The organism is Bacillus ectoiniformans, from assembly GCF_016908875.1.
Classification (GTDB): Bacteria; Bacillota; Bacilli; order Bacillales; family Domibacillaceae; genus Bacillus_BX; species Bacillus_BX ectoiniformans.
In genome coordinates this window covers 57,194-109,520 of record NZ_JAFBES010000011.1, presented here as the reverse complement: position 1 = coordinate 109,520, position 52,327 = coordinate 57,194, and the positions used below count along the sequence as shown (strand labels likewise).

General features: G+C 40.5%; 54 protein-coding genes, 1 pseudogene and 1 riboswitch (1 of these 56 only partly in view). Of the genes and pseudogenes, 44 read left to right on the top strand and 11 right to left on the bottom strand.

The window, feature by feature from the left end:
- Positions 1 to 93 precede the first annotated feature (93 nt).
- Together JOC78_RS13850 and JOC78_RS13845 are read right to left on the bottom strand one after the other, a co-directional pair.
- Positions 94 to 1,443 carry a TrkH family potassium uptake protein gene (locus tag JOC78_RS13850; protein WP_204556866.1) on the bottom strand — a complete coding sequence of 450 codons (1,350 nt, stop codon included), beginning with the start codon at positions 1,441 to 1,443 and terminating at the stop codon, positions 94 to 96.
- A 178-nt stretch (positions 1,444 to 1,621) separates the two neighbouring features.
- On the bottom strand, positions 1,622 to 3,106 hold the full coding sequence (locus tag JOC78_RS13845) for an aldehyde dehydrogenase family protein (protein WP_204556865.1): 1,485 nt from the start codon (positions 3,104 to 3,106) through the stop codon (positions 1,622 to 1,624).
- Positions 3,107 to 3,320: 214 nt separating this feature from the next.
- Between JOC78_RS13845 and JOC78_RS13840 the strand changes: the two genes are divergently transcribed.
- Positions 3,321 to 3,596, top strand: a complete 276-nt coding sequence (locus JOC78_RS13840) for a YkvA family protein (protein WP_204556864.1) — start codon at positions 3,321 to 3,323, stop codon at positions 3,594 to 3,596.
- Between the two features lie 33 nt (positions 3,597 to 3,629).
- Here JOC78_RS13840 and JOC78_RS13835 read toward each other — a convergent pair whose 3' ends face one another.
- Complete coding sequence (locus JOC78_RS13835; RefSeq protein WP_204556863.1) at positions 3,630 to 4,802, bottom strand: LL-diaminopimelate aminotransferase; 1,173 nt, start codon at positions 4,800 to 4,802, stop codon at positions 3,630 to 3,632.
- A gap of 201 nt (positions 4,803 to 5,003) precedes the next feature.
- Between JOC78_RS13835 and JOC78_RS13830 the strand changes: the two genes are divergently transcribed.
- The 17 genes from JOC78_RS13830 (at position 5,004) to JOC78_RS13750 (ending at position 18,796) form a co-directional block, all read left to right on the top strand.
- The gene (locus JOC78_RS13830) at positions 5,004 to 6,224 is read left to right on the top strand and encodes an MFS transporter (RefSeq protein ID WP_204556878.1); all 1,221 of its coding nucleotides are present in this window, start codon (positions 5,004 to 5,006) and stop codon (positions 6,222 to 6,224) included.
- Between the two features lie 144 nt (positions 6,225 to 6,368).
- Complete coding sequence (locus tag JOC78_RS13825; RefSeq protein WP_204556862.1) at positions 6,369 to 7,808, top strand: phospholipase D family protein; 1,440 nt, start codon at positions 6,369 to 6,371, stop codon at positions 7,806 to 7,808.
- Between the two features lie 135 nt (positions 7,809 to 7,943).
- A complete protein-coding gene (locus JOC78_RS13820; RefSeq protein WP_204556861.1) occupies positions 7,944 to 8,150 on the top strand; it encodes a DUF1657 domain-containing protein in 207 nt (68 codons plus the stop codon).
- Between the two features lie 92 nt (positions 8,151 to 8,242).
- On the top strand, positions 8,243 to 9,247 hold the full coding sequence (gene spoVAD, locus JOC78_RS13815; protein WP_338023211.1) for a stage V sporulation protein AD: 1,005 nt from the start codon (positions 8,243 to 8,245) through the stop codon (positions 9,245 to 9,247).
- A gap of 12 nt (positions 9,248 to 9,259) precedes the next feature.
- The gene (locus tag JOC78_RS13810) at positions 9,260 to 9,466 is read left to right on the top strand and encodes a DUF1657 domain-containing protein (protein ID WP_204556858.1); all 207 of its coding nucleotides are present in this window, start codon (positions 9,260 to 9,262) and stop codon (positions 9,464 to 9,466) included.
- Between the two features lie 17 nt (positions 9,467 to 9,483).
- A complete protein-coding gene (locus JOC78_RS13805; protein WP_204556857.1) occupies positions 9,484 to 10,341 on the top strand; it encodes a DUF421 domain-containing protein in 858 nt (285 codons plus the stop codon).
- A gap of 149 nt (positions 10,342 to 10,490) precedes the next feature.
- Positions 10,491 to 10,850: a replication termination protein gene (locus JOC78_RS13800; protein WP_204556856.1), complete on the top strand. Its 360-nt coding sequence runs from the start codon at positions 10,491 to 10,493 to the stop codon at positions 10,848 to 10,850.
- Between the two features lie 37 nt (positions 10,851 to 10,887).
- On the top strand, positions 10,888 to 11,262 hold the full coding sequence (locus tag JOC78_RS13795; RefSeq protein WP_204556855.1) for a PH domain-containing protein: 375 nt from the start codon (positions 10,888 to 10,890) through the stop codon (positions 11,260 to 11,262).
- Positions 11,263 to 11,390: 128 nt separating this feature from the next.
- Positions 11,391 to 11,780 carry a GntR family transcriptional regulator gene (locus JOC78_RS13790; RefSeq protein WP_204556854.1) on the top strand — a complete coding sequence of 130 codons (390 nt, stop codon included), beginning with the start codon at positions 11,391 to 11,393 and terminating at the stop codon, positions 11,778 to 11,780.
- On the top strand, positions 11,773 to 12,672 hold the full coding sequence (locus JOC78_RS13785) for an ABC transporter ATP-binding protein (RefSeq protein ID WP_204556853.1): 900 nt from the start codon (positions 11,773 to 11,775) through the stop codon (positions 12,670 to 12,672). Before JOC78_RS13790 ends, JOC78_RS13785 begins: the two co-directional genes overlap by 8 nt.
- Positions 12,647 to 14,596, top strand: a complete 1,950-nt coding sequence (locus JOC78_RS13780) for a DUF6449 domain-containing protein (protein WP_204556852.1) — start codon at positions 12,647 to 12,649, stop codon at positions 14,594 to 14,596. The genes JOC78_RS13785 and JOC78_RS13780 overlap by 26 nt, the downstream gene beginning before the upstream one ends.
- Positions 14,597 to 14,812: 216 nt before the next feature.
- Entirely contained in the window at positions 14,813 to 14,956 is a 144-nt protein-coding gene (locus JOC78_RS13775) for a YrzI family small protein (protein WP_204556850.1), read from the top strand.
- Between the two features lie 234 nt (positions 14,957 to 15,190).
- Complete coding sequence (locus JOC78_RS13770) at positions 15,191 to 15,763, top strand: TetR/AcrR family transcriptional regulator (protein ID WP_204556848.1); 573 nt, start codon at positions 15,191 to 15,193, stop codon at positions 15,761 to 15,763.
- Positions 15,764 to 15,828: 65 nt separating this feature from the next.
- A riboswitch (TPP riboswitch) is annotated at positions 15,829 to 15,939 on the top strand.
- Between the two features lie 74 nt (positions 15,940 to 16,013).
- Positions 16,014 to 17,003, top strand: a complete 990-nt coding sequence (locus JOC78_RS13765; RefSeq protein ID WP_204556845.1) for an ABC transporter substrate-binding protein — start codon at positions 16,014 to 16,016, stop codon at positions 17,001 to 17,003.
- A gap of 13 nt (positions 17,004 to 17,016) precedes the next feature.
- Complete coding sequence (locus JOC78_RS13760; RefSeq protein WP_204556844.1) at positions 17,017 to 17,307, top strand: thiamine-binding protein; 291 nt, start codon at positions 17,017 to 17,019, stop codon at positions 17,305 to 17,307.
- Entirely contained in the window at positions 17,304 to 18,062 is a 759-nt protein-coding gene (locus tag JOC78_RS13755; protein WP_204556843.1) for an ABC transporter permease, read from the top strand. The genes JOC78_RS13760 and JOC78_RS13755 overlap by 4 nt, the downstream gene beginning before the upstream one ends.
- Positions 18,059 to 18,796: an ABC transporter ATP-binding protein gene (locus JOC78_RS13750; protein WP_204556842.1), complete on the top strand. Its 738-nt coding sequence runs from the start codon at positions 18,059 to 18,061 to the stop codon at positions 18,794 to 18,796. Before JOC78_RS13755 ends, JOC78_RS13750 begins: the two co-directional genes overlap by 4 nt.
- A 107-nt stretch (positions 18,797 to 18,903) precedes the next feature.
- Here the strand turns inward: JOC78_RS13750 and trhA are convergent, their stop codons facing one another.
- Positions 18,904 to 19,548: a PAQR family membrane homeostasis protein TrhA gene (gene trhA / locus JOC78_RS13745; protein WP_204556841.1), complete on the bottom strand. Its 645-nt coding sequence runs from the start codon at positions 19,546 to 19,548 to the stop codon at positions 18,904 to 18,906.
- A gap of 279 nt (positions 19,549 to 19,827) precedes the next feature.
- On the opposite strand from trhA, the gene JOC78_RS13740 reads away from it, so the two are divergent.
- Positions 19,828 to 20,103, top strand: a complete 276-nt coding sequence (locus tag JOC78_RS13740) for a GNAT family N-acetyltransferase (protein WP_239587172.1) — start codon at positions 19,828 to 19,830, stop codon at positions 20,101 to 20,103.
- A gap of 42 nt (positions 20,104 to 20,145) precedes the next feature.
- Here JOC78_RS13740 and JOC78_RS13735 read toward each other — a convergent pair whose 3' ends face one another.
- On the bottom strand, positions 20,146 to 20,295 hold the full coding sequence (locus JOC78_RS13735; RefSeq protein ID WP_204556840.1) for a DUF4025 domain-containing protein: 150 nt from the start codon (positions 20,293 to 20,295) through the stop codon (positions 20,146 to 20,148).
- A gap of 136 nt (positions 20,296 to 20,431) precedes the next feature.
- Here JOC78_RS13735 and JOC78_RS13730 point away from each other — a divergent pair, with 136 nt between their 5' ends.
- The 4 genes and pseudogenes from JOC78_RS13730 to JOC78_RS13720 all read left to right on the top strand — a co-directional run bounded on the left by JOC78_RS13730 (position 20,432) and on the right by JOC78_RS13720 (position 24,855).
- A complete protein-coding gene (locus JOC78_RS13730; RefSeq protein ID WP_204556839.1) occupies positions 20,432 to 21,766 on the top strand; it encodes a CoA-disulfide reductase in 1,335 nt (444 codons plus the stop codon).
- 154 nt (positions 21,767 to 21,920) lie between these two features.
- Positions 21,921 to 22,676: pseudogene (locus JOC78_RS17900) on the top strand (MCP four helix bundle domain-containing protein); the annotation flags it as partial.
- Positions 22,650 to 23,621 (top strand): methyl-accepting chemotaxis protein, encoded by a 972-nt coding sequence (locus tag JOC78_RS17895; protein WP_420829943.1) that lies wholly within the window; start codon positions 22,650 to 22,652, stop codon positions 23,619 to 23,621. The pseudogene JOC78_RS17900 and the gene JOC78_RS17895, both read left to right, overlap by 27 nt.
- A 193-nt stretch (positions 23,622 to 23,814) precedes the next feature.
- Positions 23,815 to 24,855, top strand: a complete 1,041-nt coding sequence (locus tag JOC78_RS13720) for an oxidoreductase (protein ID WP_204556837.1) — start codon at positions 23,815 to 23,817, stop codon at positions 24,853 to 24,855.
- A 42-nt stretch (positions 24,856 to 24,897) separates the two neighbouring features.
- Here JOC78_RS13720 and JOC78_RS13715 read toward each other — a convergent pair whose 3' ends face one another.
- Entirely contained in the window at positions 24,898 to 25,377 is a 480-nt protein-coding gene (locus JOC78_RS13715; protein ID WP_204556835.1) for a zinc metalloprotease, read from the bottom strand.
- A gap of 196 nt (positions 25,378 to 25,573) precedes the next feature.
- Between JOC78_RS13715 and JOC78_RS13710 the strand changes: the two genes are divergently transcribed.
- The 9 genes from JOC78_RS13710 to JOC78_RS13670 all read left to right on the top strand — a co-directional run bounded on the left by JOC78_RS13710 (position 25,574) and on the right by JOC78_RS13670 (position 35,144).
- A complete protein-coding gene (locus JOC78_RS13710) occupies positions 25,574 to 26,476 on the top strand; it encodes a DMT family transporter (protein WP_204556833.1) in 903 nt (300 codons plus the stop codon).
- A gap of 348 nt (positions 26,477 to 26,824) precedes the next feature.
- The gene (locus JOC78_RS13705) at positions 26,825 to 27,718 is read left to right on the top strand and encodes a 5-oxoprolinase subunit B family protein (RefSeq protein ID WP_204556832.1); all 894 of its coding nucleotides are present in this window, start codon (positions 26,825 to 26,827) and stop codon (positions 27,716 to 27,718) included.
- Positions 27,711 to 28,682 (top strand): 5-oxoprolinase subunit C family protein, encoded by a 972-nt coding sequence (locus JOC78_RS13700; protein WP_204556829.1) that lies wholly within the window; start codon positions 27,711 to 27,713, stop codon positions 28,680 to 28,682. The genes JOC78_RS13705 and JOC78_RS13700 overlap by 8 nt, the downstream gene beginning before the upstream one ends.
- A gap of 23 nt (positions 28,683 to 28,705) precedes the next feature.
- Complete coding sequence (locus JOC78_RS13695) at positions 28,706 to 28,954, top strand: acetyl-CoA carboxylase (protein WP_204556827.1); 249 nt, start codon at positions 28,706 to 28,708, stop codon at positions 28,952 to 28,954.
- 25 nt (positions 28,955 to 28,979) lie between these two features.
- A complete protein-coding gene (locus JOC78_RS13690) occupies positions 28,980 to 30,326 on the top strand; it encodes an acetyl-CoA carboxylase biotin carboxylase subunit (protein WP_204556824.1) in 1,347 nt (448 codons plus the stop codon).
- Between the two features lie 16 nt (positions 30,327 to 30,342).
- Positions 30,343 to 31,110 carry a LamB/YcsF family protein gene (locus JOC78_RS13685; RefSeq protein ID WP_204556822.1) on the top strand — a complete coding sequence of 256 codons (768 nt, stop codon included), beginning with the start codon at positions 30,343 to 30,345 and terminating at the stop codon, positions 31,108 to 31,110.
- 105 nt (positions 31,111 to 31,215) lie between these two features.
- Positions 31,216 to 33,264 (top strand): sigma 54-interacting transcriptional regulator, encoded by a 2,049-nt coding sequence (locus JOC78_RS13680; RefSeq protein WP_204556820.1) that lies wholly within the window; start codon positions 31,216 to 31,218, stop codon positions 33,262 to 33,264.
- A gap of 13 nt (positions 33,265 to 33,277) precedes the next feature.
- Positions 33,278 to 34,171 (top strand): carboxyltransferase domain-containing protein, encoded by an 894-nt coding sequence (locus JOC78_RS13675; protein ID WP_204556812.1) that lies wholly within the window; start codon positions 33,278 to 33,280, stop codon positions 34,169 to 34,171.
- A complete protein-coding gene (locus tag JOC78_RS13670) occupies positions 34,164 to 35,144 on the top strand; it encodes a 5-oxoprolinase subunit C family protein (RefSeq protein WP_204556805.1) in 981 nt (326 codons plus the stop codon). Before JOC78_RS13675 ends, JOC78_RS13670 begins: the two co-directional genes overlap by 8 nt.
- 42 nt (positions 35,145 to 35,186) lie before the next feature.
- Here JOC78_RS13670 and JOC78_RS13665 read toward each other — a convergent pair whose 3' ends face one another.
- From JOC78_RS13665 to JOC78_RS13655, 3 genes are all read right to left on the bottom strand, one after another.
- The gene (locus JOC78_RS13665) at positions 35,187 to 36,812 is read right to left on the bottom strand and encodes an ABC-F family ATP-binding cassette domain-containing protein (RefSeq protein WP_204556803.1); all 1,626 of its coding nucleotides are present in this window, start codon (positions 36,810 to 36,812) and stop codon (positions 35,187 to 35,189) included.
- Between the two features lie 320 nt (positions 36,813 to 37,132).
- Positions 37,133 to 37,312, bottom strand: a complete 180-nt coding sequence (locus tag JOC78_RS13660; RefSeq protein WP_204556801.1) for a hypothetical protein — start codon at positions 37,310 to 37,312, stop codon at positions 37,133 to 37,135.
- Positions 37,313 to 37,451: 139 nt separating this feature from the next.
- Complete coding sequence (locus JOC78_RS13655) at positions 37,452 to 37,877, bottom strand: pyridoxamine 5'-phosphate oxidase family protein (protein WP_204556799.1); 426 nt, start codon at positions 37,875 to 37,877, stop codon at positions 37,452 to 37,454.
- Positions 37,878 to 38,109: 232 nt separating this feature from the next.
- Between JOC78_RS13655 and JOC78_RS13650 the strand changes: the two genes are divergently transcribed.
- The 12 genes from JOC78_RS13650 (at position 38,110) to JOC78_RS13595 (ending at position 50,428) form a co-directional block, all read left to right on the top strand.
- A complete protein-coding gene (locus tag JOC78_RS13650) occupies positions 38,110 to 38,793 on the top strand; it encodes a phosphoadenylyl-sulfate reductase (RefSeq protein WP_204556874.1) in 684 nt (227 codons plus the stop codon).
- A 57-nt stretch (positions 38,794 to 38,850) separates the two neighbouring features.
- Positions 38,851 to 39,996 (top strand): sulfate adenylyltransferase, encoded by a 1,146-nt coding sequence (gene sat, locus JOC78_RS13645; protein WP_204556797.1) that lies wholly within the window; start codon positions 38,851 to 38,853, stop codon positions 39,994 to 39,996.
- 11 nt (positions 39,997 to 40,007) lie between these two features.
- Complete coding sequence (gene cysC, locus JOC78_RS13640; RefSeq protein WP_204556796.1) at positions 40,008 to 40,598, top strand: adenylyl-sulfate kinase; 591 nt, start codon at positions 40,008 to 40,010, stop codon at positions 40,596 to 40,598.
- Between the two features lie 11 nt (positions 40,599 to 40,609).
- A complete protein-coding gene (locus JOC78_RS13635; RefSeq protein WP_204556795.1) occupies positions 40,610 to 42,232 on the top strand; it encodes a nitrite/sulfite reductase in 1,623 nt (540 codons plus the stop codon).
- Between the two features lie 15 nt (positions 42,233 to 42,247).
- Complete coding sequence (locus JOC78_RS13630) at positions 42,248 to 42,457, top strand: DUF3906 family protein (protein WP_204556794.1); 210 nt, start codon at positions 42,248 to 42,250, stop codon at positions 42,455 to 42,457.
- Positions 42,458 to 42,480: 23 nt separating this feature from the next.
- Positions 42,481 to 43,260: a uroporphyrinogen-III C-methyltransferase gene (gene cobA, locus JOC78_RS13625; protein WP_204556793.1), complete on the top strand. Its 780-nt coding sequence runs from the start codon at positions 42,481 to 42,483 to the stop codon at positions 43,258 to 43,260.
- Complete coding sequence (locus tag JOC78_RS13620) at positions 43,206 to 44,030, top strand: sirohydrochlorin chelatase (RefSeq protein WP_338023210.1); 825 nt, start codon at positions 43,206 to 43,208, stop codon at positions 44,028 to 44,030. Before cobA ends, JOC78_RS13620 begins: the two co-directional genes overlap by 55 nt.
- Entirely contained in the window at positions 43,999 to 44,610 is a 612-nt protein-coding gene (locus JOC78_RS13615) for an NAD(P)-binding protein (protein WP_204556792.1), read from the top strand. The genes JOC78_RS13620 and JOC78_RS13615 overlap by 32 nt, the downstream gene beginning before the upstream one ends.
- Positions 44,611 to 44,629: 19 nt before the next feature.
- Positions 44,630 to 45,523 carry a sulfite exporter TauE/SafE family protein gene (locus JOC78_RS13610; RefSeq protein ID WP_204556791.1) on the top strand — a complete coding sequence of 298 codons (894 nt, stop codon included), beginning with the start codon at positions 44,630 to 44,632 and terminating at the stop codon, positions 45,521 to 45,523.
- A 146-nt stretch (positions 45,524 to 45,669) separates the two neighbouring features.
- On the top strand, positions 45,670 to 47,217 hold the full coding sequence (locus JOC78_RS13605; protein ID WP_204556790.1) for an S-layer homology domain-containing protein: 1,548 nt from the start codon (positions 45,670 to 45,672) through the stop codon (positions 47,215 to 47,217).
- Between the two features lie 336 nt (positions 47,218 to 47,553).
- Positions 47,554 to 47,997 (top strand): acetate uptake transporter, encoded by a 444-nt coding sequence (locus JOC78_RS13600; RefSeq protein ID WP_204556788.1) that lies wholly within the window; start codon positions 47,554 to 47,556, stop codon positions 47,995 to 47,997.
- A complete protein-coding gene (locus tag JOC78_RS13595) occupies positions 47,957 to 50,428 on the top strand; it encodes a heavy metal translocating P-type ATPase (RefSeq protein WP_239587170.1) in 2,472 nt (823 codons plus the stop codon). The genes JOC78_RS13600 and JOC78_RS13595 overlap by 41 nt, the downstream gene beginning before the upstream one ends.
- A 1,242-nt stretch (positions 50,429 to 51,670) precedes the next feature.
- On the opposite strand, the gene JOC78_RS13590 is transcribed toward JOC78_RS13595, so the two are convergent.
- The gene (locus JOC78_RS13590; RefSeq protein ID WP_204556787.1) at positions 51,671 to 51,829 is read right to left on the bottom strand and encodes a hypothetical protein; all 159 of its coding nucleotides are present in this window, start codon (positions 51,827 to 51,829) and stop codon (positions 51,671 to 51,673) included.
- Positions 51,819 to 52,327, bottom strand: the end of a protein-coding gene (locus JOC78_RS13585) for a hypothetical protein (RefSeq protein ID WP_204556786.1). It continues 511 nt past the right edge of the window; 509 of the gene's 1,020 nt are visible here — the last part of the coding sequence; its start codon lies beyond the right edge, outside the window — the gene reads right to left on this strand; the stop codon is at positions 51,819 to 51,821. The genes JOC78_RS13590 and JOC78_RS13585 overlap by 11 nt, the downstream gene beginning before the upstream one ends.

The following is a 52,327-nucleotide window of genomic DNA, read 5'->3' as shown; positions in this document are numbered from 1 at the left end:
GGGAAACCCTTTCAGCGGGCCTTTAAGGCCGAGGCCGGTAAGAGAGGCTTTCAGCCGCAGAGCAAACCACCAGTTCACACTGGTGGTTTTGATTTAACCAATTAATAAACGTTCTTTCGGATAGGAGAATCCATCTTTAATGACTCGGCCCCGAATTATGAACAAGAGTGAAAATAGCCCGATTCGGCCGATAAACATTAAGCAGATAATTACTAATTTTGCCGGAGTGCCAAGCTCAGGCGTAATGCCAAGTGAAGAGCCTGTTGTACCGAAAGCTGAAGACACTTCAAATATGATGCTTAATAGAGGCAAGGAAGGCTCTAGAAAAGAGAGCAGCATGATAGAAGCGCCCCAAATAAAAAAGCCGGTCGTAACAACAACGAACGAACGATGGATGTCGATAGGGTGCACTTCCCTATTAAAGATCTTAATTGTGTTTTTCCCTCTTGCAAAAAAATACACACTTAACATGGCAATTGCAAAAGTGGTGGTTCTAAGTCCGCCGCCTACGCTGCTCGGTGAGGCGCCGATAAACATAAGTGTAGAAATCAAAAGCAAGGTAGAGGCTGAAAATTCATTTAAATCCATAGTAGTCAATCCGCCGCTTCTAGCCGCAATGGACTGAAAAGCAGAATAGAAAAAGGATTCATGCCAAGTTTTATCCGCAAAAAAATGCTTGCGGTCTAACAGGTAAATTCCTGCTGTTCCTATAACGGCTAAAATCGCATACATCGTCGTAGTCAGCTTCGTAAAAAGTGTAAAACGGTAAGGATACGTACCGCGGTGGGTTAAATAATTTTTAATCTCAATTAAGACGGGAAAACCAATCGCACCAAGAATAATTAATATCATATTAATAAATTGTACGAAATAATCGTCTGCATACAACACAAGTGATTGTCCTGTAATATCAAATCCGCCATTTGTCGTTGCGCTGATCGAACCGAATAAGCCGTGAAGAAAAGCTTCGCTGGCCGTTTCGTAATCCTGCATAAAATATGTACCTAATATAAGAGCGCCCACAGCTTCAATTCCAAGAATTAACAAAAAGATATCTCTCATCAGCTTAACTAAACCTGAGAGGTCCGTCCGGTTTTGGTCTGCCATGATTAAATGCCGTTCTCGCATACCGATTTTTTTGCCCACCAAAAGCCAGATGATGGAGCTTAATGTCATAATGCCAATTCCGCCGACTTGAAGAATAAACATGATGAAAAAGTAGCCAACTGTACTGAATGTGTCTACAGTGGCTACAGATGTTAAGCCTGTCACGCTGAGTGCACTGACGGCAATAAATAAGGCATCAATAAATGAGAGGTCGACGCCGGGTTTTTGCGACACGGGCAGCATAAGCAAGCTAGTAGAGAGTAAAGCCCCAATGAAATAGAGCAAAACAATCAGCTGGAATGTTGAAAGTTTTATTTGTTTCGTTTTTAAGTTCATACCATAATCATCCTTCATTACTTCATCAGCAAGCGTAAAGCCTGCTATTCTTCAAATAATATACATATTTCATTATATAGAAAACCTAAAGGAAATCACATGATTTTCTGATTTTCGTTTATTCATCAAAAAAAGATAGAAGCCATGATGACAACGGCTTCTATCTAGAAGAAGTGAATTAATTCATTGAAACCCACACACTTTTTACTTCTGTATAATTATTTAAAGCATAGGAACCCATTTCTCTTCCCAGCCCCGACTGCTTATAGCCGCCGAACGGGGAAGCTGCATCAAATACGTTATAGCAGTTGACCCAAACTGTTCCAGCTCGTAAATTGTTGGCGATATAATGAGCTTTAGACACATCTTTCGTCCAGACGCCTGCAGCCAGTCCATATAGCGAGTCATTGGCTCTAGCAATTAGTTCATCTAAATCCTCATAAGGCATGGCGGAAATAACCGGACCGAAAATTTCTTCTTTCGCAATGCTCATGTCATCCTCGACATTGGCAAAGATCGTCGGTTCCACAAAATAACCTTGCTGAAACGGGTTAGAGCCTCCTGCTACTAATTCCGCTCCTTCGCCTACACCCTTTTCAATATAGCCGAGCACGCGCTTTTGCTGTTCAGTGGATACGAGTGGACCAATTTGTGTTTCACGATTCAATCCTTCACCTTGCTTGATTTTCTTCGCATGAGTTACCATGTCCGCAACTACATTGTCATACTGCTTTTTCTGGATAAAGACCCGGCTGCCTGCACAGCATACCTGTCCTTGATTGAACATGACGCCATTCAGAGCGCCCGGAACGGCTTTCGTTAAATCAGCATCCGGTAGAATAATGTTAGGTGATTTTCCTCCGAGTTCCAGTGTCACGCGCTTTAATGTTTTTGACGCTCGTTCCATAATCAGCTTGCCGACTTCAGTAGAGCCGGTAAAAGCAATCTTGTCGACGTGAGGGTGGTCAACTAAAGCTTGTCCGGCGCTTTCGCCAAATCCAGGCACAATATTAATCACGCCAGGAGGGAAACCTGCCTGATCAATTAATTCGGCTAAGTAAAGAGCGGAAAGCGGTGTTTGTTCCGCAGGCTTTAACACCACTGTACAGCCTGTTGCAAGTGCTGCACCGAGTTTCCACATCGCCATTAAAAGCGGGAAGTTCCAAGGGATGATTTGACCGACGACCCCGACTGCTTCATGACGGGTATAGTTAAAGTAAGGACCGGCGACAGGAATGGTTTGTCCGACAATCTTCGTCGACCAGCCGGCATAATATCGTAAATGCTCGATGGCCAGCGGAACATCTGCATTCGATGTTTCTTGAATCGGCTTCCCGTTATCAAGCGTTTCGAGCTGAGCCAGTTCATCTTTATTTTCTTCCATTAAATCTGCTAGCTTATAAATCAGCCGGCTTCTCTCAGCTGCGCTCATTTTTTGCCAAGGACCTTGATCAAATGCTTGTCTGGCTGCTTTTACAGCCAAATCAATATCTTCATATCTTGCTTCAGATACGACAGCGAGTGTCTCTCCGGTCGCTGGGTTTGGAGTTTCAAATGTTTGACCGCTTGTGCTTTCAACAAATTGTCCATTAATGAAAAGTTTCTTCGTACCAGTTAGAAAGGCTTCAACTTTTTCTTTTAACGGCGTTGCAACAGAGCTCATCCAATTCCTCCTTTAATAGCATACAAGTTTACGAGAGGTGAGAGTCCAAGCTGATTAATTATGTATGCGTTTTCACAATCCATCATAACAAGTAAGTTATTAAAATTCAATTATTAATTTTGTAAATATTCAGACAAAATACGACGGAATTTTTTTGAAACCTGCTAGAGGGCCGTTCCGTATAATAGACAAGCTTAAATTTAGGAGGCCTGTTATGTGGCGTTTTTGGAAACGAATTAAATTTCTTTTAAATATAAGAAAGTCTCTTCCATTCTTAAAAGACTTTTTCATCAGCCCAGAAGTTTCTATTGTAAAAAAATTATTGTCGATTGGAGTCATAGCCGGTTACTTTCTTTTACCGCTTGACTTCATTCCTGATTTTTTCACTTTCATCGGTGTGCTGGATGATTTAACCGTCTTTACGTTTATGCTTCAGCTGATTGTTAAAATGGCACCGGAAACGCTGAAAATAAAGCATCGTCTAAAATAAGTAAAAGCGCCCAGGAAAACTTGGGCGCTTCATTTATGGTTTTATAGAAACAACTGCACCTAAACGTTTAGCAGCAGTTTTTAACACTTCTGCAGGCTGAACTAGCGCAATTCGGACATAGCCTTCACCGTTCGCGCCAAATGCAGGACCTGGCACCATCACGACACCGGCATGATCGATGGCGGCAAACGCAAACTCCCGAGACGACCAGCCCTCTGGAATTTGAGCCCATACAAACATCCCGCCTGAAGGCTTATCCACGTGCCAGCCGACCTTCGCTAATTCCTCAATCAGCACATTTCTGCGTTCCTCGAAAGTGGTCCTTACAAATTCACCTATGACTTCCGCATGATTTAAAGCGACAATTCCAGCTGCCTGAATCGGCTGGAAAACACCATAATCCAAATTGGATTTTAATTGGCCGATCTTTTGAATCATTTCACTATTACCGGCAATGTAGGCGATGCGGGCGCCAGCCAAGCTAAAGCTTTTGGACAAAGAATTGATCTCCATGCCGATCTCCTTTGCACCTTCAACAGCTAAAAAGCTTAAAGGGCTTCTTCCGTCAAAATAAAACTCCGAGTAAGCGGCATCATGCAGAACAGCAATGTTGTATTTTTTGGCAAATGAAATGACTTCTTTAAAAAATGATTCGTCCGCAAGTCCTGGTACAGGATTGCCAGGATAATTTATAATCATTAATTTCGCTTCTTTGGCCACTGTTTCCGGAAGAGATGCCAAATCTGGAAGAAAGCCATTTTCTTTTAAAAGCGGCATATAGTAAGGTTTAGCTCCTGCTACCGCGAGTCCAGTTTCGTACGCTGTATAACCGGGGTCTGTGACAAGAATGGTGTCTCCGCTGTCAGCAAACACCATGGGAAGGTGAACAAGTCCTTCTTGTGAGCCCATCACTTGAATAATTTCAGTATCAGGGTCAAGCTTGGCATGATAAACTCGCCCATAGTAATCTGCAACCGCTTGATGAAATTCTTTTGTCCCTGAAAGAGTATAGCCGTATTGATCTTTATCCGCTGCTTGCTTAGAAAGTTCTTCACGAATCGGATCTGCAGGTGCCAGATCAGGACTGCCAAGGCTAAGATCAATGATTTCTTTTCCTTCAGCTTGTTTTTGTAACTTGTAAGCTTTCAACTCGCTGAATATCGATGGGGCAAATGCCTCCATTCGTTTTGAAAATTGAATCGACATGAATGAGACCTCCTGCTAGTGTTTCCATGATTTATGTACCGTATTATTTTATCATATCGAAAATAAAAACTATTAGAAATATTTCCGCTAAAACAACAAACAGAAATAAAGTCATTATATCTGCGGCATTCCCTTCATACGTGATACAATGAAACGCATAGAGATTTATTTCGTCAATCGAAAGGTACAATGAAAGAGGTTATGTATGTGAATCAATCATCTTATAAAGAACCGCTGTGGACTCGGTCGTTTCTCTTATTAATTATCGGTAACTTATTTATTTTCATGTCGTTTCAAATGCTGATCCCGACATTGCCGCCTTATTTTAAGGATATGGGGGCTTCTCCATTGGAAGTCGGACTGGTAACGACGCTTTTTTCCATTGGGGCGATTATCAGCCGTCCTTATATCGGCAGCATGCTTGCTTACAAGGAGCGAAAAATGCTCGTAGTCTTAGGAGCCGTATCACTTTTATTGATTACACTTGTGTATCCTGTAACTAGCATCATTTTTTTCTTGCTGGCTATGCGCTTTGTCCATGGGATTGTCTGGGGAGTCTCCACGACTGTCAATGGAACGGCAGCGGTGGATATTGTGCCTGATTCCCGCTTAGGAGAAGGGATGGGCTACTTTGGTTTATCCATGACTGTTGGAATGATTATTGCTCCAAGCCTTGGCATCTTTTTATATCAGAACGCGCCATTTCCAGTGATGATCGCTGTCTCTGCCGGTCTTGGATTATTGGCGATCGGATTCTTGTCTATTGTTAGCTATCGAACACCTGATGCGGTTTTAAAAACAAAAAAAGAAGATGTTCCTTTTTCTTTCTTTGCATCCTTAATTGAGAAAGCAGCCTGGTATCCCGCATTTATTACTCTGCTTGCCACGTTTGGCTATGGAACGGTTGTCACATTCATCATTATATTCAGTGAAGAACGGGGCCTGGATCAAATCTTTTTATTCTACTTATGTAACGCCATTGTTGCTACATTGATCCGGCCTATCGCTGGCAAATATTTTGATCGGCACGGACCGAAACGGATCATTATTATATGTTCATTTTTAACATTCATTGCCATGTGGATTCTATCCTTGGCCACTTCTATTGTCTTTGTAGTGATCTCAGGTATCATGTTCGGTGCCGGATTCGGATCTTTGATTCCGACATTGCAATCGTGGGTGCTCTCAGAAACACCCCAGCACCGGCGCGGAGCAGCCAATGGTATGTTTTATTCTGCCATTGATTTAGGAATTGGCCTAAGCGGGCTCGTGTTTGGAATCATCGCTCAATTTACCGAAACAGCTCACTTATTCCAGCTATCCAGCATATTCTTTCTTCTAGCGGCTGTATTAACACTTGCTGAAGCGAAATTAAGAAAAGAAAAAAAGCAATGGAGCAATGCAGAGGCATTGAACCGTTAAATAACCCTAAAAGGTGCCGTTACTGGCACCTTTTTTTAATGATATAAAAAATAGTTAAGACTTTGGTTAGATTGTTGTAATCTTCCTGTTACATCCAGCGAATTCCGGGGAATACAGTAACAAGAATAGAGGAAGGGTCAGTGGATGAAGATGAAGAAACGAAATTTTAATAAATGGAAAGTATTTACGATTGTTGTGCTTAGTATTTATACCGTCACTATGCTCTGGCATTATTTCAAGCCAATCCCGGAAAATATCTCTTATCAAAGTGATACGTATCGTGTAAATGATGACCAAGTGGATTTTTATTATAATGTGACAGGCGAAAAGAATGGGGAAAAGAAGTTTACAGATCAAATTTTTAAACGGACACTCGAGATTATTGATGAAGCAGACGAGTTTATTGTCCTCGATTATTTCTTGTTTAATTCCTACCACGAAAAAAAGAAAGAATATCCTGCTATAACTGATAAAATTACTAAAAAGCTGATCGAGAAGAAGAAAGCAAACCCTGATATGAAAGTGATTTTTATTTCAGATGAGGTCAACACTTCTTATTTATCTCACGAAGTGCCGCAATTCGAACAAATGAAAAAAGCGGGAATTGAAGTAGTTTTGACAAATACGGACCCGCTGCGTGATTCTACACCTGTATACAGCGGAGTATGGAGAATGTTTTTTCAATGGTTTGGACAAAGCGGAAACGGCTGGATTCCTAATGCATTGGCAGAAACGGCTCCTGATATGACATTGCGGTCTTATTTAAAAATATTTAACGTGAAAGCCAATCACAGAAAAACCATTACGACAGAAAAAACAGCGATGATCAGTTCTGCCAACCCTCATGATGCCAGTGCGGAATTCACAAATGTGGCTTTCGAAGTGAAAAATGTGCTGGTCAATGATATGTTAGTTTCGGAAAAAGCAGCAGCAAATACAAGGAGAGAAGTTGAATTTCCTGAAAAAGTGAAGAAGCCAGCTGAACGAGGAGACATTAAAGTCCGGCTGCTTACGGAAAATAAAATAGAAAACGCGTTAGTGAAAGAAATCAATAACTCCAAAAAAGGAGATGAAATCTGGGTCGCTATTTTTTATCTTGCCGACAGGGATATTGTAGATGCTCTAACCGATGCGGCTAACCGGGGCGCTAAAACAAATATCATTATGGATACGAATAAACATTCTTTTGGCCAGAAAAAGAATGGGCTCCCTAATATTCCAATGAGCGAGGAGTTAAAGGAAGATTCAGATGGAAAGATCAATATTCGCTGGTTCGCTCCAACACCTGAGCAGTTCCATGCTAAAATGCTTTATATAAAAGGAGAGCAGGAGTCGACCATCATCAGTGGATCAGCTAACTTCACCGCAAGAAATATCGGTGATTTTAACTTAGAATCAGATGTGCAGATCACTGCTCCGAACGATAAAGAAATTGTTCAAGACGTCGATCAATATTTCCATACACTCTGGGAGAATAAAGGGGCTGAGTATACGGCTGATTTTGATGAGCACTACGAAGACACAGCTACATTAAAAAGAGGTGTGTATACGTTCCAAAAACTCTTGAATCTGACGACTTATTAATGAATAAATAGAAATGGATAAAATCATCTTAAACCACGCCATTGGTTCGGGCGTGGTTTTATTTGCGAGAAATTTCCAAAATATTTTGTAGGTCATGTGTACATTCTAATATAGAACAAGAATGGAGGAGACAAAATGACTGTAATCAATGATTTAAAACAAACAATGTCAGGACTAAAAAGTGCTCAGGCTAGCTTAGAAGGTTTCGGGCTTGCAACAGATAATCAGCAAGCTAAGCAATTATTTCAGACAGCTGCGGAACAGACACAGGCAGTTATTGACAGCCTGCAGCCGCGTTTGCAAGAAGTTGAAAATGAAGAACCTCAGTATAAAAACAGCTAAATAAAAGTAAAACCTAGGCAATTGAAAAGGATATGAAGGGTCTGCCATTCATAAACCGCATCAATTGCCTAAAGCCATCTGGAGGTGTAGATGTGCAGAAACATCGTACATGGGTGTTTGACAAAAAACCCGTCATTATTTCAACAGGAGCCGTTGGCGGTCCGTTCGAGGCAAACGGCAGATTGGCTGCAGATTTTGATGCATTGCATGGGGACTTATGGCTTGGGCAGGATTCATATGAAAAGGCGCATAGAAAACTGATCGAAGAAGCTTGTACGCATGCAATTGAAAAAGTGGAATTGAGAAAGCAGGATATCGAGTTCTTTCTTGGCGGCGATCTTATTAATCAAATTACGCCAACGAGTTTTTCTGCTCGAACACTTGCGATTCCTTATCTCGGTTTGTTTGGAGCCTGTTCTACTTCAATGGAAGGACTGGCACTGAGTGCTTTGCTTATTAATAGCCAAGCCGCAAACTATGTGTTAACAGCCGCCTCTAGCCATAATGCAGCGGTTGAAAAACAGTTTCGTTATCCGACTGAATATGGCGGGCAAAAACCGCCGACTGCTCAATGGACGGTTACCGGCGCCGGTGCTGCGGTTGTAAGTACTTCGGGAGATGGCCCATCCATAACAACTGCCACAATTGGCAAGGTCATTGATATGGGACTGACAGATCCATTTAATATGGGAGGAGCTATGGCTCCGGCAGCTGTGGACACCATCATTGATCATTTCACTTCTTTAAATAAAGATCCGTCTTATTATGACTTAATTGTTACCGGAGATTTAGGGGCAATCGGGCGCCAAATCGCTTTAGAGATGCTGAATGATCGAGGCTTTGCAATCACTGACAGACAATTTCAAGATTGTGGCCTTATGATTTACAAGGAGAGTCAGCCTGTATTTTCCGGTGGAAGCGGAGCAGGATGTTCGGCTGTTGTCGGTTATGGCCATCTGCTCAATCGCATGAAAAAGGGTGAAATAAACAGAATGCTTCTTGTAGCAACTGGTGCTTTGCTTTCACCGCTGTCTTTTCAGCAAAATGATTCCATTCCGTGCATTGCACATGCGGTCTCATTTGAAAACTTGCCGTAAAGGAGAAAAAATATGACGGTTGTATCAGACGTTCGATCTTGCTGTGCAGGTATTAAACATGCCGAAGCAGTTTTTAGCAAACTAGCTTTGCAATCATTAGATTCTGAATCAAAAGCTGTGTTTCATGAGTGTATGATGTCTTTAACTGAAGTAGCGGATCAATTAAACAAGCGAATCCTTGAACTTGAAAATGAAGAGCCGGAATATAGAAATACCTAGCGAAAGGAGGCGCGGTTATGCCTCACTGGATAGAAGTCATCATACGGTCAGCGGCTTTTCTTTTTGTATTATTTGTGGTAACAAAAGTAATGGGAAAAAGGCAAATTTCGCAGCTGTCTTTCTTTGAATATATTACCGGGATCACGATTGGAAGTATTGCTGCGGAAGTGTCTATGAGCCGGGAAAGAGAAGTGGCTGATGGATTAGCAGCCGTTATGGTCTGGGGGCTTATTCCGCTTGCCGCAGGCTATATTGCATTAAAAAGCAGGTCGATGAGAAAAATCATTGAAGGAGAATCGACAGTTTTTATTAAAGATGGAAAAGTGTTAGAGGAAAATTTAAAGAGAGAAAAATATTCAACGGATGAATTGCTTTCATTACTGCGTAAAAAAGATATTTTTCATGTAGCAGATGTCGAATTTGCCATTCTAGAAGAAGACGGCAGCTTAAACGCGTTACTAAAAAAGGATAAAAGACCGTTAACCCGTCAAGATGCGAATCTTCCGTCTATGATTCAAAAAGAACCAGAATCTGTGATCATGGACGGACGATTAATACTTAGTGCTCTGCAGTTAAGCGGTAAAACAAAAGAGTGGCTGGATGAACAGCTTGCGTCGATGAATGTAACAATTGAAAACGTATTTCTTGGCCAAATCACTGCAACCGGAGAACTGACAGTCGATCTTTATGATGATCAGCTTAAAGTTCCGACGATACAAGAAAGGCCATTGCTGCTCGCAAATTTAAAGAAATTAGAAGCGGAATTAGAGGGTTTTGCCCTGGCAACTGACTGTGAAAAGGCAAAGCAAATGTATCAAGAGTCTTCTAAAGAACTTAGAAATATCATTAATCAAACCTCTAAATATTTACAATAACGACACCCTAAAACGAGGGTGTTTTTATTATTACATAATGTGCAAAATTCAAATTTAGAATAAAACATTAGTTCACTGACCATATATTTGATAAACTAGAAATAACATACTTCCCGGTCATTAAGGGAAAACCAAGCGGGGTGAAGAAAATGCCAAGAGGCGAAGGGAAATTTTTGATTAAACAGCGAGCTTTTATCAAGTTATTCATGATTAAATTCGTAGAAGAAAATCGGCTGTATGGCATGCAAGCGATGGATGAATTGAAAGCTGCATTTAAACAATTTGGCTATGAGCCGAACCACTCAGAAATCTATCGATCGCTCCATGAACTAATTGATGACGGAATACTAAAGCGGCACAAAAAATTGCAAGAAGGCGCGAAATATAAAGAAGTCGTTATTTATCAATTCGATGATTATGAAAAAGCAAAACTTTATAAAAAACAAGTCAAGACAGACCTTGACCGCAGCATCAACTTATTAAGAAAAGCGGTAGAGGATGTATTTTAGACAATTGATTAAATGAAGGATAAAAGAGGTGCATAAAGTGGGAATATTTGACGGGTTAATTGGAAATGCTACTGAGGCAGATATCAAAGTAGTAGAAAAATATTTAGAAAGAATTGTTGCTGAAGGTGAAACGATTGAAAGAGCTTTTCAGATCCTGAGAGATTTAATTGTTTTTACGAATAAGCGTCTGATCTTGATAGATAAACAAGGAGTAACCGGGAAGAGAGTGGAATACCATTCAGTTCCTTACCGCAGCATCACTCATTTTAGTGTGCAGACAGCTGGGACATTCGATTTAGAAGCAGAACTGTTAATTTGGATCGCAGGCGGCGATGAGCCGATCGCTAAACAATTTAGAAAAGATGACAGCATATTCGATGTTCAGCGGGCGCTGGCAGCATATATACTATGAAGCATTCATTTAAAATGTCCTTTTTGAGGGCATTTTTTTATTTTCCAAAAAATAGTTGCATATTTTAGTGTACTAACTGTATTATTTATATTAATACAGTTAGTACGAAAGAAGGAAGGAGGGACCACATGTTTAGTTTAGATATGAGAAGCAGGCAGCCTTTATATGAGCAGCTAATTGAAAAGTTTAAAGAAATGATCATGTATGAAGTGTATGAGCCTGATGATCAATTGCCTTCCGTCCGGCAGCTGGCGAAGGAATTGGCCATTAACCCAAACACCATTCAAAAAGCCTATCGAGAATTAGAAAGAGAAGGATTTATTTATTCGCTTCCTGGGAAAGGGAGCTTTGTGAAAAAGCAAATAAAATCTGTGAATGAGCAGAAGGTGGAGCAAATGAAAGCAGAGCTATTAAAACTAATATCAGAAGCCATGTTTCTTGGGTTGAGCAAAAAAGAAATTGAGCAGTTAGCCGATCAAGCAGAAAAAGAGATGAAAGGGGAGGATCGGAATGATTGACATGAAGAAAGTCAGCAAGCACTTTGGCCGGGCACAAGCATTAAAAGAGATGGATTTACAGATCGGACGAGGCTCCATTTTCGGATTGCTTGGGTCAAATGGAGCCGGCAAAACGACCATGCTAAAGCTTGCTTCTGGGATTTTAATGCCAACCAGCGGAGAGGTGCTTGTAGATGGAGAATCAATAAGTGACACACCTCATTTAAAACAATCTGTTATGTTTATGCCGGACATACCCTATTTTTTTGGGCAGTCTACAATTGGCCAGATGGCAGAATTTTATCGAGAAATGTACAAAAGCTGGAATCAGGAGCGCTTTAATGAACTGGGGGCTGTGTTTGCTCTTCCTCTAACTACTAAGCTCCATCAGTTGTCCAAAGGAAAAAAGCGCCAGGCTGCTTTTTGGCTCACACTTTCCTGTATGCCAGACTATTTATTGTTGGATGAGCCGCTTGACGGTCTAGATCTGGTCATGCGAAAGAAAGTAAAGCAGCTGCTTATGGAAGATGTAGCTGAACGTCGAATGACGATTGTGATCTCTTCACATAATTTGCGTGAGTTAGAAGACATTTGTGACCATATTGCCATCTTGCATAATGGAGAATTACTGCTTACAAGAGAACTGGATGACCTAAAATCGGGGATGCATAAAATTCAGATCGCCTTTAAGGGAAAGGTTCCTGATGGGTTCTTCAGCAAGCTGAGAGTGCTTCATCATGAAGAGCGCGGCAGTGTGCACTTATGTTTAGTTAAAGGGAAAGAAAAGAAGATTCTTGCTGATGCTGCTTCATTTCAGCCGCTGTTAATGGATGTGCTGCCCATTACGTTAGAAGAAATTTTTGCTTATGAAATGGAGGAAGCAGGATATGCAGTTGGCCACGTTATTTTTTAATAAAGGATTAATGAAACACAAATCAAAAGCAATAAGCTCTATAAGCGTTCTGTATTTTTTGCTTCTGTTTTTTGCAATACCGCTCCAAATGATTATGATGAACGCAAGCAAAGATTGGATTTTTGCTTTTCAATCGGAAACTGTTTTTGCTCTGTCACCTGAAATACAAAGCATGCTGATCATCGCCTTTCCTATCGCATTAGCCATCTTTACTTATCGATATTTACATGTGAAATCATCTGCTGACTTTATGCACAGTCTGCCCGTTTCCAGATACGAATTGTTTATTCAGTTTTTTGCGGCAGGTGTGCTGATGATGGTTATGCCTGTTGCCGCTATTGCAGTCATCACAGGTATTTTGCAAATGATGATTGATGTCTCGTTTTTTTCTTCTGCTGAATTATTAAATTGGAGCTTATTTACAATATTTTGGAACGTAGTTGTCTTTTCAGCAGCTGTGTTTGCAGGAATGCTTACTGGGCTGTCGATTATACAAGCATTTTTTACGCTGATGATCTTTATGCTTCCTGCTGGGATTTCGATGCTGTTGATCTTTAATTTAAAGTTTTTATTGAAGGGGTTTGCATACAATTATTATCTGAATGAAAGCTTGGAGCAATTTATCCTATTCTTCCGTCTTTATCAATCGATTGAACATCCATTTACTCTCCAGGAATGGAGTATATATGGGGGACTGGCGATAATATTTGCTGCAGCTGGTTTGTTTCTCTATAAGAAACGGGCGACAGAAGCTGCTTCTCAAGCCATTGCCTTTCGAAAAATGCAGCCGCTGTTCATCTATGGATTTACGTTTTGCTCCATGCTTATTGGAAGTCTGTATTTTGGCAGTGTAGAAGAAAGCTCTCCTTGGATCTTAGCAGGTGCTCTATCATTTGCCAGCATTGGCTACTTTATCGCTCGGATGATCGTTGATAAATCTGTCTATGTGTTGAAGAAGTGGAGAGGACTGCTGTTCTTCTTGTTATCATCTACAGCTATAGTGGCCATCATTCAGGTCGCAGGCGGAAGCTTTGAACGAAACATACCTGCGGTTACGGATGTAAAAAAAGTTTATGTGGCAGAGCACATTCACTTTATGACAGAGGATTTCAGTACAGAAGACTACAAAACGATCAACCAGTCTTACTTTTTTGAAGATCCAGTCAATGTAAAAAATATCATAGCGATGCATGAAAAATCAGCTTCTTCCCCTGCACCAGGTCATAATAGCAGTCATCTTGCCTTGGCCTATCAATTGGAAAACGGGAAACAATTAATTAGAGAATACGAGATACCGGAATCATTATATAAAGAGCTGATGGAGCAGCTGGCAAAAACGGCAGAATATAAAGAGAACTTCTATCCTCTGCTTAGAGAAAACAGTCAGCAGGATATGAATCGGATCGTCCTTTCCTCCAGGTATTCTATTAACAAACAATACTCTCTAACTAATCAAAAAGAGATGGAAGAGTTTATCGCGATATTGAAAATGGAAATGAAAAACGAAAGCCCGAAAGAAATGACGTCACCTGAAAAAGCATTTGGCGGAATCGAGATCATGTATAAAGATCAAACATATATCGCAGCCTCATGGAAAAAGTCCTATAAACAAATAAATAAATGGCTTTCTGATCGAGAGGTCCTCAATCAAGTGAAAGTGATGCCTGAGGATGTTGATTATGCAGTCATCGCACCGATCAATTCTACGAAAGAGGTGTATGATCTTCTCGATCAAAATGGCCAGTTGAAAGCAAAAAATCAAACCGTCATTAAAAATAAGGACAAAATTGAACAGTTAATTGAGGTATCGTATCAGCATCATAAAGGGGATTACGCCGTCGCTTATTACATGAAAAATCAGCCCCGGTATCCGGATATTGATGTAATTAGCAAGGAGACAGCCAACCAGCTGCTGAATAAATAGTGATTGGGAAAACTCGCCTAATTATTTAGGCGGTTTTTTCATTTTTTAAAAAGATAAAAATATTAGCAAAAAAATGATGGATTATTTATATAAATGTGGATATAATTAACAAGGTAATGTTTTGAAATATATTGGTTTGGAGAGAGGTCAGCTTTCACGTCAATAACTTCCATTAGGCAGAAGCAGCAAATGCTATCTGAAAGGAGGTGAGACGATATGACGATTAATCTAATCTTTTTCGTAATCACAATTAACAAACGTCACAAACAAATGAAAGAATATCTCCATGACCAGCTAGTTGAAGACAGGTACGAAGAATTACGCAACAAACAAGACGAAAACATTCGAAACATTTACTAAAAAACCAACTTTGAAAGGGGAATTATCTTATGATAATCTTACAGCCAACTCAAACAAAATTAATGAATGCACTCTACATTTCGAAGGATTCTGCCTAGTGAAGCTGACCATATCTAAACATCCAAAAAAACCTTGCTCATAGCGGCAAGGTTTTTTGGCGTTAGCACTTTGTAACTTTTGTTTGTATGTCCTTTTCGGTATAATGAACGTTAAATCGAATAAATGAGGGGTTATATGGCAAGAAAGAAAAAGCTGGATGAACAAGAATTATTCCTGGCAACCGAAAAGTTATTAGTTAAGAAGGGTTATGATGGTTTTCATTTTAAAGCGCTATCTGAAGAGCTTGAGGTAGCGAGAAGTACGATTTACGAGTATTATGCCAATAAAGATGATCTCATTACCTCGTATATGATGAAGCGAATGGATGAAATTATGGAAGAATGTTTTGCCCTATCTGTAATTGATTCTCCGGTTGCTCAATTAAAACAGCTGTTAGAAATCTTTATTACGAGATCTCATACGCATCAAGTCATTGAAATGATCCCGCTGTTAAAGCAGGCTAAATCACTTAAAATCCAACAGCAAGTAGATGACTTAACGCACTATCATCAAAAGATGTATGAATTTATTAATGAAATCATCGTGAAAGCACAAAAAGAAGGGCTAATCAGAAAGAATATCGAACCGCCGGTGATTGCTTCTTTGCTTTTCAATGCGATTCAAATTGTGAATGTGATGAATGTGCCTCCAAAAGAGTGGAGCGAAAAGCTGTTTTCGATTATTTTTTATGGCATTCATAATGGCTGATTGCATGATAAATAAAAAGGTTTGCCAAGTACGATTTTTTCTGTCATAATTCAAAAGAATTAAATATTTACATGTAGGGGTGCCAGTAAAGCTGGCTGAGATGTATCCATGATAGATACGGACCCTTAGAACCTGATCTGATTGATATCAGCGTAGGGAACATCGAATACATAATGACTTTGTTGTCAACGATGCGCCTTGATCTGATCAGGGCGTATTTTTTTGTTTTGTGAGAATGGAGGAGAGAGAAATGAAAAAATGGTTTTTATTATTGGTCGCTGCCTTTTTACTGACAGGTTGCGGCGGGGCAAACAATGATCAGCAAAGCAGCAAAGAAAAAAAACTTAAAAAAGTATCGGTTGTTCTTGATTGGACACCTAACACAAACCATACGGGTCTTTATGTGGCTAAAGAGAAAGGATATTTTGAACAACAGGGCCTCGATGTGGAGATTCTCCTGCCAGGCGAAGCAGGAGCTGATCAGCTTGTGGCTTCAGGAAAGGCTCAATTCGGCGTGAGTTTTCAGGAGCAGATTGCCACCGCAAGAACTTCTGATCTCCCGCTTGTATCAGTTGCTGCCATTGTGCAGCATAATACTTCAGGTTTTGCTTCTCCAGCTGCTAAGGACATTAAGTCACCGAAGGATTTTGAAGGCAAAACATATGGGGGCTGGGGTTCTCCTATTGAAAAGCAAATGATGGCATCGTTAATGAAGGCTGAAAATGCCGATATTAACAAGGTGAAATTTATTAATATTGGAGAAAGTGATTTCTTCACAGCCATTAAAAGAGACATTGATTTCGCTTGGATTTATCAAGGCTGGACAGGAGTGGAAGCCGATTTGCGCAAGGAAGATCTTAACATGATCTATTTGAAGGATTACGCAAAAGAACTGGACTATTATACACCTGTTCTAGCAACGAATGAAAAAATGATCGATGAAGATCCTGAAACGGTGAAACACTTTGTCCATGCGGCCTCTAAAGGGTATCAGTATGCTATAGACAACCCTGATCAATCGGCAGAAATCTTATCAAGTGCAGTGCCAGATTTAGATAAAGACCTAGTAGTAAAGAGTCAGCGTTATTTATCTCCCAAATATCAAGAGGACGCCGAACGTTGGGGCGAACAAGAGGCGAGCAGATGGGAGAACTTCTCAGAATGGATGTATGAAAATAAATTAATAGATAAAGAATTAGATAGTAAAAAAGCTTATACCAACGAATTCTTGCCAAAATAGAAAGGAGAAAACGATGGGTAATTCTTTAGTTAGTGTGCAGATTATACCGAAAACACCAAACGGGGAAAATGTCATTCCTTATGTAGATGAAGCAATTAAAGTCATTCAAGAGGCAGGAATCATTCACGAAGTTCATCCTCTCGAGACAACCATGGAAGGGGATTTATCTGAACTGTTATCAGTTATTGAAAAAATGAATGAAAAAATGACGGCCATGGGATGCCTGAATGTAATTTCGCAAGTAAAAATTCTTTACCAGCCAAAGGGTATACACATGGATACTCTTACGGAGAAATACAAATGAGAGAAGTAATCAATCAAGGATGGCGGCCCTTTTTGGTCCTCATCCTTTTCGTCAGTTTGTGGGAAATTTTCGTACGTGTTTCTGGAATTGAGGCTTGGCTCTTGCCAGCTCCCACAACTATTTATCAAACTGCCATTGAAAGTTTACCTGATTTCTTGCCGCATTTTCTCTCAACTGTTCAGCTTTCAGTGTCAGGTTACCTGATCGGTGCAGCTATAGGAGTCATGTTGGCAATCTTGCTTCATTTAGTTCCTAGCATGAAAAAAGCCATGTATCCTTTTCTTATCTTGTCCCAAAACATACCGATTATTGTGCTGGCACCGCTGCTCGTGATTTGGTTTGGGTTTGGTGCGCTGCCTAAACTCATTGTCATCGCACTGGTTTGCTTTTTTCCAGTAGTGATTGCGACGCTTGATGGATTCAAGCAAACCCCAAGGGAGCTGTATCACTATATGCAAATGGCAGGCGCCACCAATAAACAGCTTTTTATAAAACTGGAATGGCCTAGCAGCTGGCCTTCATTATTTTCAGGTTTAAAAATATCCGCTACCTACAGTGTAATGGGTGCAGTTATTTCTGAATGGCTTGGGGCACAGCAAGGAGTTGGTGTCTATATGACCTTAGCCAGCTCGTCTTTTAAAACAGATAAAGTATTTCTAGCCATCTTTGCGGTTATGGGTTTAAGTGTGTTGTTTGTATGGGTAATATCTGCGCTAGAACGGAGATTAGTTACATGGGAGGTGAAGAGTAAATGAAGGGCTTACTCATTGATCGTTTATCAAAAAGCTACGGAGACATAGAAGTATTGAATAATATTTCAATGAAGGTTCAGCCGGGCGAATTTGTCGCCATATTAGGCCCTTCTGGCAGCGGAAAAAGCACCTTGTTTCATTTGGTTGGCGGATTAATCGATCCCGATCAAGGTAAAGTCATCCTTGACGGGTACGATATTACAGGATTAAGAGGCAATATCAGTTATATGCCGCAGCAAGCTTCTCTTTTCCCCTGGCGTACAGTGTTACAAAACATGTTGATTGGCCAAGAGTTGGCGGGGAAGAACAATCAGGACCAAGCACGTCAAATGCTTAAAACAGCAGGACTTGAAGGCTTTGAAGATAAATATCCATATGAGCTCTCAGGTGGGATGCAGCAGAGAGTTTCCTTTATCCGAGCTTTATTAAGCCCGCAATCTTTGCTTTGTTTAGATGAGCCTTTTTCTGCACTTGACGAACTCACACGTGTCGATATGCAAAAATGGCTCATTAACGTATGGGAGACTCATCAAAAAACCATTTTATTTGTTACCCATAATATTGACGAAGCCTTATTTTTAGCAGATCGAATTATTGTCCTCTCCAATAGGCCAGGGGAAGTGAAGTTAGATTTTAAAGTGCCATTTCAAAGGCCGAGGACAGAAAAATTAATCGTAGATAAGCATTTTTTCGAATGCAAAAAGCAATTATTTGAGCAATTACAAAACAATGATTAGAATAAAGGTGCGAAGCCTTTATTCTAATACATTATGTGCAAAATTCAAATAAAAATATAAAAATTAGCTTTTAAAGCAATTAAAAAAGAACTGCATGAAACAGTTCTTTAAAGAGCCGGCAATAAATAGATGACTGCTAAGAAATGTGTCACACTTCCTGCAAGTACAAATAGGTGCCAAACCATATGATGAAACTTAAAGCCTCTCCATACATAGAAGATCGCTCCAATGGTATATAATAACCCTCCAATTACTAGAAGGCTCATGCTGACTGAGGAAATATTTTGTACAAGCTGATTCCAAGCAAAAACAATTAACCAGCCCATGACTACATATAAAACAGTAGATGTTTTTAAAAACCTTTTAACAAAAAAACATTTAAATACTGTACCGGCAATGGCAAGCGCCCAGACAGTATAAAACAGCGTCCATTTTAACTGACCTTCCACCGCTAAAAATAAAAAGGGAGTATAGGTTCCGGCAATAAAAAAATAAATCGAGGAATGATCAAATATTTCAAAAAGGTCTTTCACTTTCCCAGCTGGAAAGCTATGAACTAATGTAGATGATAAGTATAGAATCAGCATCGAAACGCCAAAAATTGTAAAGCTCACTACGTGCCAAACATTCCCGTAAATAGATGAGAAAACAATTAATAAAGTAAGAGCAGCAATACTAAAGGCAGCTCCTACGCCGTGTGTAATCGAGTTGGCAATTTCCTCGCCGCGAGAAAATGTATGTGTGTTTGCCATTTGCAACACTCCTTCAAACAATCTCTGTATAGTATAACATAAACTGGCTGGAAATTTTCGCATGCAGCACTGCAAGCTAAGACACTAGTGATTATATGAAGCAAAATCTTACAGAATGCTTAAGTTTAAAACAAGATTCATGCAGAGAATTGTCTATTTTTGCGCTTGCCGGGGAAATAAATCATTCAAGGGAAATAAACAATTATTTGATTATTTCAACTTTTATAGTGGTTTAATTCAGTAAACTTAGGGATAATAAAACTAAGGGAGGGAAATATTATGACACAAATTCAACAGGAAGAGGGCAGGTTTTTTATTGATCAAGAAGGAGTGACCCTAGCAGAACTTACCTATACTAAGGTCCACGAAAATGTCATCGACGTCAATCATACATATGTATCTGATCAGCTGCGAGGTCAAGGGATCGCTGCCAAGCTTTTGCAAAGTGCAGTAGATTATGCTCGTAAAGAAGGAAAGAAGATTCTTCCTACCTGTACATACGCGAAATCCAAGCTGGAAAACAATGAACAGTATCAAGATATTTTAGCTGACTAAGTAAGAGAAGTCCCTTAAAAATAAGGGGCTTCTCCCTGCTTTTTATTGTTTCTCTTGTTCAATTCTTCGATCAACTGTTCCGTCTGCATACGTATCAGTAAGCTGTTCGTGAACAATATCCAGCCCTTGTGTTATCTCTTCATCAGTAAAAGCACGAACCTGTTCTTTGTGATCCTTTTGATTATTTTTCACCGTCTCACCCTTTCTTCTATAGTTATCATTAATTTGCTCTACATAAATGAAAACATTCAAGAGAATCCGTTGATTTTTTAAATAATATTTGCCCCATTAAATCGTTATCTAAAATTAATTCTTTGAGGTGATTAGAATGAAATATGTCATTATCGGGGGAGATGCAGCAGGAATGAGTGCTGCGATGCAGATTACTAGAAAAGACCCTTATGCAGATATTGTGACCTTAGAAAAAGGCGGGATCTATTCCTATGGCCAATGCGGCTTGCCATATGTAATTGGAGGTCTTATTGAATCGACGGATAAGTTAATCGCGCGCAGTGCAGAAACCTTTCGAGAGCGATATGCAATTGACGCAAGAGTTCATCACGAAGTAACGAAGGTTGACCCAGTGAAAAAGACAGTTTCCGGTGTACAGACTTTAACAGGCGAAAGTTTTTCAATTGATTATGACAAGCTTTTGATAGCCACTGGAGCTAGCCCTTATATGCCTAGCTGGAAAGGTATTAATAAACACAACAGTTACTGTTTAAAAACTATCCCAGACGCTAAAAGACTGCAAGAGGTTATAGAACAAGGGATCCGGCATGTCACAATTGTCGGGGGAGGCTATATAGGCCTGGAAATGGCAGAGAATTTAAAAAGAAGAAACATAAAGGTACGAATGATTCAAAGAAGTGATTATGTTGCCAATATGTTTGATAAAGACATGGCGATGCACATACATGAAGAAGCAAAGAAACATGACATTGAATTAATCCTGAATGAAAATGTGACAGAGGTGAAAGGGAAAGATCGAGCGACAGCCATTGTCACAGATAAGAATGAATATCCAACAGATTTGGTTCTTGTATCAGTAGGCGTCCGTCCGAATACAGGGTTTCTTATTGATACTGGCATTGAATTAAAGCAAAATGGAGCCATTCTTGTCAACGAATATTTAGAAACGTCACTTGAGGATATTTATGCAGCGGGTGACTGTGCTACTCATTATCATATAGTTAAGAAACAACAAGACTATATTCCACTGGGGACGACCGCCAACAAACAAGGACGGCTCGCAGGCATGAATATGATCGGCAAAAAACGGACGTTTAAAGGGATCACAGGCACTTCTATTTTACAATTTATGGATGTTTCTGCCGCGATCACCGGTCTCTCTGAAAAAGCAGCGAAAGAATTAGAGATTCCTTACCAATGTGTTCAGATTCAATCGAAAGATCACGCAGGATATTATCCAGGTGCCTCTCCGCTTCATATTAAACTTATTTATCAGAAAGAAGACTTTCTCCTTTTAGGCGCTCAAATCATTGGGGAAAAAGGGGTCGATAAACGGATAGACGTCCTGTCAACTGCTCTCTTCCATGAAATGTCCATTGAAGATCTTGAAGATTTAGACTTAAGTTACGCTCCGCCATTTAATGGCGTATGGGATCCGCTTCAGCAGGCCGCAAGAAGAGTATCTAATTAGCCGAAAGATTAAATTCCGGGAATTTGTTCTCGGGATTTTTTGTATGAATCTGAAAAATTAACCGATTTACATTATAATATTTCCATTGTTTCATATATACTAGGATTAAAGGTCTGAATAGAGATCCTTTGACGAGTCTAAAGGAGCAGGTGGGATGAATATGAATGTGGGGAAAAAATTATTTGTAAGTTTTTCAGTAATGATTGTTCTCATGCTAATCATTGGCATAGCAGCGATCAATCGTTCAGCAGCTGTAAATGAAAAAACAACAGAAATTAATATTTCGTGGCTGCCAGGGGTGCAGACCATCAATCATTTTAATTACTTAACTGAACATGTTCTTACACTTACATTGAGACATATTTCTGCAGTTGATCAAAATGAAAAAGAAAATTATGAAGATAAACTTAACACTACAATAGATCTAATAGAAAAGGATTACATAGCTTATGAGAAAACAATTATCATTGAAGAAGATCGTAAAAACTTCGAACAGCTGAAAGAGCAGTGGCAATCCTACTTAGATCAAAATACTCAAACTCTTGAATTAAGCAATGAAAACCAAATGGCTGCCGCATTAGATAGTGCTAAAGTGGCCCAAGCATCTTTTGACGAAATGCAAATCACATTAGACACAATGCTTGCCTTTAATGATGAAGGGGCTAACACAGCCAGAGATGAAGCGGGACAAGCTTACCAAACTGGAAAAACGATTGTCATTTCAGGTATTATAGCCGCTGCTTTGATCGGAATGTACATTGTTTGGTACTTAACAAAAACGATCAGCCGGCCTTTAAAACAAACGGTTCATGCGATTACGGAAGTGGCTAATGGAAACTTAAGCGAAAAAGATGTAGTCATTAACAGCAAAGATGAAATTGGTATGCTGGCAACTGCTGTGAACACCATGAAGAACAATCTGTATACCATCATATCCAGCGTATCTACTATTTCTCAGACAGTGAGGAAACAAAGCAATGATTTAGCTCAATCATCTGAAGAAGTCAAAATAGGCAGTGAACAGGTAGCCGCCGCTATGCAAGAATTATCTGCCGCTTCGGAAGAACAGGCTTCTTCCTCATCTGATGCCGCGAAAACGGTGGAAGAATTTACAAAAATCATTTTAGAAACGAATAACAGCGGAGAAGCATTGAAAGAGACGTCTCAAGGAGTATATGAAAAATCCGCTGAAGGCAAACAGTTAATGGATCAGTCTGTCGGTCAAATGACCAGAATTAACGGGATTGTCCTTGAAACGATGCAAAAAGTTCAAGAGCTCGACCATCGAAATAACGATATCAGCACACTTGTGAAAGTAATTAATGATATTGCCGCTCAAACCAATCTTTTAGCCTTAAACGCAGCGATTGAAGCAGCCAGGGCCGGAGAACAGGGGAAAGGCTTCGCAGTTGTTGCTGATGAAGTTCGGAAGCTGGCTGAAGAAGTGTCCAATTCAATTAATGAAATTACGACCATTTCTGAAGGCATCCAAACAGAATCCAAAAATGTTGTACAGACATTAAAAGTCGGTGTAGAGGCTACGGAGACTGGAAATGAGTTTATCCAGAAAACGGGGCAGACATTTGAAGTGATTATGTCTGAAGTCAAGCAAATGGTGGAGCAGATTCATGAAGTCGCTCTTAATCTGCAAACAATCCAAAAAAACAGTGACTCTATCAATCAGTTTAGCCAAGAAATGTCGGCGATCTCTGAAGAAGCGGCTGCAGGCACAGAACAAACATCTGCCTCTATTCAGCAGCAAGCGGTAGCTAATGAAATGATCGCTAAAGGCAGTGAGCAGCTAGCGGGATTATCTTCTCAATTAGTAGAATTGGTACAAAAATTTAAAGTATAATATGGTTAAAAGGTTTGCTAAAGGCAAACCTTTTTCATTTACGGAAAGAGATCATTCATGTATGCTTGTTTAATTTCCACATATAATGAAGAATCAATTAAATCCAACCTATCGTTTAATTGGCCTGCATTAAAAAGCTAAAAGTAGTTTAAGCAGGAAAGATATAAGCAAGCAGAAAAGGACGTGTAGTTATATGGTAATTAAAACGGGGCTCGTAGGTTATGGGAATTCTGCAGCCACTTTTCATGCGCCGCTTTTAAGTGATGCAGAAGGTTTCGAAGTGACCAAGGTTATGTCTTCAGATCGGAAAAAAGTACTTGAAGACTTCCCTGATGTTGAAGTAGTGGGTACACTGAATGCGCTACTGAAAGATGAGGAAATAGAATTGATCGTCATCACCACACCAACAGGGCTGCATTATCACCATGCGAAGAAATCCATACTGGCCGGTAAGCATGTCGTTGTGGAAAAGCCTTTTACTGTCACATCTGAGGAAGCGGAAGAACTGATAGCATTAGCTGACGAACAAGATGTTGTCCTAAGTGTTTTTCATAACCGCCGCTTTGATGGCGATTTCCTAACCGCGAAAAAGTTAATTCAAGACAACACTTTAGGGAAAATCTCGACTTACAAAGTCCACTTTAACCGGTATCGGCCAACTGTTCGGGATCGCTGGCGGGAACGAGAGGAACCTGGAGCAGGCCTTCTTTATGATTTAGGCTCACACTTAATTGATCAAGCTATCTATCTGTTTGGTTTGCCCAAATTCGTGACAGCTGAAACACTCGCCCAGCGTCCTGGAGCAAAAGTAGATGATTACTTTCATATGATTATTGGATATAACAGACTGCGCGTCATACTAGAAGCCAGCTCAATTACTCCCTACCCGGGCCCTCATATAGAAGTCCATGGCACAAAAGGCAGCTATTTAAAATATGGAAGAGATCGTCAAGAAGAACAACTAAAAGCTGGAATGCTTCCAAGCGATGCCGGGTATGGATCAGATGCGATTGATCAATATGGAACGCTGGTTACGATAAAAGACGATAAATTAAAGCGTGATCGAGTCGTCACGGCAAAAGGCTCTTATCAATCCTATTATCAAACCCTGTATAAAACAATCAGACAAAATTATTTATCCCCCGTCCCTGCTCAAGATGCTCTTGCTGTCATAGAAGTTCTTGAAGCGGCCGCTGTAAGCAGTCAGGAAAAAACGACTGTATTCTTTGAATAATAAAAAATGAGGAAAGGCATTCATTCTGCCTTTCCTCATTTTTTATTCAAATTCTTTATAAATTTTACCGTGACGCAATGCATCCATGATCGCTTTCCCGTCACTTGGATTATCTTCTCCATATTCTATCGGAAGGAGAGAAAAGAATACAAGATAAACTGAGAAATAAACGAATTGGTAAAAGAACATATGCGGTTCTAACACACCGGCATGAATGAATCCATTCACAAGTAAAATAGAGATGATATTAAACAAAGGTCCCCCTGCATAAATCAGTGCATGTTTCCAGCGGCGTTCTTTTCGAATGGCATCGAAATAACAAGCCGCATCAATAAAATATAATTTACGTATATCAAGCGGTCCAAATGCAAATAACTTGCCTCCGCGACCAATTGTTAAAGTTGCTTTCCCGCCGAATAATTTGATGAAAAAAGCATGTCCTCCTGTATGAATGATCAAGGTAAGAGGAAGGGTGATGAAAAAAGCCCAGGCAAACGTAACCATATCACTTAAATTAAACATATATGAACTCCTTCAATAGGTGACTTGTCATTCTCGTTGTACTTCTTAGATATACCTCTTTAAAATAAGTTCAAACCTTTTTATTTTCAGCTGAAATTACTTACTATTTAGATATTTTTGGTTTCGATTTACTTTATTTGATAAGATAGAACTGTTACAAAGAATGAGTGTTTGCGATATTAAAGGGGAGAATTTCATGAATAAATTTCTTTTTAGTTTTCTAGTTGTATTAACAACGGGGTTAATGGGGTCTTCATTTGCAGTTGGAAAAATCGGCATGGACTATATTTCTCCTCTTTTGTTGATTGCGTTACGTTTTACCATAGCCGGTCTATTAATGGCGGTTTTTGTTTTGGCAGCCAAGCGGCCACACCCTCAACGACTTAAAGAATGGAGTAAGGTTGCGCTAATTGGATCTTTTCAGACTGCGATCGTCATGGGCTGTATCTTTCTAAGTTTAAGAACGATTACTGCCGGTGAATCCTCTATACTAACTTTTACGAATCCTCTGCTCGTCGTACTATTCGGAACTGTATTCCTTAAAGCCCGCTACCATATGACACAATGGATTGGAGTTTGTCTCGGTTTCATTGGCGTATTTATCACGATGGGCTCTCATTTAGATATTAAAGAGGGTACATACTTAGGAATGGCTTCTGCCGTGGCCTGGGCGATTGCTACATTGTTAATCAATACATGGGGAAGAGAGTTTGATACGTGGGTATTAACAGCTTATCAAATGCTATTTGGCGGCGTGTTGCTGTTTGCGGCAAGTTTTATATTAGAACAGCAAGTGTTTATTGTGAACCAGACGTCTATCCTCATCGTTTTATGGCTGGCCATTATGGCGTCAATCGTTCAATTCGCCGGCTGGTTTACCTTGCTTCGGATAGGTGACCCCGGAAAAGTAAGTGCCTTTTTGTTTTTAGCTCCATTCTTTGGCGTGTTAACTGGCTGGTTATTATTGAATGAAACAGTGGAATGGGCTGTTCTTGGAGGCGGATTGTTGATATTTGCAGGGATTTTTCTAGTAAACTGGACAAGTAAATTAGGGAAGCAGCAGCTTGAAAATGAAACACAAGCCTCTCTTCAAGATTAATGATTCATGTGTAATGTAAGCTCCTATTTAGTAATTACTACTAAATAGGGGTTTTTTGTTGATAATAATGGATAAATGAGGCATAAAATTAATTTCATTTTTGAAATAAAGCAATCGTTTTTGAAATAAAAAGCTTATATTTAAAAAATTCTAAATATTATTGACTCTTTAATTCAAGAGTTGTTAAGTTGTTAATAAGAAAGATGAGGGGATATTTCAATAATGAAATAATGGTAGAGGCAGCATTTTTTAAAAATATGAAAACGCTTTTATTTAAACCGAGAGTTACAACTGACCCCTAAACAAGAAATACTAATAAATTTTATTACTAGCGAGGTGGAACAAGAAATGAATCATGCTGAACATACCATTCGGTACGAATACGGTGGAGATGAATTTGTCTTTGTCGAGTTATCCGAATCAATGAACTTAGAAGCGATGTTTAAAGGAATGGCTATAACCAATAAGTTGAGGGACAAAGAGTTGTCGGGCATTGTTGATATTTGTCCTGGAAATGCTTCCTACATTATTCGAGTTGATCCCGAAGTATTACATCCGAGAGATTTAATGGAGAAACTGAAACAATTAGAACATTCCATAGGAGACTATAAGGATTTAACCATTCAATCAAGGTTAGTTGATGTGCCGGTTCTATTTGAAGATCCTTGGACTCATGAAGCTTTGATGCGTTTTCGCGCGAATCACCAAGATCCTGATTCCACTGACTTGGAATACTCGGCAAGAATTAATGGCTATGAATCAAAAGAAGAGTTGATTGAAGCGGTTTCAGGCTACCCTTTTTTAGTTTCAATGGTGGGCTTCGTGCCAGGCCTCCCGTTCAGCTTCCAGCTAACATCACAAGAAAAACAAATTGAAGTGCCGAAATATGTACGCCCGAGAACGTTTACGCCTGAACGCGCCTTCGGATTTGGCGGTGCTTTTGCCGTGATCTATCCGGTGGACGGGGCTGGTGGTTACCAATTATTCGGACGGGCACCGGGTCCTATTCTTGATGTAGAACAAAAACTGAGTGACTTTTCGGATTCGATGGTATTCCCTAGACAAGGGGATATTTTAAGATATCGGAGCATTAACAGAGAGGAATATGACTCAATTAGGAAAGAGGTAGAAAGCGGCAAGTTTAAATACTTAACGAAAGACATGATCTTTACACCAGGGGAAGTCATGGAAGATCCTGAGCTGTTTGCCGAGAAGGTAATGAGGAGGTTATATCATGATTAAAGTCATTAAACCAGGGCTCCAAACAACTGTGCAAGACAATGGCAGAAACGGTTATTACGCTTTAGGCATGCCTCCTTCAGGCGCAATGGACAAATATTCCTTTCGTTCAGCCAATCTTTTAGTTGGAAATAAAGAAGAAGCCGCTGTACTTGAGGCGACGTATATTGGTCCAGAACTTGAATTTCAAACGAACACGACGATTGCGATTACAGGTGGAACCTTTCCAGCTAAAGTAAACGGGGAAACGGTTCCCTTATGGCAGCCAATAAGCGTGTCAAAAGGTGACGTGTTGGCTTTTGATTTCGTAAAAGAAGGTGCCAGAGTATATATTGCCGTTTCAGGCGGAATTGAAGTGCCGATTAAAATGGGGTCTAGATCTACTTATACACTATGCGGGATTGGCGGTTTCAATGGCAGAGCCTTAAAGGAAGGTGACGTACTCGAAATAGGGAATATGACCAGGTCAAGTGTGAATCATGGTATTCAAATACCGGAAGAACTTCGCCCGGCATTCAGCAAAACCTATGAAATTCGAGTAGTGATTGGCCTGTGCAGCTACCGGTTAACGGAAGAAAGCAAGCAGAAGTTTCTAAGTATTGATTGGACTGTCACACCTGATGCGAACCGGGTAGGCTACCGTTTCAAAGGCGAACCGTTAGATTTTGTCCCGCGCGAACAGCCTTTTGGTGCCGGAAGCAACCCTTCAAACGTAACTGATTTAGGCTACCCAATTGGTTCTATACAAGTTCCTGCAGGCATTGAACCCATCGCATTATTGCATGATGCTGTGACGGGTGGAGGCTACGCCACGATTGCTACCATTATCAGTGCAGATTTAAATGTAATGGGTCAAATTAAATCAAATGAAAAAGTCCGTTTTGTATCTGTCAGTCTGGATGAAGCGATTGAGGCAAGAAAAGAATTGGAAGAGAAGCTAGAAAAGATTCGAACACTAATCCAGTAAACTATTTTAGGAGGAACGATGATATGAGTGAGAAAAAAGCAATTTTAGCCGCTGTACCTGGAGTATTCTATCGCAGACCGAGTCCCGAAAAGGATGTATTTGTAAAGGAAGGGGACGAAGTAAAGTCCGGTGATACTGTTGGCTTGGTGGAAGTAATGAAAAACTTTTATGAAATCAAAGCAGAAGATCATGGCATCATTGAATCTTTCTTGGCAGAGCACGAACAGCTAGTAGATGCCGGACAAGAAATCGCCATCATCTCAACAAAATAACCATTCACATGAAAGGGCGGGTTTGATGTACTTTAAACGAATATTAATTGCCAATAGAGGAGAAATCGCTAGACGCATCATGAAAACATGCAAAAAACTCGGTATTGAAACAGTCGCCGTTTATTCTGATGCAGATAAAGAAGCTCCACATGTGCAGGATGCAGACCTTGCTGTTCATATCGGAGCGGCGCAAGCGAAGGATAGCTATTTAAACATCCCAAAGATGATCGAGGCTGCGAAACAAACGAATGCAGATGCGATTCATCCCGGTTACGGTTTTTTAGCGGAAAACAGTGAATTTGCCAAGCGGTGCGACGAAGAAGGGATTACATTTATTGGTCCATCGCCAGAGCATATTTGTTTAATGGGAAATAAAGTCGAGGCTCGCAAAAAAATGGCTGAAGCGGGCGTCCCTGTTGTACCTGGCTGGGACGGAAACCTCCAATCTGTTGAGCAGGCAGTGGAAGTGGCCGAAGATTTAGGCTATCCATTGATGTTAAAAGCCAGCTTAGGCGGCGGCGGAATTGGCATGGAACGCGTCAATCATGCGGATGAACTGGAGAAAGTGTTTGCCTCAACAATGAAAAAAGCAGAATCCTTTTTCGGTGACAGCCGGCTTTTTCTTGAAAAATATATTGAAAACCCTCGGCATATTGAGGTTCAGGTTATTTGCGATCATCATGGAAAGGCCATTCATTTATTTGAAAGAGAGTGCTCGATCCAGCGGAGAAACCAAAAAATCATTGAAGAAAGTCCATCACCTTACTTAACAAGTGCGCTTCGGGCTGAACTTTGCAAAACGGCCGTGCAGGGAGCCCAATCGATCGGATATGCCAATGTGGGAACGATGGAGTTCATTTTCGATGAAGACAAAAACTATTATTTTCTAGAAATGAACACAAGACTGCAAGTAGAACATCCCGTGACGGAGGAAGTGACAGGACAAGACATTGTAGAATGGCAAATTAAAATTGCCGCTAAAGAACCGCTGAATATAAATCAGTCAGATATTCAAATGAAGGGCCATGCCATTGAAAATCGTTTATGTGCTGAAGACCCTGTGACATTTTTCCCTTCTCCAGGAAAAATAGAAGAACTGAAGCTTCCTAGCGAAATAGCAAGGTTTGATTTTGCTGTGACAGAAGGAAACATCGTGTCGCCTTTTTATGATCCTATGATCGGCAAAATCATTGTGTACGGAGAAAATCGCGAGACGGCGATTCAAAAAATGAAACAAACACTTAAACAGATAAACATCACAGGTATTAAGACGACCTTGCCTCTCTTGCAAGATATTCTCGATAGCGAACAATTTAGAAACGGAAACTATACAACCAAGTTTATTGAAAATCATTTTGAAGTAAAAGTTTAAAAAAGGGGGAAGTACCATGCTAAAAGTTGATTTGAATTGTGACATGGGAGAAAGTTTTGCCCTTTATCAAATGGGCAATGATAAAGAAATGATGCCGTATATTACTTCCGCAAATATCGCCTGCGGCTACCATGCAGGGGATCCGCGAATTATGAGTGAAACCATTGAGCTTGCTAAGAAACATGAGGTAGGCATCGGCGCCCATCCCTCATTTCCAGACTTAATGGGATTTGGCCGACGCTATATGACAGCTACCCCTGAAGAAATCAGAGATTATGTTCTCTATCAAACGGGAGCCTTAAAAGAATTTGCTGCCTATCACGAGGTGAAACTGCAGCATTGCAAGCCGCACGGCGCGCTCTATATGATGGCAATGGAAGATGAAAAAATCGCTAAAGCCATATTAGAAGGTTTATCAAAAGTTAATCCCGATCTCATTGTATTCGCCTTGAATCATTCTGCTGTTGTAGAAGTCGGGAAACAAATGGGCATACGAGTAGCGAAAGAAGCCTATTCAGACCGGGAACATACGAGAACCGGTTCCATTGTTTTAACAAGAGGTACAACTGAAACGCCTGATTTGGATCAATTAGCCAACAGGGCTGTGCGTATGGTAAAGGAACGAAAAGTGATCACCCATGATGGTGAAGATGCGGATTTGACGGCGCAAACGATATGTATTCACGGAGATACCCCAGGGGCTCCGCTGTTAGCTAAAAAAATTAATGAAGAGTTGAAAAAAAATGATATTGCTATCACATCTATTAACGATATTCTTTCGTAATTGATCTTGATGATTAAACAGCTCGCCAGTCTTCTCTTTTATTTATCCCTGCCTGTATTATACAATATTGGAAGACACACTTATTTTTCTTGGGGAGGTACATCCATGATGATCTGGAGAGAGCTGCTAAAACCGCTCCCTGTCACGGTTCATAAGAATTCTACTTTACAAACGGCGTATAAAAAAATGGTTGAAAAGAAAAGTGATCTTGCCTTCGTGTACGATGAAGCCGATGTAGTTGGCTACCTAAAGCTTGATTCTCTATTATTTGATATGGGAGAAAAAAATCGATTTGAGGACACCATTCGGTATGAAACGGATATTTTAAAAGTGACTCACCATTCTAAAGTAGAGTTTTATCATAATATAACCGTTTATTTAGGTGTTGATGAACAGGGGCGCTTAGCTGGCTATACGACGGAAGAGAAGGCGCGGGCGTTAATCAATGAAAAGAAGCTAGAGCAAGTCAACGAAAGTCTTGACAGTGCCGAGATCGGCATGATTACAACAGATAAAAACCTATCCATTCTCTTTATGAATGAAACAGCCGAAACGATTCTCGGATTATCCCGCTCGTTTTTATTAAAAAGGAATTATCTAGATCTAGTGCATTCTGATCAAGATATTACAGAAGTATTTAAGGGGAAATCTTTAAAAAACGTCACGACTTCTTTTAATTTCAAAAAAATGAGCGGCCATTTTTCACCTGTATATAAGGACGGAAACATTCAAGGCATGGTTCACATTTTCTTTTTGCAGAAGCAGCTAGATGAATATGTGAAGGAATCCGTTTATGTTCGAGAGTTAAATGAAGATCTTCAAGCGATCTATTCTGCTGCTAATGAACAATTATTAGTGATAGATGATCAAGGAATCATTATTCATCTGACGGGTACCTTTTTGCCGGAATTCTGGCAAGCGGAAACGGCTGAAGAGATGGTTGGAAGAAGTGTGTATGACCTCGAAGAACAAGGTATTTTTACTCCTAATATTTTCTCGTTGTGCTTGGAACAAAGAAAGAAAATATCTATTGTCCAAGAAACAAAAGATGGGTTTCAGATCTGGTCTACCGCTGCCCCGGTCATGGATCATGACAGTATGAAAAAGGTTGTTGTGATATCAAGGGACATTACTTCATTTAATAAGCTGCAGGAAGAGATTAACGCAGCAAGACAAACGACCAGTTATTCGAAGTCCGGTCAACTACAGGGAGACCAGCAGACCTTCATTTATCGATCAAGCGTCATGTCTGAACTAGTTAACCAAACAACACAGATTGCTGACTCTGATTCGGCTGTTCTCATATATGGAGAACAAGGAACAGGAAAGCAGCTGATTGCCAAACATATTCATCAACTGAGCCAGAGAAGCAGCTCTCCATTCATTCGTATCCACTGTCACTCATCCTCAGAAGAAAAATTAATGAACCAGCTGTTTGGATATGAAACAGAATCGATGGATGGACAGATCCTTTCCAAGAAAGGTCTATTAGAAGCGGCTCACGGGGGCACCGTTTTACTTAATGAAGTAAATGAATTGCCGATCGATAGTCAAATTAAACTTCTAGAAGCGTTACAAGAAAAAGAAATATCTCGAATCGGAGGGGTTCAGCCCTACAAAATTGATGTAAGGATCATTGCTACATCTACGGTGGACCTTCAAACACTAGTTAAGGAAAAGACATTCAGAGAAGATTTATATTACTACATAGGCGTACTGCCATTTCATGTCCCTGCACTCAGACATCGAAAAGAAGATATTGCTCCCTTGTTATTCCATTTCTTAGAATATGCAAACAAAAAATCACAGCGGAAAAAGTTGATTTCAAGAGAAGCATTACAAGTATTAGAAACTTATCAATGGCATGGAAATATAAACGAATTAAGAAATGTCATTGAGCGCTTAGTTGCCACCGTTAATACGGATACCATCCAGCAGCAAGATGTAATCAAGCCCGTCGTTACCTCACAAGAGTCGACAAGAACCAAAGTGACAATCAAAGAAATCATGCCGCTGAAAGAAGCAGTGAAAGAATTAGAAGAGCAGTTGATTCGGCTCGCAATGGAAAAGTACGGGAAGTCAGCTGAAGTGGCTAAAGTATTGAAAGTCAGTCCGGCGACCATCAGCAGAAGAGTGAATGACCTTTTAAAGTAAGGGAGAGGTTTGAGTGTTTACATTACCCGAAACGCGGTTTGACTTATGCGGAGATGAATATATATACGCAGAGATCACCAAGGAAATGAGTGCGGAAAGCAACTTTAAAGCCATTGTGATTACAAATGAATTAAGAAGAAGAAACATACCGGGGATTATTGAAATCTATCCTGCAAACGCTTCCTATCTCATTCGCTATCAGCCGGATGTAATATCCCCCTCTGACTTATTAGACTATTTAAAAGAAATTGATATAACAAAAAGCAATACCGCAGAACTGCATTTTAAAAGCCGAATCATTGAGATTCCAATCTGGTATGATGATCCGGTAACGAAAAACTATTCGGAGAAATTCCAGCAAAGAAATGTTCATACAGGTCTATCTGATTTTGATTATGTCATGCAGATCAATGGATTTAAAGATAAAAATAAATTTCTTGATGCCTTGACGAATGTTCCTCATTTAGTGACCATGTTGGGGTTCAGTCCAGGATTAGCGTGGGCTTTTCCATTAGGCACGGCCAAAAGAAATATCATCCAAGCACCCAAATACACAAGTCCCCGTACCGAAACCCCTAAACAAGCAGTGGGAATCGGCGGGGCATTTTCTGTCATCTATCCTGTAAATACACCTGGCAGTTACCAGCTGATAGGGATGTCGGCCGTCCCTGTCTATGATCAGCAACAAAAGCTGAACGCCTTTTCCCGATCTATGTTTCTGACGATGCCTGGTGATATGCGAAAGCATCGATCCGTGAATGAAGACGAATATCACCAAATTTGCGCCAGTGTCAAAGAAGGAACTTACGAGTATAAAATGAAAGAAATTGAGTTTTCCGCAGAAGAATACTACCGAAAGAAACATCTATACATCAAACAGTTAATGGAGGATTTTTATATTGTTTAAAGTAATAGATCCAGGCCTTCAGACAACGATACAAGATCAAGGCCGTTATGGTTATTATCACCTTGGCGTTCCTCCGGCTGGTGCAGCCGATAAATATTCCTATCAATTGGGCAATCTATTACTTGGCAATCCGATCGAGGCAGCCGCCATTGAAATGACAATCTTAGGTCCGGTGATCGAAGTATTAAAAGATACAGTTATTGTGGTAACCGGTGCGCCTATTTTATGTTATTTAAATGGAGACCCAATGGCGATGTGGACGAATATCCGTGTCCGTAAAGGCGATTATCTTATGTTTAAACCGCAAAAGAAAAGCACAGGTGTCTATTCCTATCTTTGCGTATCCGGGGGTATCAATATCCAAAAGATTCTTGGCAGTCGATCTGCTTATCTCTTAAGCGATTTTGATGGCTTCCTTAGTAAAAAACTAGAAAAAGACGATGTCATTGTAAGTAGCGAGCCACTGCCTGGTGTGTTTAAACTTGTAGGAAGAACTCTGGATCAAAGTCATATTCCCAATTTTTCAAAGCACCTTGATGTACGGGTCGTGATGGGGCTGAGCAGCGATCGAATTACTGATGCAGGAATTACTAATTTTCTTACCCATGAGTGGACCGTTCAAAATGAATCGAACCGTGTAGCTTCTCGGTTGAAGGGCGCGGACATTCCATACAATGACTGTGAACCGAGTTTTGGGTCCGGTCACAATATAGGGAATGTAGTGGATATGGCGTATCCCATTGGCGCCATTTTGGTCCCGAACAGCGAAGAGGTCATATGCTTATTAAACGATGCGACGGGCGGAGGAGGCTTCGTCACAATGGGTACAGTAATCAGCTCTGATTTGGATAAAATCAGTCAAGCGATGCCATTTTCGAAGATTCGTTTTCACGCCGTGACCGTGAAAAAAGCAATTGAGTACAGACTAGCACGTAAAAAAGAAGTAGCGAAACTATATGAAATGTTTCATTAACAAAAAAGAAGACTGGAATAATTATTCCAGTCTTCTTTTGAATTATTTAGCAGCATACATTTCTTTCACTTGTTTTTGAATCTCATCATTTTCAAGGTATTCATCATATGTCATTTCTTTATCAATGATGCCATTTGGCGTCAAGTCAATAATGCGGTTGGCAACAGTTTGGATAAATTGATGGTCATGAGAAGCGAAAATCATTGAACCTTTAAAGTTAATCATTCCGTTATTTAGCGCTGTGATTGATTCTAAGTCTAAATGGTTTGTCGGTTCATCCATAAGTAGAACATTTGAACCAGATAGCATCATTTTTGACAGCATGCAGCGAACTTTTTCTCCACCGGATAAGACGCTTGCTTTTTTCAGCGCTTCTTCACCGGAGAATAGCATACGGCCTAAGAAACCGCGAAGGAAACTTTCACTTTCATCTTCTGGTGAGTACTGGCGCAGCCATTCAACTAGTGTCAAATCTGAGCCTTCAAAGTACTCGCTGTTATCTTTCGGGAAGTAGGCTTGGCTTGTCGTTACGCCCCACTTAAATGAGCCGCTGTCTGGTTCCATTTCCCCAGCCAGAATTTTGAATAATGTTGTTTTTGCGATTTCGTTCGTGCCGACAAGCGCGATTTTATCATCTTTGTTCATAATGAAGCTGACGTTATCTAACACCTTTACGTCATCAATTGTTTTCGTTAATTCATCTACTCGAAGCAAATCATTTCCGATTTCACGCTCTGCTTTAAAGTGTACATACGGATATTTACGAGAAGATGGCCGAATATCATCCAATGTGATTTTATCGAGCATTTTCTTACGTGAAGTCGCCTGCTTGGATTTAGATGCATTCGCACTGAACCTGGCAATAAAGCTTTGCAATTCTTTAATTTTCTCTTCCTTTTTCTTATTGGCATCTGAAGCCATACGCTGTGCCAATTGGCTAGACTCATACCAGAAATCATAGTTACCGACATAAATTTGGATTTTTCCAAAGTCAAGGTCAGCAATATGTGTACAAACTTTATTCAAGAAGTGACGGTCATGGGAAACAACAATGACTGTATTTTCAAAGTTAATTAAGAAATCTTCTAACCAGCGGATCGCTTGAATGTCTAAATGGTTCGTCGGCTCATCCAGAAGAAGGACATCGGGCTTGCCGAATAAAGATTGTGCCAATAGCACTTTCACTTTTTCAGAACCCGTAATATCAGCCATCTTTTTCGTATGCAAGTCCTCAGAAATACCTAAACCTTTTAGAAGAATCGCAGCTTCAGATTCTGCTTCCCAACCGTTTAATTCAGCGAATTCACCTTCAAGCTCAGCCGCTTTCATGCCGTCCTCATCAGAAAAATCAGCTTTCATGTAAATCGCGTCTTTCTCCTGCATCACTTCATACAGACGTGCATGACCCATGATCACCGTCTTTAATACTTCATGCTCTTCATACTCAAAGTGGTTCTGCTTTAAAATAGCCATGCGTGCATCTGGCGGCATGGATACATGGCCTGTCTGAGCTTCTAATTCACCTGATAAAACTTTGATGAACGTAGATTTTCCTGCCCCGTTCGCACCGATCAAACCGTAGCAATTGCCGGGAGTAAATTTAAGATTAATGTCTTCAAACAGCTTTTTATCGCCGAAGCGCAAGCTGACGTCTTGTACTGTAATCAATGTATAGAATCCTCCATTATTCGTTAGTTATTAGATAATCCGTTTCTGATTATAACATTTTAAAGTAGGAAAAGGGAGTGGGGAGGGGAAACTTCTTCAGAACACATAAAAAAGCCAAGCGTCTCATGCTCGCCTGGATTCATTATGAAGTCGATATAACTTTGCAGTGTTTCAAATGTTTCATATGAGTTAATTCAATTAAGTGGGGAGGAGATAAACGCAATATATCACAGTAGCCCGCTGAATCAATGCGGAGAATGCGATATTCATTGTTCTCATATAAAATCACATCCTGCTCCTTCATATGGAACACCTCTCTTTTATTTATAAGTAAAATCTTCTCCAAATTCACTGCCGACTGTCTCAATAGGGAAACGATAGTCAAATAATACTCCGGTTCCACTGCATGATTTACACCCTCTTTGCCAAAAAAAACTGCCGCGAGTTAACGGAGATCTTCCCAGTCCATTGCATTCTTCGCATACACGCTTATATGCCATACACATTCCTCCTTGCGTATCTTTACCTACTTATTAAGAATACCCAATTAATTAAAAATTCAATCACATTATGATAAGGAAATTTTTACATTTTGCAGCATAAAAAAATCGCCTCCGATTTGATGGAGGCGGGAATTGACTATAATTCTAGGACAGATGGCGTATGTTCATTTCCTTCATTCATATAGCGAATCGTGGTTGGCGAGATCTCTAATACCACATAATTCGGATCGTTCGGACTTTCGAACCATTTGCTTAATTCGTCATTCCACAGTTTTTCTTTCATGCTGTCAGAATCATTGATAGCCGCTTTTCCTTCCACTTCAATATACGAGTCGCCAAGGCCGTCCCCATTATATCCAAGCAAAATATGAACATTCGGATTCGCTTCAATCTCATCTACTTTATACGTATCTTTTCCAGTTGGCGTGTACATTTTGAACTCATCATTAAAAAATGTCATGTAGCGAGTATGAGGCTTGTTTTGTTTAATAGTCGCTAATGTTCCTACTTTATTATTTTCCATTACATCTAGTACTTCTTTTCGTAATTGCTCTTGATTCATAGGCTCATCTCCTTATTTACTGGTTCTATGACATTATTTACTATTCCTTATTTGGCAAAAAATAAACAACAAAAAGCAGGTTCGAGCATATTATTAAAAATATAAATCCGATCAGAAAAATAGGATTGACTTTAACTAATTTTCTGATAAAATAAAATTCATTCAAGAAAAGGATGCTTTTCTTTAGAAAGCAGGTGGAAAATTGATAACGTATGAACAGTGGGATCTAACTATGTCAGCCCAGCCTAATTTTTCTGCGGATAGCCCAACGAAAGGAGCTTATGAGGCATTAAGCTGGGCTTATGAAGCGTATGGAGAAAAATTAGTTTATGCATGCAGCTTCGGAATCGAAGGGATTGTGCTCATCGATTTAATCTCTAAAATCAAACCCGATGCCGAAATTGTTTTTTTAGACACAGGCTATCATTTTAAAGAAACGTATGAAGTGATTGAAAAAGTGAAACGCCGCTATCCTGCACTGCAAATTCAGCTTCATTCGTCAGAATTATCACTAGAAGAACAAGCTGCTCAATACGGGCAAGATCTTTGGCAGTCGAGTCCGAATCAATGCTGCCACTTAAGAAAGATCGTGCCATTAACAAAAGCACTTGAACCAGCAACTGCCTGGATATCAGGTTTGCGCCGTGAACAGTCTGAAACTAGGAAGCACACGCAGTTTATCAATCAGGATAAAAAGTTTAAGAAAATCAAAGTGTGCCCGTTGATTCATTGGAGCTGGAAAGACGTTTGGCGGTATGTATCCAAACACGAACTGGATTACAATAGTCTTCATGATCAAGGGTATCCAAGCATTGGATGCGAAACATGTACGAAACCAGCTTTTACAGCGGATGATTTTCGTTCCGGTAGATGGTCTGGGTCAGGCAAAACAGAATGCGGCTTACATGCCGACTAATTTTTTATCCTAAAACCAACAATTTCAATATGAATTATAAACATAGGAGGCTTTACCATGACAATTCATGCACATGGCGGTTTTTTAGTTAATCTTTATCAGCCGGATATTGATGTATCAAGTATTACGAAACAGGTGGAACTCGATGCTACCGCTCTAAGTGACTTAGAACTAATCGGAACAGGTGCCTACAGTCCGCTGCAAGGCTTTCTTACTCAAAAAGACTATGAAAGTGTTGTACACAACATGAGGCTCGCAAATGGTACCGTTTGGAGTTTACCAGTTACCCTGCCTATCAATGAAGAAACGGCTGCGTCTTTATCTATTGGCGATTCTGTTCTCCTTCAATCGGAAGGAACGATCTACGGTGTATTAAATCTCTCAGATATCTATCGTCCGGATCAGTCCGTCGAGGCCCAAGAAGTCTATCAAACAACAGAGCTTGCTCACCCTGGGGTAAAGAAAATGTTCGACCGCGGTTCTGTTTATCTAGGCGGTCCAATCACTTTAGTCCGCCGAATTGAAAGAAAAGAATTTTCCGCGTTTTATTTTGACCCGGCAGAGACTCGCCAAATTTTCGAGCAAAAAGGCTGGAAAACGATCGTTGGTTTTCAAACAAGAAACCCGGTTCATCGCGCTCATGAGTACATACAAAAATCCGCACTAGAAATTGTCGATGGACTGCTTTTGAATCCGCTTGTCGGAGAGACAAAGTCTGATGATATCCCTGCTGATGTCCGGATGGAAAGCTATCAAGTCCTTTTAAAAGAATATTATCCAGAAGACCGCGTCAAGCTTGCTGTATTCCCAGCGGCCATGCGTTATGCGGGACCGAGAGAAGCGATCTTCCATGCACTCGTGCGCAAGAACTACGGCTGCACACACTTTATCGTCGGACGTGACCATGCCGGAGTTGGCAGTTATTACGGAACCTATGATGCGCAAAAGATCTTCAGTCAATTTTCAAAAGAAGAGATCGGCCTGACTCTCCTATTCTTTGAACATAGCTTTTACTGCGAGAAATGCGGCAGCATGGCTTCATCGAAAACATGCCCGCACGATAAAGAGCACCATGTGATTTTATCAGGAACAAAGGTGCGTGAAATGCTAAGAAACGGTGAGATCCCGCCATCCACCTTCAGCCGAAAAGAAGTCATCGAAGTGTTAATTCGAGGGCTTAAAGCGAAAGAAACCGTTCAATAGGAGGAATTCATATGTCTAATATTGTGTGGCACGACACAACGATCACCAAACAGAATCGCCGGGACAAAAATAAGCACCACAGCGCAGTCTTTTGGTTTACCGGATTATCCGGATCAGGTAAATCAACGATCGCGAATGCAGCCGCAAAGAAACTATTTGACCTGCAAGTACAAACGTATGTGCTGGACGGGGACAATGTCCGTCATGGATTAAATAAAGACTTAGGATTTTCAGATGAAGCGCGCAAAGAAAACATTCGTCGGATTGGTGAAGTCGCCAAGCTATTTGTTGACAGCGGCCAACTCGTTTTCACCGCGTTTATCTCTCCATTTCAAGAGGATCGCGATACGGTCAGATCTTTGCTTGAAGCAGATGAATTTGTTGAAGTTCATGTGAAGTGCCCTATAGAAGAGTGTGAAACGCGCGATCCAAAAGGACTGTATCAAAAAGCGCGCAAAGGTGAAATTCCTGAATTCACTGGTATTTCTTCTCCGTATGAGGAACCTGTGAACCCTGAACTAATACTAGAAACTGATCGCTTTTCTATAGATGAGTGTGTAGAGCAACTGATTGACTACATGAAGAAACGAAACTTTCTCTAGGAGGAATAGACATGGCATACGAAAAAATTTGGGCCGATAACCCCAAATTAAGCAAACAAGAGCAGCACAAGTTAGTGAAAGATGGGTTAGATATTTTTAATGATATACCTGAGTTCGCAGCAAAGGGATTCGATTCCATTCCTAAAGAAGCATGGGATGGATTCAAGTGGGCCGGACTGTACCTGCAGCGCCCGAAAGAAGACGGCTATTTTATGATGCGTGTGAAAGTGCCGACGGGTATTTTATCTAATGAGCAATTAATTGCTTTAGCTGAAATCTCAAGAGACTACGGCCGCGGCGTCTTTGATATTACGACACGCCAAGCCATTCAGTTTCACTGGCTGACCATCGAAGTGATTCCGGATATCTTTAAACGGCTTGAACAGGTTGGATTATCATCTACGTTTGCCTGCGGAGATGTGCCAAGAAACGTAATCGGCAATCCGCTTGCAGGGATCGATCTGGATGAAACGATTGATACCCGTCCGCTTGTTACTGAAGTGAACGACTTTTTCGAACACAATTCGGATTTTTCTAACTTGCCGAGGAAGTTTAAGCTGTCAATTAATGCGAATAAATTTAATGCCGGGAATGCGGAAATTAATGATGTCGCGTTTATTCCTGCTGAAAAAGAAATCGATGGCAAGACCGTTCAAGGGTTTCACGTCAAAGTTGGCGGCGGGCTGTCTTCTGCACCAAAACTAGCTCAAAAGCTTGATATTTTTATTACGCCTGAAAACGTCTTGCTCGTTTCAAAAGGAATTGCAACGATATTTAGGGATCATGGCTATCGTGAAAAGCGCCACCGGGCGAGGTTGAAGTTCCTAGTAGAAGACTGGGGTCCTGAAAAATTTAAAGAAAAGCTGCTTGAATTAACTGGACCGCTCCCTGAGGCTGGCAAAGATTTAACAGAGGGCTGGAACGCGGGATACTTTTACGGAGTGAAGCCGCAAAAGCAAGCGGGTCTTCATTACATCGGACTTAATGTACCTGTCGGACGTCTGAAAGCAGATGAAGTATTCGATTTAGCCCGCATTGCTAAAGCATACGGCAACGGAGAAGTGCGCACGTGCGGATCTCAAAACCTATTAATTCCGAATGTCCCAACTGAAAACGTCAACGCCGTATTGAACGAACCGATTTTAGAGCGTTTAAAAGCAGATGCCCCTAAATTCACAGCGTACTCTGTTTCATGCACCGGCATTGAATATTGCAATCTGGCATTAACGGAAACGAAGGAACGTATGAAACGAATTGCCGAATATTTGGATCAGGAAGTAGAAATTGATGTGCCGATTCGCATTCATATGGTCGGCTGCCCGAACTCATGCGGACAGCGGCAAATCGCAGATATTGGTTTACAAGGCGTCATGGTGCGCAATAAAGACAAACAAATGGTTCAGGCCTTTGAAATCAATGTCGGCGGTACTCTTCTGAACGACGGAACCTTTAACCAAAAGTTAAAAGGGAAAATTCCGGGTGATGACCTGCCAAAGATACTGAAGGAATTTCTTATATATTTTAAAGAAACAAAACAGGCAAATGAAACATTTTATGAGTATGTCAACCGAACAGGACTTGAACCGCTCCAAACTCGTGTAGATGAATTGATTGCTGCTGAAACAGCTGTATAGAAAAGAGGAAACAAGATGTATATCTACCGTTTTGAAATTATTCATGAAAAAGGAACGACCCCGACAGTTATTGTCGCTGAAACGGATGAACAAGCATTTAATCTAGTAGATGTGGAATTGGAAAAATATTTTCTGACTCTACCTGATTATCAAGAAATTGTCCTATTTGAAAAGAAAAGAATTGGCAAAGGCGGCGGGTTTGTCCTGCCTGCCTTTACCAACTAATCAATTATTCGGAGGTGGCCCTGATGGGGAAAGTGTGGCTTGTAGGAGCGGGTCCGGGTGATCCAGAATTAATTACGGTGAAAGGCTTGCGGGCCATACAAGAAGCGGATGTGATTCTGTATGACCGGTTAATCAGTGAGGAATTGCTCGACTATGCAAAAACGGATGCGGAATTAATCTTTTGCGGCAAACTGCCAAACTATCATCATCTTCAGCAAGAGACAATCAATTATTTCTTAATGAAACATGCCAAGAAAGGTAAAAAAGTCACCCGCTTAAAGGGCGGCGATCCATTTGTATTTGGGCGCGGCGGAGAGGAAGCAGAATTCCTAGCCAAGCACAATGTCTCTTTTGAAATTGTGCCTGGCATTACTTCTGGAATTGCGGCTCCCGCCTATGCAGGCATCCCTGTGACTCACCGAGACTACAGTGCCTCTTTCGCCATTGTCACGGGCCATCGCCGCAAAGGAGAAAATGAAGACCTGAAATGGGCGTCACTGGCGAATGGCATTGATACACTCGCTATCTATATGGGAGTAAAAAATCTGCCTTATATTCAGGAGCAGCTAATCGGCCATGGCAAATCGCCTGACACCCCTGCTGCGCTCATTCATTGGGGTACTACAAATGAACAGCGGACAGTAACAGGCACTCTCGAAACGATTGCTGAAGTGGCAGCTCGTGAACAAATGGAAAACCCGAGCATGATTATAATAGGTGAAGTAGTTAAGCTGAGAGAGAAAATTCAGTGGGTAAAGGAATGGGAAAGAAAAGAAATGGCAAGTGCAGGCGGACTGCAATGAAAGCCGTTCTCTACATTTGCCATGGCAGCCGAGTAAAAAAAGGGCGTGAAGAAGCGCTGTCCTTTATTGAGCAAACCAAACCGCACATTGATATTCCCATTCAGGAAGCTTGCTTTTTAGAATTGGCTGAACCGACTATTGAACAAGGATTGGCCAAATGTGCTGACCAAGGCGCAACTGAAATTATCGTGATACCATTTTTACTTTTATCAGCCGGTCATGCCAAAGAAGACATACCAAGAGAATTAGCGAAAGCACACTCTAAGTTCCCGGGTATGACGATACACTACGGGAAACCGCTAGGAGTGCATGAAGCAATCATTGATATTTTAATAGAGCGGATGAAAGAGCAGTGCCAGCCGATTGCTGCGGATGCGTCCGTCTTAATCGTCGGCAGAGGAAGCAGTGATCCAGAGACAAAAGCGGAGTTTCAACGGATCCTTCAACTCTTCCATTCTAAAACCGAGTTAACTGATGTGAATGTAAGTTTTTTAGCTGTTTCTGAACCGGCCTTTAAAGAGGAGTTGCACAGGCTTGCTCATAAGAAACCGACTCAGCTTTGGGTCATACCTTATTTATTGTTTACAGGCATACTAATGAAAACGATGAAGAAAGAGATCCTTACGCTTGGATCTGAAACATCGATCATTTTGTGTGATTATCTCGGCTATCATCCGCTATTAAGAGAAATCTTAACTGAGCGGATTACTGAAGCATCAAGCGAAGGAGGGAAGAACCTTGTTTCCGCTAATGGTGAATCTCGAACATAAAAAAATCGTTGTGGTCGGTGCCGGGACGATTGCTTACCACAAAATAAAGAATCTGCTTAGATATGGTCTTCACATCGATGTCGTTAGTCCGGAATTTCATCCTGCTATCGAAAAACTGGCTTTAGAAGGCTTAGTCACCCTCCATCAAAAAGAAGTAGATGCGAATGATTACATGGATGCCTTTTTAATTATCGCTGTGACGAATTCTTCTATAGTGAATGATCAAGTTGCTAGGACAGCGGCTTCCCTCGGGAAGTTAGTCGTTCATACCGGCAACCCCGAGCTAGGCAACTGTACGATTCCTGCTTCACTTGTAAGAGGAAAATTGGCCATCAGCGTTTCAACCGGCGGAGCAAGCCCTACACTTGCGAAAAACATCCGCAATGAACTGGAAGAACAATTCGATGAGTCCTATGAAGACTATCTCGATTTTCTTTACGAAGTAAGACAGTACCTTAAATCTCATGAACCGGAGCGGGCCGTACGACTGAAATGGCTGAAAAAAGCCGCTGATCCGCTCTACTTACATCATGCAGAGGAAAGGCAGCATTTATTAAATCAAGTAAAAAAGCACTCATAATAGTAAGGAGGGAAACCGCATGGAACGATTTATCATATTGGCTCTTGTCGGTCTCGCCGCGCAGCTTGTGGATGGGGCACTCGGCATGGGATACGGTTTAACCTCCACAACACTTTTACTAACTGCCGGGATTGCACCCGCAGTCGCTTCCGCTTCTGTTCATATGGCTGAAGTTGTTACTACCGCCGCATCAGGCGCTTCTCATATCCGTTTTGGAAATGTAGATAAAACGATGGTGAAAAAACTGATTATCCCAGGATCCATTGGGGCTTTCTCAGGTGCTACTTTTCTTAGCCATTTGACTGGAAACTATGTCCGGTTATATGTATCGATCTTTTTAATTTTATTAGGTATATACATACTGGCCCGTTTTTTATGGTTAAGAGATGCTCAGAAACAAGAACATAAGGCGCTGACAAATAAGTTTTATGTGCCACTTGGCTTTGTAGCCGGATTCTTTGATGCGAGCGGCGGGGGAGGCTGGGGACCAATTGCCACACCTGCCTTGTTATCACAAAAAGGAATGATTCCCCGCAAAGTTATCGGAACGGTCAATACCAGTGAATTCGCCATTGCCTTATCAGCAACAGCTGGTTTTATGCTTTCATTAGGTCCTTCAAAAATTAATTGGCTATGGGCGGGAGCAATTATGCTCGGCGGAATTATCGCGGCTCCGATCGCTGCATGGATTGTGAAAAGCCTGCCGACTAAAATATTAGCTGTCATTGTCAGCGGCATGCTGATTTTTACGAATGTACGAACGGTATTTAGTTATTCTGACATCAGCATGGATATCATCTTGCCTGTCTACGCGTTTCTGATTGCTGCTTGGCTGTATATTGTGTACTATGTCGCACAAAGAGAAAAGAATTCTTCCATGGCAGTAAGCGAACCAAAAAGGAAAACATCCTAATCGACGATTTAGGGTGTTTTTTCATGTGGTCAAGCATACGTTAGAGATTAGTGTTAAAAATATTGGTCATTTTGTCGAAATAATTAGAGGACGGATAAAAACAATTAAACAAGAGCAAACAGCATATTACATTCGAGGTGAAGCAGATGCAAAAACGAGCCATTATTTATGTTTTAAGCCTTTTATTTGTACTCATTCAAATTGGGCAGCCCACACATGCGCAAGCGGCGTTTAAAGATGTGGACAGCAAACATTGGGCGAAAGAAGAAATTGAGTACTTATCAGGAAAAGGAATCATTAAGGGGTATCCAGACGGCAATTTCGGACTCAACAACCCTATTACCCGCCTGCAAACAGCTACGATGATTGTAAAGGCGCTAAAACTCGATACTGAGAATTTAGAGACTCGCCCATCCTTTAAAGATGTGAGCGAGAATGACTACGGGTACGCAATCATTGCAGCTGTATCCAATGCTGGGATCATGACAGGAAATGACGGTGTATTTAACCCTAATCAAACATTAAGCAGAGCCCAAATGGCAGCCGTCCTTGTACGTGCCTTTAAGCTAACAGGTGAGTCCAGCTATTCATACCGTGATGTCAATGAAGGAATTTGGGCATCTTCTGTCATCCGAACTTTATTCCAAAACCATATTACCACCGGTTACGCGGATAATACGTTCAGACCGAATAACCCAACGACACGGGCTCAGTTTGCAGGGTTTCTCGCCAGAGTGTTAGAACCATCATTTAAAATACTACCTGCAGCTTGTTTTGCTCCTAATAATACGAAGAAGCATGTCATTCAAGTATCGGCAGCTACATTATGGGTCGCACCTAACAAAACTCGAGCCATTGATGCGCCATCTATGACGAACCCAGCGGATCTATGGAAATGGACGAAGAGCATGACATTGTCTCAAAAATTGGATCTAGTCGGAAAGCTAGAAACGCAAGCCCTGTACGGACAAGAAGTAGAAGTTATTAAAACACAAGGCAACTGGCATCAAATCGCGGTAAAAGATCAATTTACCCCTAAAAGCAGTAAAGGCTATCTAGGATGGATTCCCAAAAATCAAGTGGCTGAGTATTACGATAACTATGCTAACTGCCAAACAGCGATTGTGAAAAGCAATACCGCTTTTCTGCACAACAGCAAATCTTTGGATGACCGCGGACTTGAAATCAGCTTTGACACGAGGCTGTCAGTTCTAAAAGTGGAGAAAGACTGGATTCAAGTACAAACCGTTCATAACACAGCGAAATGGATGCTTGCTAAAGATGTGAAAATCGTGAACAACACAAAGAGTATTCCTAAACCAACTCAGCAGCAACTTGTCTCAACCGGAAAACAATTTACTGGTCTTCCTTATTTATGGGCGGGAGTATCAGGATTTGGGTTTGATTGTTCTGGATTTACTTATTCCGTCTATCGTCACCACGGCATAAACATCCCGCGTGATTCATCTGTACAGGCTACACATGGGATCGCCGTATCTAAAAGCAATATGCAGCCAGGGGACTTAATGTTCTTTGATTACAGAAAATCAGGGAAAATTCATCATGTAGGCATGTATATTGGCAACGGACAAATGATTCATGCGCCAAACAGCAGCCGTACCGTGGAAATCATTCCGATAACGACGAAACCGTACAGCACCGGATTCGTCAACGCAAGAAGGTATCTTAAATAATAATGAAATGAGAGAGAAGGTTAATGTATGTTAACCTTCTTTTTTTGAAGGTATTTTGTATGTTTATAAAAATATTCTTATTTTCATACGATAAATACGAGGTTTAAATAAAACAGATTGGGTTTTTATGCAGATTCAACTAATATAGTTAATTTATTCATAAAATTTGTGGCAACGAGCGGAATGGAGACAATTACTAACTATTTAACGGATTTAGAATTTTTTGATATTTTTGAAGAATTGTACTATACTTTATTGGACAGAATTCGACTTTAGTATGTCACATTTATGCTGGTTGATTCTGTTATACATAACACAAGGGGAGTGTAGAGAGAGATGCAAGAAAAAAAGACATTCGTGACGGAAACAAAGATTTCCATGTCCGATCCGACGGCCTTAGGGGTATTTGGCTTGTCGATGGTCACATTTGTGGCCGCTTCACAAAAGATGGGATGGACAGAAGGGACAGCCTTCATCATTCCGTGGGCTGTGTTCCTCGGAGCCATTGCGCAAATCTGGGGATCACTTGTTGATTTTCGCAAAAACAATTATTTCGGTTCCATCGTGCTGGGTGCTTATGGTTTGTTCTGGCTGGGTGTAGCTTCACATTGGGCCATGTCGCTTGGGTGGTTTGGAGACGTTGGCGTAGCGGATCCTAGACAGATTGGTTTTGCATTTATGGGCTATTTTATCTTTTCAGTATTTATCACTGTTGCCGCTTTAGAAACAAATAAAGCATTTGCTGCGATTCTTGCGCTGTGCAAGCAGCTCGTGTTCTGAGATTCCAGTTTCTTCAGCAGCACACGACGAAGAATATGATGAAGCAACGAGTTCTTGTTGTGCAGGAGATACATCATGTGAAGCGGCTAAAACAAAGGGGCAGCCACAAAGAATAGCGGATGCATCCGTCAGTTCGTTTGAATATCGAATACAAGGCATGGATTGCCCAGCTTGTGCAGCCACTATTGAAAAAAGCTTAGTTAAGATGTCTGGCGTGAAAACAATCCAAGTGAACTACAGTACGGCAAAAATGCAAGTGACGGCAGATGAGGGGATTTCATCCTCTATCATTGAAAAACAAGTTAAAAAGCTGGGATTTAACGCTGAATCACTGGCTCAAAACGACAAAAGCCAAACATTCATGATTGAGGGAATGGATTGCGGAGCATGTGCTGTTACTCTTGAAAAGCATATGAGAAATGTTACGACTGTTGAAGAAGTTCGTGTGAATTTTTCTACAGGTAAAATGCACATTACTCATGACTTGAGTGTGGAGGCCGTTGCAAAAGAGGTATCAAATGCTGGATTTGAAGCGGTTCTGTCTACAGGCAGAAAGAATGAAGCTCCTGTTAACAAAAAAATGTTATCTACCACAACCATTTCTGGTATCCTTTTAGCCCTTGGATTTTTTGGATCATTTAACGGATTATATCCATCGCTTATTACAGTTTTATATGCTGCGTCGATTCTTATTGGTGGATATAAACCGGCAAGAAGCGCTTACTATGCAATTAGAAGCAGATCGTTGGATATGAACGTTTTAATGATATCGGCAGCCATTGGCGCTGCATTGATTGGCGAATGGTTTGAAGGGGCAACCGTAGTCTGGTTATTTGCTTTAGGTACTGCCTTGCAAAATAAATCGATTGAGAGAACAAGAGAATCGATTCGTGGGCTGATGAATATAGCTCCACAAGAAGCCTGGGTTAAAAGTGGCCAAAACCTGACTCGTAAATCTGTTGAAGCCATTCAAGTCGGGGAGATCATTGTTGTTAAGCCCGGGGAGAAAATTCCTTTGGATGGAGAGATCATCGCAGGGGCTTCTACTGTTAACCAGGCACCGATAACAGGAGAGTCCCTTCCAGTGGACAAAAACATACAGGATGTTGTCTACGCTGGGACCGTCAATGAAAGTGGATCGTTAGAAGTCAATGTTACGAAACTTGTCAAAGATACAACCATTGCCCGGATTATTCATCTTGTAGAAGAAGCACAGGAACAAAAAGCGCCGACCGAGGCATTTATTGACCGTTTTGCGAAAATCTATACACCGATTGTTTTTATGCTGGCGATCATTGTAATGGTTGTGCCTCCTTTACTTGGCTGGGGCTCATGGGGAGAGTGGCTATATAAGGGACTCGAACTTCTAGTGGTTGCTTGCCCTTGTGCATTGGTTATCTCAACGCCAGTTGCGATTGTGTCAGCCATAGGCAATGCAGCAAAGAATGGCATTCTAATTAAAGGTGGTACGTTTTTAGAGACAGCAGGAGCACTAAACGCTATTGCATTTGATAAAACAGGAACGCTGACAGAAGGGAAACCAAAGGTCTTCAGTTTACACGTAGTAAATGGAACAGAAGCGGAACTGCTCGCAATTGCTCGAACCATTGAAGAACATTCACAGCACCCTATTGCTTCAGCCATTGTAACCCATGCGTCAGAACGTGGCATTTCTACTTTAGAAGGTGAGAGCTTTACTGCCATTGCAGGAAAGGGAGCGAAAGCAACCATTCTTGGAATAGAGCACTTTGCAGGAAATCCAAAATTGTTCCAGGAAATGAATGTCTCATTAGGAGAAATGAAAAACACTATTCACTCTTTGCAGAATGAAGGGAATACGTTAGTGATCGTAGGAACGCATTCGAAAGTTTTTGGAATCATTGCAGTGTCAGATACAATTCGAAAAACTACAGCAAAGGCGTTAAAACATATTAAAGAAATAGGTATTGAACAGGTTGTTATGCTGACGGGTGACAACAAAGGAACTGCGAGTAAAATTAGTACTCTAGCAGGCGTGGACCGTTTCTTTGCTGAATTAATGCCGGAAGATAAAGTTACGGCCGTTAAACAGCTTCAAAGTGAAGGTAAAGTCGTCGCGATGGTCGGAGATGGTATTAATGATGCCCCTGCATTAGCGACAGCCGATTTAGGGATTGCTATGGGTGGAGCGGGAACAGATACTGCTATGGAAACGGCAGATATTGTGCTGATGGCTGATAATCTAGAAAAACTGCCTCATACTGTGAAATTAAGCCGAAAAGCATTAAATATTATCAAACAAAATATATGGTTTTCTATACTCACAAAGCTCGCCGCGCTTATCTTAATTTTCACTGGTGATCTTACGTTATGGCTGGCTGTTATGAGTGACACAGGTGCAGCAATACTAGTGATTTTAAATAGTATGAGATTGCTTCAACTAAAAGATTAATTTCATGATTATTTTATTTAAAAAGCGAAAAAAACAAGTAATGAAAAATTTACAGTAAGTATTTTATAGTTTTGTACAAAAAGAGGGTTCATATCAGTCTTACAGATCAAAACCCCAAAGAACAAATTGTTCTTTGGGGTTTTTTAACAGAATTGTAGGTGAATCATTGAGAGCAACTAGATGTAAAACATCTTTAAAGATTAATTTTGAGACAAAAACAAATAAATTGAGATAGCGGTTCAGATAATACAATTATAAGAATAATTAAGAACACCAGCGACAAACTATTTATATGTGTTAAGTAATTAATAAATGCTAAGCAAATTTATTTATCGCCAGCATTTATAATAGTTTAAGAAAATTCTTTCTGCTTAGAATTAATAAAATGGCTTTGTTAATTGGAATACAAAGATCAGTTGAGAAAAATTAATGAATAAATTAATCATAAATAAAAATTCATAAATCAATAAAATATCTCACTATTTAAAGTTTACTTATGATATGAGACAGAAATAATGTTTTTTAGATAACTTCTTATAATATATATTATGTAAACTAGAAAATTTCAAATTAAAATTAACTTTAACCTTCACATTAGCCTTACACTTCCCATAAACAGCGCACGCTCCAAAGTCGGTTTTTTGGAGCTTTAATATTATTACTGGACCCGCAATACCTATGAGACCGTCATTATAACTACGGATCCAGTTCTTATAACACAGGTGCCTGGCCATGATAAATAGTGCGATTTACCTTGTCCACAGATACATTACCATTTTATCGAGGAAGGTTTATTCGTAAAATCTTTTCACTACTTCCAACTATCCCTGAATATCTTCCGTTTACAGGAGATTTTATCCCTATTTTAACTTTGATACCCTCTTTGTGAAAGCGCTCGATTATTTCTATACGCTCCTGTTCCAACCGCTCCGAATTCCTCAATATCATAAAAACCCCCTTTTTTGTAAAAAGAAAAAACACCGTTCCTCCTATATACTATTGGCCGGGGAAGGAAATTTTATGATCAACCCAAAAAAAGCCAACATGAAAGCAGGAATGTCTGTAGGAGGGTAACTATATATATTTCTATTTAGCTTTGGTTAAACCAGTTCCATATAACACTCCCTATGCATATTTCAATTATCATGCTTGGCGCAGTGCTCAATAGAAACTCATGAAAGTTTTATAATATATATATGTTATAAAAAGAAAAAAAGACAGCTCGCAGCTGTCTTTTACGTACTATATTTTCAGTTCTAAAACTTTTTTACTGTTCCCAATAATGCCTGAATATTTTCCGCTTCTTGGTGATTTTTTGCCAGGTTTAACCTTAATTCCCGCTTGGGTTAAGGTACTCTCAATCAAAGCTTTTTGTTTTTGAGTATCATTTTTAACCAGCATATCCGTCACCTTCCTTTTCTATACTTTTATTATACCCTTTTTCAAGACCAATTAAAAGATTTTCAAATTCTTTTGCAATATTCAGCATCCTACAATCATATTCTTCTTCTTCAAGAATGCTGGCATCTAATACTAAAGTAAAAACAAAGCTTTCTTCTCTAACTATTCCAAGCCGGGCAATGTACTGGCGATTGAATTTTTCATTGATCCTTGTATGTGTGAAAGAATAATATTCATCTTCCATCAGAGCTGCTCTCAGAATTCCAGTCCGATGTTGATCGACAAACTGCTGAATTCTATTGTCACTTGTTCCTAGGTCTTGCTCAAAGATTAATCCATAATCCTTTTCTATTATTTCTTTCGCAAGAGTCATCATGGCATATTGAACAGCATCCTCTGCTGTTAACGAATCTTTCCTAAAAATGCTAGTATGTATGCTAACGATGAAGTCTACTAATAAATCTGGATTATCTTGCACTCTATATCTCTTTCTGGCAA

What these genes read in the sequence shown, in the direction of transcription:
- JOC78_RS13600 (WP_204556788.1), top strand. Translation starts at nt 47,554, where the DNA reads ATGCAAGAAAAAAAGACATTCGTGACGGAAACAAAGATTTCCATGTCC.
- JOC78_RS13605 (WP_204556790.1), top strand. Translation starts at nt 45,670, where the DNA reads ATGCAAAAACGAGCCATTATTTATGTTTTAAGCCTTTTATTTGTACTC.
- JOC78_RS13830 (WP_204556878.1), top strand. Translation starts at nt 5,004, where the DNA reads ATGTATGTGAATCAATCATCTTATAAAGAACCGCTGTGGACTCGGTCG.
- JOC78_RS13800 (WP_204556856.1), top strand. Translation starts at nt 10,491, where the DNA reads ATGCCAAGAGGCGAAGGGAAATTTTTGATTAAACAGCGAGCTTTTATC.
- JOC78_RS13825 (WP_204556862.1), top strand. Translation starts at nt 6,369, where the DNA reads ATGAAGATGAAGAAACGAAATTTTAATAAATGGAAAGTATTTACGATT.
- JOC78_RS13655 (WP_204556799.1), bottom strand. Translation starts at nt 37,877, where the DNA reads ATGAATCAAGAGCAATTACGAAAAGAAGTACTAGATGTAATGGAAAAT.
- JOC78_RS13690 (WP_204556824.1), top strand. Translation starts at nt 28,980, where the DNA reads ATGTACTTTAAACGAATATTAATTGCCAATAGAGGAGAAATCGCTAGA.
- JOC78_RS13770 (WP_204556848.1), top strand. Translation starts at nt 15,191, where the DNA reads ATGGCAAGAAAGAAAAAGCTGGATGAACAAGAATTATTCCTGGCAACC.
- JOC78_RS13785 (WP_204556853.1), top strand. Translation starts at nt 11,773, where the DNA reads ATGATTGACATGAAGAAAGTCAGCAAGCACTTTGGCCGGGCACAAGCA.
- JOC78_RS13715 (WP_204556835.1), bottom strand. Translation starts at nt 25,377, where the DNA reads ATGTTTAATTTAAGTGATATGGTTACGTTTGCCTGGGCTTTTTTCATC.
- JOC78_RS13780 (WP_204556852.1), top strand. Translation starts at nt 12,647, where the DNA reads ATGCAGTTGGCCACGTTATTTTTTAATAAAGGATTAATGAAACACAAA.
- JOC78_RS13740 (WP_239587172.1), top strand. Translation starts at nt 19,828, where the DNA reads ATGACACAAATTCAACAGGAAGAGGGCAGGTTTTTTATTGATCAAGAA.
- JOC78_RS13755 (WP_204556843.1), top strand. Translation starts at nt 17,304, where the DNA reads ATGAGAGAAGTAATCAATCAAGGATGGCGGCCCTTTTTGGTCCTCATC.
- JOC78_RS13730 (WP_204556839.1), top strand. Translation starts at nt 20,432, where the DNA reads ATGAAATATGTCATTATCGGGGGAGATGCAGCAGGAATGAGTGCTGCG.
- JOC78_RS13610 (WP_204556791.1), top strand. Translation starts at nt 44,630, where the DNA reads ATGGAACGATTTATCATATTGGCTCTTGTCGGTCTCGCCGCGCAGCTT.
- JOC78_RS13700 (WP_204556829.1), top strand. Translation starts at nt 27,711, where the DNA reads ATGATTAAAGTCATTAAACCAGGGCTCCAAACAACTGTGCAAGACAAT.
- JOC78_RS13680 (WP_204556820.1), top strand. Translation starts at nt 31,216, where the DNA reads ATGATGATCTGGAGAGAGCTGCTAAAACCGCTCCCTGTCACGGTTCAT.
- JOC78_RS13630 (WP_204556794.1), top strand. Translation starts at nt 42,248, where the DNA reads ATGTATATCTACCGTTTTGAAATTATTCATGAAAAAGGAACGACCCCG.
- JOC78_RS13705 (WP_204556832.1), top strand. Translation starts at nt 26,825, where the DNA reads ATGAATCATGCTGAACATACCATTCGGTACGAATACGGTGGAGATGAA.
- JOC78_RS13720 (WP_204556837.1), top strand. Translation starts at nt 23,815, where the DNA reads ATGGTAATTAAAACGGGGCTCGTAGGTTATGGGAATTCTGCAGCCACT.
- JOC78_RS13765 (WP_204556845.1), top strand. Translation starts at nt 16,014, where the DNA reads ATGAAAAAATGGTTTTTATTATTGGTCGCTGCCTTTTTACTGACAGGT.
- cysC (WP_204556796.1), top strand. Translation starts at nt 40,008, where the DNA reads ATGTCTAATATTGTGTGGCACGACACAACGATCACCAAACAGAATCGC.
- JOC78_RS13840 (WP_204556864.1), top strand. Translation starts at nt 3,321, where the DNA reads ATGTGGCGTTTTTGGAAACGAATTAAATTTCTTTTAAATATAAGAAAG.
- JOC78_RS13590 (WP_204556787.1), bottom strand. Translation starts at nt 51,829, where the DNA reads ATGCTGGTTAAAAATGATACTCAAAAACAAAAAGCTTTGATTGAGAGT.
- JOC78_RS13635 (WP_204556795.1), top strand. Translation starts at nt 40,610, where the DNA reads ATGGCATACGAAAAAATTTGGGCCGATAACCCCAAATTAAGCAAACAA.
- JOC78_RS13835 (WP_204556863.1), bottom strand. Translation starts at nt 4,802, where the DNA reads ATGTCGATTCAATTTTCAAAACGAATGGAGGCATTTGCCCCATCGATA.
- JOC78_RS13660 (WP_204556801.1), bottom strand. Translation starts at nt 37,312, where the DNA reads ATGGCATATAAGCGTGTATGCGAAGAATGCAATGGACTGGGAAGATCT.
- JOC78_RS13775 (WP_204556850.1), top strand. Translation starts at nt 14,813, where the DNA reads ATGACGATTAATCTAATCTTTTTCGTAATCACAATTAACAAACGTCAC.
- JOC78_RS13820 (WP_204556861.1), top strand. Translation starts at nt 7,944, where the DNA reads ATGACTGTAATCAATGATTTAAAACAAACAATGTCAGGACTAAAAAGT.
- trhA (WP_204556841.1), bottom strand. Translation starts at nt 19,548, where the DNA reads ATGGCAAACACACATACATTTTCTCGCGGCGAGGAAATTGCCAACTCG.
- JOC78_RS13845 (WP_204556865.1), bottom strand. Translation starts at nt 3,106, where the DNA reads ATGAGCTCTGTTGCAACGCCGTTAAAAGAAAAAGTTGAAGCCTTTCTA.
- JOC78_RS13685 (WP_204556822.1), top strand. Translation starts at nt 30,343, where the DNA reads ATGCTAAAAGTTGATTTGAATTGTGACATGGGAGAAAGTTTTGCCCTT.
- JOC78_RS13850 (WP_204556866.1), bottom strand. Translation starts at nt 1,443, where the DNA reads ATGAACTTAAAAACGAAACAAATAAAACTTTCAACATTCCAGCTGATT.
- JOC78_RS13790 (WP_204556854.1), top strand. Translation starts at nt 11,391, where the DNA reads ATGTTTAGTTTAGATATGAGAAGCAGGCAGCCTTTATATGAGCAGCTA.
- JOC78_RS13750 (WP_204556842.1), top strand. Translation starts at nt 18,059, where the DNA reads ATGAAGGGCTTACTCATTGATCGTTTATCAAAAAGCTACGGAGACATA.
- JOC78_RS17895 (WP_420829943.1), top strand. Translation starts at nt 22,650, where the DNA reads ATGCTGGCAACTGCTGTGAACACCATGAAGAACAATCTGTATACCATC.
- JOC78_RS13710 (WP_204556833.1), top strand. Translation starts at nt 25,574, where the DNA reads ATGAATAAATTTCTTTTTAGTTTTCTAGTTGTATTAACAACGGGGTTA.
- sat (WP_204556797.1), top strand. Translation starts at nt 38,851, where the DNA reads ATGACAATTCATGCACATGGCGGTTTTTTAGTTAATCTTTATCAGCCG.
- JOC78_RS13650 (WP_204556874.1), top strand. Translation starts at nt 38,110, where the DNA reads ATGTCAGCCCAGCCTAATTTTTCTGCGGATAGCCCAACGAAAGGAGCT.
- JOC78_RS13695 (WP_204556827.1), top strand. Translation starts at nt 28,706, where the DNA reads ATGAGTGAGAAAAAAGCAATTTTAGCCGCTGTACCTGGAGTATTCTAT.
- cobA (WP_204556793.1), top strand. Translation starts at nt 42,481, where the DNA reads ATGGGGAAAGTGTGGCTTGTAGGAGCGGGTCCGGGTGATCCAGAATTA.
- JOC78_RS13810 (WP_204556858.1), top strand. Translation starts at nt 9,260, where the DNA reads ATGACGGTTGTATCAGACGTTCGATCTTGCTGTGCAGGTATTAAACAT.
- JOC78_RS13805 (WP_204556857.1), top strand. Translation starts at nt 9,484, where the DNA reads ATGCCTCACTGGATAGAAGTCATCATACGGTCAGCGGCTTTTCTTTTT.
- JOC78_RS13760 (WP_204556844.1), top strand. Translation starts at nt 17,017, where the DNA reads ATGGGTAATTCTTTAGTTAGTGTGCAGATTATACCGAAAACACCAAAC.